The sequence below is a fragment of the Microcoleus sp. PH2017_09_SFU_O_A genome (assembly GCF_020738625.1).
Taxonomy (GTDB): domain Bacteria; phylum Cyanobacteriota; class Cyanobacteriia; order Cyanobacteriales; family Microcoleaceae; genus Microcoleus.
The window spans coordinates 56,982-114,652 of sequence record NZ_JAEQCF010000051.1 but is presented as its reverse complement, the minus strand read 5'-3'; the positions used below and the strand labels follow the sequence as shown (position 1 = coordinate 114,652).

50 protein-coding genes (1 of these 50 only partly in view) are annotated in these 57,671 nt (G+C 45.1%); 33 read left to right on the top strand and 17 right to left on the bottom strand.

Annotated elements, in window-relative coordinates; all coding sequences use genetic code 11:
* The 6 genes from JGK16_RS19855 to JGK16_RS19830 form a co-directional block, all read left to right on the top strand.
* A protein-coding gene (locus tag JGK16_RS19855; protein ID WP_293183749.1) for an ammonium transporter crosses the window boundary here: on the top strand, nt 1-1,008 show its 3' portion. It extends 438 nt beyond the left edge of the window; 1,008 of the gene's 1,446 nt are visible here — the last part of the coding sequence; its start codon lies beyond the left edge, outside the window; it ends in the stop codon at nt 1,006-1,008.
* A 415-nt stretch (nt 1,009-1,423) separates the two neighbouring features.
* Nucleotides 1,424-2,629 (top strand): 4-hydroxy-3-methylbut-2-enyl diphosphate reductase, encoded by a 1,206-nt coding sequence (locus JGK16_RS19850; RefSeq protein ID WP_293183747.1) that lies wholly within the window; start codon nt 1,424-1,426, stop codon nt 2,627-2,629.
* Nucleotides 2,630-3,420: 791 nt separating this feature from the next.
* Nucleotides 3,421-4,497, top strand: a complete 1,077-nt coding sequence (locus JGK16_RS19845) for an RNA-guided endonuclease TnpB family protein (RefSeq protein WP_293191983.1) — start codon at nt 3,421-3,423, stop codon at nt 4,495-4,497.
* A gap of 225 nt (nt 4,498-4,722) precedes the next feature.
* Entirely contained in the window at nt 4,723-6,669 is a 1,947-nt protein-coding gene (locus tag JGK16_RS19840) for a CHASE3 domain-containing protein (RefSeq protein ID WP_293191981.1), read from the top strand.
* The gene (locus JGK16_RS19835; RefSeq protein ID WP_293183740.1) at nt 6,666-7,127 is read left to right on the top strand and encodes a response regulator; all 462 of its coding nucleotides are present in this window, start codon (nt 6,666-6,668) and stop codon (nt 7,125-7,127) included. Before JGK16_RS19840 ends, JGK16_RS19835 begins: the two co-directional genes overlap by 4 nt.
* A 742-nt stretch (nt 7,128-7,869) precedes the next feature.
* On the top strand, nt 7,870-10,800 hold the full coding sequence (locus tag JGK16_RS19830; RefSeq protein ID WP_293203356.1) for a PAS domain-containing protein: 2,931 nt from the start codon (nt 7,870-7,872) through the stop codon (nt 10,798-10,800).
* Here JGK16_RS19830 and JGK16_RS19825 read toward each other — a convergent pair.
* The gene (locus JGK16_RS19825; RefSeq protein WP_293203354.1) at nt 10,781-10,978 is read right to left on the bottom strand and encodes a hypothetical protein; all 198 of its coding nucleotides are present in this window, start codon (nt 10,976-10,978) and stop codon (nt 10,781-10,783) included. The genes JGK16_RS19830 and JGK16_RS19825 overlap by 20 nt on opposite strands.
* Nucleotides 10,979-11,143: 165 nt before the next feature.
* Here JGK16_RS19825 and JGK16_RS19820 point away from each other — a divergent pair, with 165 nt between their 5' ends.
* Entirely contained in the window at nt 11,144-11,641 is a 498-nt protein-coding gene (locus JGK16_RS19820) for a hypothetical protein (protein WP_293183733.1), read from the top strand.
* Nucleotides 11,642-11,704: 63 nt separating this feature from the next.
* On the opposite strand, the gene JGK16_RS19815 is transcribed toward JGK16_RS19820, so the two are convergent.
* The 3 genes from JGK16_RS19815 to JGK16_RS19805 form a co-directional block, all read right to left on the bottom strand.
* Nucleotides 11,705-12,070 (bottom strand): response regulator, encoded by a 366-nt coding sequence (locus tag JGK16_RS19815; RefSeq protein WP_039886668.1) that lies wholly within the window; start codon nt 12,068-12,070, stop codon nt 11,705-11,707.
* Nucleotides 12,071-12,390: 320 nt separating this feature from the next.
* Nucleotides 12,391-14,736 (bottom strand): tyrosine-protein kinase family protein, encoded by a 2,346-nt coding sequence (locus JGK16_RS19810; RefSeq protein WP_293183731.1) that lies wholly within the window; start codon nt 14,734-14,736, stop codon nt 12,391-12,393.
* 136 nt (nt 14,737-14,872) lie between these two features.
* The gene (locus JGK16_RS19805) at nt 14,873-16,351 is read right to left on the bottom strand and encodes a polysaccharide biosynthesis/export family protein (RefSeq protein ID WP_293191975.1); all 1,479 of its coding nucleotides are present in this window, start codon (nt 16,349-16,351) and stop codon (nt 14,873-14,875) included.
* Between the two features lie 312 nt (nt 16,352-16,663).
* Here JGK16_RS19805 and JGK16_RS19800 point away from each other — a divergent pair, with 312 nt between their 5' ends.
* The 11 genes from JGK16_RS19800 (at nt 16,664) to JGK16_RS19750 (ending at nt 30,093) form a co-directional block, all read left to right on the top strand.
* Nucleotides 16,664-18,061: an O-antigen ligase family protein gene (locus JGK16_RS19800; protein ID WP_293183726.1), complete on the top strand. Its 1,398-nt coding sequence runs from the start codon at nt 16,664-16,666 to the stop codon at nt 18,059-18,061.
* A 140-nt stretch (nt 18,062-18,201) separates the two neighbouring features.
* Nucleotides 18,202-19,536 carry a flippase gene (locus tag JGK16_RS19795; protein ID WP_293183723.1) on the top strand — a complete coding sequence of 445 codons (1,335 nt, stop codon included), beginning with the start codon at nt 18,202-18,204 and terminating at the stop codon, nt 19,534-19,536.
* Nucleotides 19,533-20,750 (top strand): hypothetical protein, encoded by a 1,218-nt coding sequence (locus JGK16_RS19790; protein ID WP_293191973.1) that lies wholly within the window; start codon nt 19,533-19,535, stop codon nt 20,748-20,750. Before JGK16_RS19795 ends, JGK16_RS19790 begins: the two co-directional genes overlap by 4 nt.
* A 38-nt stretch (nt 20,751-20,788) precedes the next feature.
* The gene (locus JGK16_RS19785) at nt 20,789-21,850 is read left to right on the top strand and encodes a hypothetical protein (RefSeq protein WP_293183721.1); all 1,062 of its coding nucleotides are present in this window, start codon (nt 20,789-20,791) and stop codon (nt 21,848-21,850) included.
* Between the two features lie 18 nt (nt 21,851-21,868).
* Nucleotides 21,869-22,795, top strand: coding sequence for a glycosyltransferase family 2 protein (locus JGK16_RS19780; protein WP_293191971.1), 927 nt, complete (start codon nt 21,869-21,871; stop codon nt 22,793-22,795).
* Between the two features lie 150 nt (nt 22,796-22,945).
* Nucleotides 22,946-24,196 (top strand): glycosyltransferase family 4 protein, encoded by a 1,251-nt coding sequence (locus JGK16_RS19775; RefSeq protein ID WP_293191969.1) that lies wholly within the window; start codon nt 22,946-22,948, stop codon nt 24,194-24,196.
* Nucleotides 24,197-24,511: 315 nt separating this feature from the next.
* A complete protein-coding gene (locus JGK16_RS19770; protein ID WP_325315236.1) occupies nt 24,512-25,393 on the top strand; it encodes a glycosyltransferase family 2 protein in 882 nt (293 codons plus the stop codon).
* Nucleotide 25,394: 1 nt separating this feature from the next.
* Nucleotides 25,395-26,561 carry a glycosyltransferase family 4 protein gene (locus JGK16_RS19765; RefSeq protein ID WP_293183717.1) on the top strand — a complete coding sequence of 389 codons (1,167 nt, stop codon included), beginning with the start codon at nt 25,395-25,397 and terminating at the stop codon, nt 26,559-26,561.
* Nucleotides 26,562-26,793: 232 nt separating this feature from the next.
* Entirely contained in the window at nt 26,794-28,035 is a 1,242-nt protein-coding gene (locus JGK16_RS19760) for a glycosyltransferase (protein ID WP_293183714.1), read from the top strand.
* Between the two features lie 58 nt (nt 28,036-28,093).
* On the top strand, nt 28,094-29,176 hold the full coding sequence (locus tag JGK16_RS19755) for an NAD-dependent epimerase/dehydratase family protein (protein ID WP_293183713.1): 1,083 nt from the start codon (nt 28,094-28,096) through the stop codon (nt 29,174-29,176).
* A gap of 110 nt (nt 29,177-29,286) precedes the next feature.
* Entirely contained in the window at nt 29,287-30,093 is an 807-nt protein-coding gene (locus JGK16_RS19750) for a WecB/TagA/CpsF family glycosyltransferase (RefSeq protein WP_293183711.1), read from the top strand.
* Between the two features lie 200 nt (nt 30,094-30,293).
* On the opposite strand, the gene JGK16_RS19745 is transcribed toward JGK16_RS19750, so the two are convergent.
* Complete coding sequence (locus tag JGK16_RS19745; protein WP_293183709.1) at nt 30,294-30,569, bottom strand: hypothetical protein; 276 nt, start codon at nt 30,567-30,569, stop codon at nt 30,294-30,296.
* A 142-nt stretch (nt 30,570-30,711) separates the two neighbouring features.
* Here JGK16_RS19745 and JGK16_RS19740 point away from each other — a divergent pair, with 142 nt between their 5' ends.
* Nucleotides 30,712-32,181 (top strand): Ig-like domain-containing protein, encoded by a 1,470-nt coding sequence (locus tag JGK16_RS19740; RefSeq protein WP_293203352.1) that lies wholly within the window; start codon nt 30,712-30,714, stop codon nt 32,179-32,181.
* Between the two features lie 603 nt (nt 32,182-32,784).
* On the opposite strand, the gene JGK16_RS19735 is transcribed toward JGK16_RS19740, so the two are convergent.
* A complete protein-coding gene (locus JGK16_RS19735; RefSeq protein WP_293191965.1) occupies nt 32,785-33,723 on the bottom strand; it encodes a class I SAM-dependent methyltransferase in 939 nt (312 codons plus the stop codon).
* A gap of 394 nt (nt 33,724-34,117) precedes the next feature.
* Nucleotides 34,118-35,086: a DUF362 domain-containing protein gene (locus JGK16_RS19730; RefSeq protein WP_293183705.1), complete on the bottom strand. Its 969-nt coding sequence runs from the start codon at nt 35,084-35,086 to the stop codon at nt 34,118-34,120.
* A 138-nt stretch (nt 35,087-35,224) separates the two neighbouring features.
* Here JGK16_RS19730 and JGK16_RS19725 point away from each other — a divergent pair, with 138 nt between their 5' ends.
* A complete protein-coding gene (locus tag JGK16_RS19725; RefSeq protein WP_293183704.1) occupies nt 35,225-35,398 on the top strand; it encodes a hypothetical protein in 174 nt (57 codons plus the stop codon).
* Here JGK16_RS19725 and JGK16_RS19720 read toward each other — a convergent pair.
* Together JGK16_RS19720 and JGK16_RS19715 are read right to left on the bottom strand one after the other, a co-directional pair.
* Nucleotides 35,395-35,721: a hypothetical protein gene (locus JGK16_RS19720; RefSeq protein WP_293183703.1), complete on the bottom strand. Its 327-nt coding sequence runs from the start codon at nt 35,719-35,721 to the stop codon at nt 35,395-35,397. The genes JGK16_RS19725 and JGK16_RS19720 overlap by 4 nt on opposite strands.
* 176 nt (nt 35,722-35,897) lie before the next feature.
* A complete protein-coding gene (locus JGK16_RS19715; protein WP_293191963.1) occupies nt 35,898-37,349 on the bottom strand; it encodes an aspartate ammonia-lyase in 1,452 nt (483 codons plus the stop codon).
* A 187-nt stretch (nt 37,350-37,536) separates the two neighbouring features.
* Between JGK16_RS19715 and JGK16_RS19710 the strand changes: the two genes are divergently transcribed.
* The 8 genes from JGK16_RS19710 (at nt 37,537) to JGK16_RS19675 (ending at nt 44,513) form a co-directional block, all read left to right on the top strand.
* Nucleotides 37,537-37,734, top strand: a complete 198-nt coding sequence (locus JGK16_RS19710; RefSeq protein WP_293183700.1) for a hypothetical protein — start codon at nt 37,537-37,539, stop codon at nt 37,732-37,734.
* 6 nt (nt 37,735-37,740) lie between these two features.
* Nucleotides 37,741-38,190 (top strand): hypothetical protein, encoded by a 450-nt coding sequence (locus tag JGK16_RS19705; RefSeq protein ID WP_293191961.1) that lies wholly within the window; start codon nt 37,741-37,743, stop codon nt 38,188-38,190.
* A gap of 767 nt (nt 38,191-38,957) precedes the next feature.
* A complete protein-coding gene (locus JGK16_RS19700; protein WP_293191959.1) occupies nt 38,958-40,838 on the top strand; it encodes a hypothetical protein in 1,881 nt (626 codons plus the stop codon).
* Nucleotides 40,839-41,281: 443 nt separating this feature from the next.
* A complete protein-coding gene (locus JGK16_RS19695; RefSeq protein WP_293191957.1) occupies nt 41,282-42,970 on the top strand; it encodes a DNA repair helicase XPB in 1,689 nt (562 codons plus the stop codon).
* Nucleotides 42,971-43,101: 131 nt separating this feature from the next.
* A complete protein-coding gene (locus JGK16_RS19690) occupies nt 43,102-43,326 on the top strand; it encodes a hypothetical protein (protein WP_293183692.1) in 225 nt (74 codons plus the stop codon).
* Nucleotides 43,323-43,607, top strand: coding sequence for a type II toxin-antitoxin system mRNA interferase toxin, RelE/StbE family (locus JGK16_RS19685; RefSeq protein ID WP_293183690.1), 285 nt, complete (start codon nt 43,323-43,325; stop codon nt 43,605-43,607). The genes JGK16_RS19690 and JGK16_RS19685 overlap by 4 nt, the downstream gene beginning before the upstream one ends.
* 182 nt (nt 43,608-43,789) lie before the next feature.
* A complete protein-coding gene (locus JGK16_RS19680) occupies nt 43,790-44,197 on the top strand; it encodes a DUF2281 domain-containing protein (RefSeq protein WP_293183688.1) in 408 nt (135 codons plus the stop codon).
* On the top strand, nt 44,184-44,513 hold the full coding sequence (locus JGK16_RS19675; protein WP_293183686.1) for a type II toxin-antitoxin system PemK/MazF family toxin: 330 nt from the start codon (nt 44,184-44,186) through the stop codon (nt 44,511-44,513). Before JGK16_RS19680 ends, JGK16_RS19675 begins: the two co-directional genes overlap by 14 nt.
* 281 nt (nt 44,514-44,794) lie before the next feature.
* Here the strand turns inward: JGK16_RS19675 and JGK16_RS19670 are convergent, their stop codons facing one another.
* The 4 genes from JGK16_RS19670 to JGK16_RS19655 form a co-directional block, all read right to left on the bottom strand.
* On the bottom strand, nt 44,795-45,511 hold the full coding sequence (locus tag JGK16_RS19670; RefSeq protein WP_293191955.1) for a hypothetical protein: 717 nt from the start codon (nt 45,509-45,511) through the stop codon (nt 44,795-44,797).
* A 142-nt stretch (nt 45,512-45,653) separates the two neighbouring features.
* Nucleotides 45,654-46,262 carry a hypothetical protein gene (locus JGK16_RS19665; protein WP_293191952.1) on the bottom strand — a complete coding sequence of 203 codons (609 nt, stop codon included), beginning with the start codon at nt 46,260-46,262 and terminating at the stop codon, nt 45,654-45,656.
* 64 nt (nt 46,263-46,326) lie between these two features.
* The gene (locus JGK16_RS19660) at nt 46,327-46,845 is read right to left on the bottom strand and encodes an SGNH/GDSL hydrolase family protein (RefSeq protein WP_293183680.1); all 519 of its coding nucleotides are present in this window, start codon (nt 46,843-46,845) and stop codon (nt 46,327-46,329) included.
* A 352-nt stretch (nt 46,846-47,197) separates the two neighbouring features.
* Nucleotides 47,198-47,533: a DUF4437 domain-containing protein gene (locus tag JGK16_RS19655; protein WP_293183678.1), complete on the bottom strand. Its 336-nt coding sequence runs from the start codon at nt 47,531-47,533 to the stop codon at nt 47,198-47,200.
* Nucleotides 47,534-47,727: 194 nt separating this feature from the next.
* Here JGK16_RS19655 and JGK16_RS19650 point away from each other — a divergent pair, with 194 nt between their 5' ends.
* Both JGK16_RS19650 and JGK16_RS19645 read left to right on the top strand, forming a co-directional pair.
* Nucleotides 47,728-48,891, top strand: a complete 1,164-nt coding sequence (locus JGK16_RS19650) for an iron-containing alcohol dehydrogenase family protein (RefSeq protein ID WP_293183676.1) — start codon at nt 47,728-47,730, stop codon at nt 48,889-48,891.
* A gap of 233 nt (nt 48,892-49,124) precedes the next feature.
* Nucleotides 49,125-50,306: an aspartate aminotransferase gene (locus JGK16_RS19645; protein ID WP_293183762.1), complete on the top strand. Its 1,182-nt coding sequence runs from the start codon at nt 49,125-49,127 to the stop codon at nt 50,304-50,306.
* 258 nt (nt 50,307-50,564) lie between these two features.
* Here JGK16_RS19645 and JGK16_RS19640 read toward each other — a convergent pair whose 3' ends face one another.
* Nucleotides 50,565-51,707: a hypothetical protein gene (locus JGK16_RS19640; RefSeq protein WP_293183674.1), complete on the bottom strand. Its 1,143-nt coding sequence runs from the start codon at nt 51,705-51,707 to the stop codon at nt 50,565-50,567.
* Nucleotides 51,708-52,172: 465 nt separating this feature from the next.
* The gene (gene dapF / locus JGK16_RS19635) at nt 52,173-53,051 is read right to left on the bottom strand and encodes a diaminopimelate epimerase (protein WP_293191949.1); all 879 of its coding nucleotides are present in this window, start codon (nt 53,049-53,051) and stop codon (nt 52,173-52,175) included.
* A gap of 57 nt (nt 53,052-53,108) precedes the next feature.
* Here dapF and JGK16_RS19630 point away from each other — a divergent pair, with 57 nt between their 5' ends.
* Both JGK16_RS19630 and JGK16_RS19625 read left to right on the top strand, forming a co-directional pair.
* Entirely contained in the window at nt 53,109-53,255 is a 147-nt protein-coding gene (locus JGK16_RS19630) for a hypothetical protein (RefSeq protein ID WP_293183669.1), read from the top strand.
* 59 nt (nt 53,256-53,314) lie between these two features.
* On the top strand, nt 53,315-53,527 hold the full coding sequence (locus JGK16_RS19625; RefSeq protein WP_293183666.1) for an RNA-binding protein hfq: 213 nt from the start codon (nt 53,315-53,317) through the stop codon (nt 53,525-53,527).
* A 157-nt stretch (nt 53,528-53,684) separates the two neighbouring features.
* On the opposite strand, the gene JGK16_RS19620 is transcribed toward JGK16_RS19625, so the two are convergent.
* Nucleotides 53,685-53,864, bottom strand: a complete 180-nt coding sequence (locus tag JGK16_RS19620; protein ID WP_293191947.1) for a hypothetical protein — start codon at nt 53,862-53,864, stop codon at nt 53,685-53,687.
* A 16-nt stretch (nt 53,865-53,880) separates the two neighbouring features.
* Nucleotides 53,881-56,196 (bottom strand): cation:proton antiporter, encoded by a 2,316-nt coding sequence (locus JGK16_RS19615; protein WP_293183661.1) that lies wholly within the window; start codon nt 56,194-56,196, stop codon nt 53,881-53,883.
* Nucleotides 56,197-56,315: 119 nt separating this feature from the next.
* Here JGK16_RS19615 and JGK16_RS19610 point away from each other — a divergent pair, with 119 nt between their 5' ends.
* The gene (locus tag JGK16_RS19610; RefSeq protein WP_293183659.1) at nt 56,316-57,407 is read left to right on the top strand and encodes an acyltransferase; all 1,092 of its coding nucleotides are present in this window, start codon (nt 56,316-56,318) and stop codon (nt 57,405-57,407) included.
* Nucleotides 57,408-57,671: the final 264 nt, after the last annotated feature.

The window sequence follows — 57,671 nt, the reverse complement described above, 5'->3', positions numbered from 1 at the left end:
CCGACAATACCCCACCAAGTATTCATGGTTTACCAGATGATGTTCGCCATCATCACCCCAGCTTTGATTTCCGGGGCGATCGTCGAACGGGTAACATTCAAAACCTACTTCTGGTTCGTGCTGCTGTGGTCTACATTCATCTACTCTCCTCTAGCCCACTGGGTTTGGGGTAGAGGCTGGCTGGGGGCGATGGGAGCATTAGACTTTGCAGGCGGCACAGTCGTGCACATCAGTTCCGGCGTATCTGCGGTTGTCGCAGCTTGGGTAATCGGGCCCCGCAAAGATCACTTGAACAAGCCCCACACCCCCCACAACGTACCCTACGTCTTGCTCGGAATAGGGCTCCTGTGGTTCGGCTGGTTTGGCTTCAACGGCGGTAGCGCTTTAGGATCGGGTTCCTTAGCAACAGTGGCTTTTGTCACCACAATGATTTCAACCGCAGCCGGCGGTTTAACTTGGACAATCATCGAATGGGTGCTCAGAGGCAAACCGACAGCAGTCGGAATTGCCAGTGGTTTCCTAGCAGGATTGGTGGGAATCACACCAGCGGCGGGATACGTACTGCCAGTGGGGGCCCTGTTAATCGGATCGATAACTTCCGTTTGCTGCTTCTTCGCCGTTAGCTTGCGAGCTAAGCTGGGATTTGACGACTCTTTGGACACCTTCCCGGTTCACGGCGTCGGCGGAACTGTAGGCGCGCTTCTGACAGGCGTGTTTGCGACTAAAGCCGTTAACGCAGCCGGAAATGACGGGCTGTTTGCCGGAAATCCGGGGCTAATTGTGACACAGTTTGTAGGCGTTGTAGCTACTTACGTGTTTGCGGCTGCCGGTACTTTTGTCATCCTAAAAATTCTCGCGCAGTTTATGGAACTGCGAGTCGCCTCATCTGCTGAAGACCAAGGTTTGGATATCGGCCAACACGGGGAAGAAGCTTACGGTGAGGATTTTGCCGGCGGTTTCAGTTCCTTTGAATCTGGTTCTCCTTTCGCGCCGAAAAAGGTGGGCTGATTTTCAGGGTAAGTTCGATCATCGCGTAGAGATGCAGTTATGTGCGTCTCTACGCTTTTTTTTGTTTTATTTTGAACGAACCCATGAAAGTCGCGCCTCTGTTCGTTACTGAATTAAATAATACCAGTTTCAAAAGAGAATGTAACTTTATACAAGCCACTAAGGAATGAGAATTAAATAACTTATAATTTGATGGTTTTTGTGGGATGGGCGGGGGAGCCCGTCTCTAAAGGACGGGCTCCCCCGCCCATCCCACTTTCGTTGTGTAAATTATTTAATTTGCGATCCTAACCCTTATGCAGTAGTTCATTCCAATCTAAAATCTAAAATCTAAAATCTAAAATCGTATAATCCCGATCGCACCCAGGCCTTCTAAAATCAAAGGTAATTAACCTAGATTTGAACTCAGTACCGCATGGATACTAAAGCTTTTAAACGATCGCTCCAACAGTCTGAAAACTACCACCGCAAGGGTTTCGGACACGAAGCTGAGGTAGCTGGCGTAATGGAGACAGCTTATCAAAGCAGCCTGATCCAGCAAATTCGCGACAACAATTACAGGCTGCAACGCGGCGCCGTCACCATCCGGCTGGCTGAGGCTTTTGGCTTTTGCTGGGGAGTGGAACGCGCTGTGGCTATTGCTTACGAGACTCGCCAGCACTTCCCCTCGGAACGGATTTGGATTACTAATGAGATTATTCACAATCCTTCTGTGAACCAGCATTTGCGCGATATGGAAGTTGGTTTTATTGCTGTGGAAAAGGGGCAGAAAGATTTTTCTGTGGTGGATAGTGGCGATGTGGTAATCTTACCTGCTTTTGGGGCGAGCGTGCAAGAAATGCAGTTGCTGAACGATAGGGGTTGCAAGATTGTTGATACTACTTGTCCTTGGGTTTCTAAGGTTTGGAATACTGTTGAAAAACACAAGAAAAGGGATTATACTTCGATTATTCACGGTCAGTACAAGCACGAAGAAACTGTGGCAACGAGTTCTTTTGCTGATAAGTATTTGATTGTGCTGAATTTGCAGGAAGCTGAATATGTCAGCAATTATATCTTGCACGGAGGCGATCGTGCTGAGTTTCTTGCTAAGTTTAGCAAGGCTTGTTCTGCTGGTTTTGACCCGGATGTGGATTTGGTAAGTGTCGGGATTGCTAACCAAACTACTATGCTCAAAACTGAGACTGAGAATATTGGCAAGTTGTTTGAAAAGACGATGATGCGGAAGTTTGGGCCGTCCAATCTTAATGAGCATTTTCTGAGTTTTAATACTATCTGCGATGCGACTCAGGAACGGCAAGATGCTATGTTGAGTTTGGTTGAGGAAAAGTTGGATTTGATGTTGGTGATTGGGGGTTTTAATTCTTCTAATACTACTCACTTGCAGGAAATTGCGATCGACAAAACTCTTCCTTCTTATCACATTGATTCTGCGGAGCGCATTTTACCGGGAAATCGCATCGAACACAAGCCTTTGGGCCGGGATTTGGTCGTAACTGAAAATTGGCTGCCTGAAGGTAATATTGTCGTCGGCGTGACTTCGGGTGCTTCGACTCCTGATAAGGTTGTTGAGGATGCGATCGATCGCATTTTGGCGATGAAAGCCGCTGTTATTCCCTAATTCTCTGCTTCGCCACTGCACTCGGAATCATCTTTTCCGGCGTGCAGTGCGATCGTCTCGCTTCCAAACAGACTGTAGACTCCAATTGCTATTGATTCCATCTGGATGCTGAAAATTATCTGTGTTAATCTGCGTTTATCTGCGGTTAGTTTCCCTAGCAATTTCTCCCCTGCGTCCCAAAGTTATTTTTTTCACAAATCATGAAAAAATCGCCTTTTTTTTCGGGTAAAAAGCTTGACGCGGGCTGCTTGACAAGGTATTATTTAATAATGGGAATAGTGAAAATTTTTAAATTGAAGTCACCACTTCCATTATCTAAAATATACCCCATAAATCAACCGAAATCAATAGGTAAAAACTCCTTTTTTTGCGCCGCGATTTGAAATAGTCAAAGCAGCAAAAGTGATGCCACAGAAAATGACTAATTAAGCTTAGCGAGAGAGCGAGAGATTGTATATTTGGCCTCTCTTACTTAAGGAGGATGCGAAGAGGAGCTAGTACCTAGGTAGCAAATAAATAGACAGAGTGGTACACTTGTGGACAAATCTACGGTATACCATTTTGTTTAAACCACATGAATTCGCAAAAAAGCTTGGATTGTCAGTAAAAAGACTCGCCGTCTCCTCAACATGAATTGCTAGAATACTTGAAATAATTCACTGTTTTTCCTGTCGATTATACGGTCTGCAAAATTACTCCAAGGAAATCAAATAAAACTAAAAAATGCTGTTGACAAACCCCTACAAGATGTGGCAAAATTAAACAAATAAATCGAGTGTTGAGGCCAAACAATGCTTCTGTCCATCAAGACAAAGTTAAAGCTAAACAAGAACCAGGCAACGGTTATGAGCAAACACGCTGGCATAGCGAGGTTTACTTATAATTGGGGACTAGCTACTTGGAATAGCCTTTATCAAGATGGATTAAAGCCCAATAAATACCTACTCAAGAAATTCTTCAACAATCATGTAAAACCTGAATTTACATGGATCAAAGAGACGGGAATCTGCCAGAAAATAACTCAATACGCCTTTGACAATCTTGGGGATTCGTTCTCTAAATTTTTCTCAAAAAAAGGTGGATTTCCCAGATTCAAAAAGAAGGGGCATCACGACTCTTTCACTATTGACGCGGGCGGTAAGCCTATCCCTGTGGGTGGTACGTCTATAAAGTTGCCGACAATCGGCTGGGTAAAAACCCACGAAGGACTACCTCACACAACTTGCAAGTCAATCACCATTTCACGCACTGCCGACAGTTGGTTTATCGCATTTGCTTACGAACAGAATCATGAACCCACAGTCAAAACTCATGAAATTGTAGGAGTTGATTTGGGAGTAAAAGAGTTGGCTACACTTTCAACTGGCGTAGTATTCCCGAACCCAAAGCACTACAAAGCGCATTTTATAAAGCTGAAGAGATTATCAAGAGTTATTGCTAGAAAGGTGAAAGGTTCCAGCAATAGATACAAAGCCAAAATCCAACTGGCAAAACACCATGCAAAAATAGCAAACCTCAGAAAGAATACTCTACATCAAGTCACTACTTACTTATGCAAAAACCACGCAACGATAGTAGTAGAAGACTTGAATATTGGAGGGATGCTAAAGAATCACAAGCTAGCACAGGTAATAGCTGATTGCGGATTTCATGAATTTAAACGCCAGCTAGAATACAAAGCGAAAAAGTTTGGCTGTGAAATTGTCGTTGCTGACCGCTGGTTCCCGTCGAGCAAAACCTGTTCGAGTTGCGGGCATATTCAAGATATGCCACTCAAAGAAAGGGTTTATAACTGTGGAAGTTGCGGTCATTCGATGGACAGGGATTTAAACGCAGCCATCAATTTATCACGGTTGGCTAAACCGTGAAAGCTTACGGAGGGATAACCGCTCCCATGCTCCCGACGAAGTAAGAAGCAAATGTCTAGACTTGTCTAGTATTTGTGTAGCAGCGACACTAAACTAAAAACAAGATGGATCGCAGATTTGAGCCTTAAATTTATCTGCTTTGGCCGCCTTGTCTGCCCGAGCAAAAAATTCATCGCCCGGAGCGAGGTATAACAAAAAAAGCAGCACTCGCGCGCCGAATATTTCATGAACAAATCGCTGACTCGCCAAATCACCGCAGGCATCGGCATCGCCTTGGGACTGCTAATTTTTAATGCGGCAACTTCCTACCGCAATACTCTCAAGTTAGTGGAAAACGAGCGCTCGGTGAGCCACACTCACGGAGTTTTAAGTGAACTCGAAGCCACGCTTTCTACCTTAAAAGATGCTGAAACGGGGCAGCGCGGTTATTTGCTGACGGGAGAAGAACGGTATTTAGAACCTTATTACACTGCGATCGCCAACGTTAACACACAATTAGTCGGATTGCAGGAACTAACAGCCGACAACAATCGGCAGCAAGAGCGCCTTCGCGACTTGAAAAGTGCGATCGACTCTAAATTAGCCGAACTTCAAGAAACCATCAATCTGCGGCGCAAACAAAACTTAGCAGCAGCCCTGCGGGTGGTAAAAACCGATCGCGGACAGCAAATCATGGAGGGGATTCGGCAGCAGGTAGCCACCATGACTGCCGAGGAAAATGTGATATTGCAGCAGCGCGCCCAAGAATCTCAAGCCAGTGCTAATTTGACAATCATCACTTTTACCGTTGCTACTGTGGTAGATTGGCTGTTGCTGGTGTTAATTTTATATTTGGTAAAGCGCGATCGCATTTTGCGCGACAATGCCCAAATCAAACAAAATCAACTGCTAGAAGAGCTAGAACGCGATCGCAATTCCCTGCAATTAACCGAAGAACGTTTCCGCCGCGCCATTGTTAACGCCCCGCTGCCAATTATGCTGCACGCTGAAAACGGAGAAGTTTTGCAAATTAACTCCGCTTGGACAGAATTCTCAGGCTACAAATCCTCAGAAATTCCTACAATTGAAGATTGGACAGAAAAAGCTTACGGCAGCCGCAAATCGGTAGTGCCAGCAAATATCAATTGGCTGCACAAATTAAACTCGCGCCTTTCTGAAGGTGAATATATAATTACCACAGCCAGCGGTGAAAAACGAATTTGGGACTTTTATTCGGCACCTTTAGGCAAGCTTTCCGACGGCAGAAGTTTAGTAATTAGTACCGCCATTGACATCACTGCACGCAAACAAGCAGAAGCGGAAATTCGGATGCTCAACGCTACGTTAGAACAGCGAGTCGAACTCCGCACCAATGAACTGCAAGGAGCTAACGAAGAATTAGAAGCTTTCACCTATACCGTCGCCCACGATTTGCGCGCGCCCTTGCGGGGAATGCAGGGATTGGCTGAAGCTTTGTTAGAAGATTACGGCGAAATCCTTGACGAACTCGGTCAAGAATATGCCCAGCAAATTGTAAATTCTGGGCAACAATTAGAAGATTTGATCCAAGATTTGCTAGCATACAGCCACCTGAGCCGCACTGATTTATCGCTGCAAGTTGTAGAGTTAGAATCTGCTGTCGCTGAGGCAATTGCTATGGTACAAGCCGATGCTAAATCCAACGGTGCTCGCATCAGCGTGCGATCGCCCTTATTGCCGGTAATTGCCCATCGCGTTACCTTAGTTCAAGTCATCACAAATCTGCTCGCCAATGCTCTAAAATTTGTGGCAGGCGCATCGCCGCAAGTGCAAATATGGGCTGAGGAAATTCAACTGCCTCCAGAGGGAGAGACAGACAGACAGACTGCGGGAGAATGGAAAAGGGGGAAAGTGGGAAAGTGGGAGCATTCGCAGTTATTGATTAGCACTGGCCAATTGCCTGTTAGCGAAGCCAACGAAGGCGATCGCATCATCCGTCTTTGGGTAGCAGACAACGGCATCGGTATTGCTCCAGAACATCAAAAACGGATTTTTCGCGTTTTTGAACGGCTTCACGGTATCGAGTCATACCCCGGAACTGGTATAGGATTAGCTATTGTACAAAAAGCAGTCGATCGCATGGGCGGTCAAGTTGGGGTGGAATCGCAATTAGGACACGGCAGTCGATTTTGGATAGAGCTGAGGAAAGGATGAGGCAAAGGCAGACGATTTTGCTGGTGGAAGATAGCCCCGTTGATATTCTGTTGATGCAGCGGGCGTTTCGCAATCAGATTTTTACTAATACTTCGCTGCAAATTGTCCGAGATGGAGATGCAGCGGTTTTTTATTTAAATGGTGATGGAGAATACAGCGATCGCGAGCGCTATCCTTTACCTGCGATAATTTTACTAGATTTGAAGTTGCCCAGGCGATCGGGTCACGAGGTTCTGAGTTGGCTCAAACAGCAGCCGCAACTCAAACGTTTACCTGTGATTGTTCTTACATCTTCGAGGCAAACATTAGATGTCAATCAAGCTTACGATCTAGGCGTTAATTCTTATTTGGTTAAACCTGTCGGGTTTGCTTCTTTATCGGACATGATGCAGAGTTTTGGCGAGTATTGGCTCAACCAGACCGAACTGCCGGAACCTATAGAATTTTCTGGTTTATAGTAGCGTTATCCCAATTTTTAGGGTTTATTTCCTCGTTGTCAGACTTTTCCTCGTAATGAGAGATTTGAGATACTTCGACTTGGCTGTACAAGTTTGAGATTTACTTGTAGCGCCGTGAATCTGGGAGTTTGAACTTTGGTCTAAGATTTTGTAATCTCCACTTCTGCTGTCGTGGGCTTGTATCCATTTTTGGGTGGTCATCAGTCATTCCCAATTCTTTAATCTCAAATATAATCAAATCAAAACTGGTAGAAGTTGGTCTTGAGGTGGCGAGTCCTGTATCATCTGTTCCTGTGCGATGAATCCAAGATTGACGGGAGGCTAATCAACCTCGAAAATCGTAAGGCTGGGATTTTTACCAGAAAGAATTGGTTGAAAGCCCGCCCGCCTTTGACGGAGAAATTAAAATTAGACTATTCATTACTCCAATCCTCGGACTTAAGGGTAGAGGTTGCCCTCAAAAGTCAACTGTCAAGTGTCAAGTGTCAACTGTTGAAGCAAGGCATTGACTAATATAATACCCACAAGGTTCGAGAGAAGAAATTAGGTTATGTATCTGTTAGCAAATACTGGGAAAAAACTACCGACAGCATAATCTGTGAGATATAATAAAATACAAGCAAATACAATTAAAAAAATCCGAGGATAGTTAATTAGCACTAAATATTGAAACAACGGAACTCCTCAATAACATATTTTTAGATTCAAGAATGTTTGTGCCAATACAAAAAGCCCAAAAACCATGCTGTCTATTCTGTTGATCGACGACAACCCGAACGATCGCCTGATGATCGAGCGAGAACTGAGAAAAACTTTGCCCGATTTAGAAGTTAAGTCGGCGATAGATGCCCCAAGTCTCGAACAAATCCTGGTCGTCGGGGGTTTTGACATGGTGATTACCGATTACCAAGTGCGCTGGAGCGACGGATTAACTATTCTCAAACAAGTTCAAAGCCAGTACCCAAATTGTCCGGTAATTATGTGTACCGACAGCGGCAGCGAACAAGTGGCAGTCGAAGCGATGAAAGCGGGTTTGAGCGATTATGTGTTCAAAGGGCGACACTTCAATCGGCTGGCGTCTGCCGTGCGCGAAAGTTTGGAAAAACAGCAGTTGCGCGAGAATTACGCAAAAACTTCGGCGCAGTTGGCAATTTCTGAGGAAAGGCTGAGGGTAGCTATCTGCGCCTCGCAAATGGGAACTTGGGATTGGAATATATTAACTGGCGAGGTGGTTTGGTCGGAGGGACACGAACTGTTATTCGGGTTGGAAAAAGGCAGTTTTTTGGGAACTTATGAAGCATTTTTTGCCTTTATTCACCCGGACGATCGCGATTCTATTGCTCGCGCGATCGCCTTTTCTTTAGATAACAAGATAGAATACCAGCACGAATTTAGAGTGATTTGGCCCGATGGCAGCTTGCACTGGATCGCGGCTAGGGGCAAGTTTTTTGATGATGGTACTGGTAAATCGGTGCGATCGATCGGCGTGGTTTGGGATATTACCGATCGCAAGTTATCCGAAGCCAGAATACAGGAAAACGAGGAAAATTTGCGCTTTGCCCTAGAAGCAGCTAACACGGTTGCTTTTTCTTGGGATGTTGTTTCCGCTGAAATCCGCCGTTTTTCCAATGCCCAAACAGAGATAGGTTTGCACCCGGACAGCGCAGTTGGTACTTTTGAGGAAAAAAAGAATGCGGTGCATCGAGATGACCGCGACAGCTTTTTGGCAGATTTGGATGCGGCACTCAGCGGCTCGGGATTTTACGACTCGGAACACCGCCAAGAGCGCCCCGACGGTTCGGTGATTTGGCTTCACGACAAAGGGCGGGTGGTTTTTGACGCATCCGGTAAACCAGTGCGACTGTTCGGCGTAGCGATCGACATTACCGCTCGCAAACAGTTAGAATACGATCGCTCCCAGGCTTTGGCGCGCGAGCGATCGTATCTGCACCGCCTGCAAAAGTTAACCTCCGCCTCAGTTGCGCTCCACTCCATGCTTTCGGTAGCAGACATCGTTCAGTTAGCAGCAGATAGCGCCCGCCAAATTCTGGAAGTCCACCAAGCAGCCGTCAACCTCAGCCCTTCCGCCCACTGGGATGTTGGAATTAGCAAGTTTTCCCTATCCGAAAAATACGCCCAGTGGCAAGATTACTGCGAAGAGCCAGACGGTACGGGCATTTATCAGGAAGTTTGCCGGCACCAACAGGCGATGCGGATGACTCAAAGCGAGTTAGAGGCTCACCAGGCGTGGCGGAAGTTCGGCAAGGCTGCCGACAAGCACCCGCCGATGCGGGGCTGGCTGGCGGTACCGCTGACGGCTCGCGATGGCAGAAATATGGGATTGATTCAGTTGTCGGACAAGTATGAGGGGGAGTTTGGGGAAGATGACGAAAGTATTTTAATGCAGTTGGCTCAGGCAGTTTCGGCGAGCATCGAAAACGCGCGGCTTTATGAGGAATCTCAGCAGGCAAATCGCATGAAAGATGAGTTTTTAGCAACTCTTTCTCACGAGTTGCGATCGCCCTTAAACGCGATTTTGGGCTGGGCGCAATTGCTACGAAATCGCAGTTTCAGTCCGGCAGCTACCGCACGGGCGTTGGAAACGATCGAGCGCAATGCTAAATTGCAAACTCAATTGATTGAGGATTTGCTGGATATTTCGAGAATTATTCGCGGCAAATTGACTTTAAATCCTTGTCCAGTAAATTTGATTTCGATGGTGGAAGGAGCGGTAAATACGGTGCGGTTGGCGGCCGATGCTAAGTCGATCGACGTGGAGTTGGCAATTCTAGATTTGGGCTTGGATACTGCTGAATTTTGCCCGCTCAAAGAGGTTTATGGCGATCGCGAATCTCCGTTAAATCCGAGATTTTTGGTATCGGGAGACCCCGGCCGCTTGCAGCAGATAATTTGGAATTTGTTGACGAATGCGATTAAGTTTACGCCGCGTGGCGGGCGAGTAGAAATCCGGTTGCAGCGATTTGATTCGGAGGTTGAGCTAACTGTTACCGACACCGGAATTGGGATTGCTGCGAATTTTTTGCCTTACGTGTTTGAGTCTTTCCGGCAAGCGGATGCTACGATTACTCGCAATTATAGCGGTTTGGGGCTGGGTCTGGCGATCGTCCGGCAGTTGGTGGAACTCCACGGCGGCAGGGTTTGGGCCCAGAGTCCGGGACTGGATATGGGTTCGACTTTTACTTTCCGCCTCCCTTCGATTCCGGTAAATTCGATCGCCCCTGAGGAAGCGTCGGTGTTGGCTGGCGGTGGTAATTTACAGGGAGTCAAGGTTTTGGTGGTTGATGACGAGGTGGATTCGCGGGAATTTATGATGTTTGTCTTGAGCGATTCCGGGGCGGCTGTCAGGGCTGCATCCTGTGCTGCTGAGGCGTTTGAGGTGGCTTCGGAGTTTGTGCCGGATGTTTTGGTCAGCGATATCGGAATGCCTGAGGAAGACGGCTATTCGCTGCTGTTAAGGCTGCGTTCTCTGGCAACCCAAAGCGGCAGGAAGTTTCGGGCGATCGCCCTGACGGCCTATGCTAGAGATGAAGACCGCGATCGGGCTTTGAAAGCTAGTTACGATCGGCATCTGACTAAACCCGTACAGCCCGATGTCTTGGTGGAGGCTGTAGTCAGTTTGAGGCGTGCCGGCGCTAAAATTGGTAATTGGTAATTGGTAATTGGTAATTGGTAATTGGTAATTGGTAATTGGTAATTGGTAATTGGTAATTGGTAATTGGTAATTGGTAATTGGGAATTGGTAATTGGGAATTGGTAATTGGTAATTGCGAATTATGCGCCACTTTGAAACAGGTTTCTCCATTATGTGTAATATCAAATCCGCTCTTCATCGGAATTATTCATCTCTCTTATAGCGGTTCTTAAAAAAGTGAGGTATGCCTGCGTGCCCTATGCCCTATGCCCGATACCACCGCACTGTTGCTGAGACTCGGCTATATAAGACCTTTATTAGCTTGTGTTAATATGCTAAGATATCCAAAAACTACGGTAATTTGGTGGACAAACTTCAGACAGACATAGAGGCAATTTGCTCTCAGATTGAGGCTTTGCGCCGCGAACGCCAACAGCTTAGCACTGGCGCGATCGCCCCAGCGGGGGATTCGCCCCAAGCCATCGCTGATGCTTACCGCCGTCACGCGAGGGAAACAGCACAAGTGTCGGCAGAAGTCAAGGGAATAGATGATGCGATCGCAGCTCTGTCTGCTCAACTGAATCAGAAACAGCAGCTATCGGTAAACTTGCAAAGAATCAGTCCGATGGAGCAGCAAGTTGAAGAGGGAAGAGAGCTCGCTCGCGGACACGCGGAACGGATTAACGAACTGGCGGCCCAATTGTCGGGAGAAGTGAAGGAACTTAAAGCCATTGCCGACCAAATTAGTCCCAGCTACTGGCAGGTTTATTACAAGCCTTTTATTACGGGTTTTAAGAGTATTTCTGTACCCTACGTGCGATCGGACGGGGATGTTTGGACTATTGTCAATCGAGTAGTTTAGAGAGGCTGCGGGATCAGAAATTGGAACCACTCAAGACATTTTTTCTGTCCCTCTTCCTCTACTTCAACCGCGCAGCAGTTGCTTAATCGTGCCCACCAATTCCTGAGGGTGAAACGGCTTGGCGATGTAAGCGTCGGCTCCTTGTTTCATTCCCCAATAGCGATCGAACTCTTCGCTTTTGCTCGAACACATTACCACGGGCAAATTCTGAGTTTTGGGGTCGCTCTTGAGCCGGCGACAGACTTCATAGCCATTCATCCGGGGCATCACGATATCCAGAACGACTAAATCCGGGCGGTTGGCTTTGATTTGCTCTAGAGCTTCTACGCCATCACTAGCTACCGTGACATTGAGTCCTCTACCTTTGAGCAAGTCGGCGATCATCTCCCGCAGAGTGACGCTATCATCAACAACCATAACTGTACTCATAGAATAATCCCTACCAAGTTTCTGGGTTGAAACGTTCACATTAACGTTTGCATTAACGTTCACCTTCAAAGGTGTCTTTTCCTGATTGAGATTGCGCTCTGCTAGATGTAGTTTACCCACTTTTGCTGATTTCCCAATCATTTTTTAAAGAATTACTGCGAACCAAATATCCGCGTAATCTCGGTTGACACACGAGGCTATGTCCGTTAGTCTATCATTTTCTTTCTCAAATGGTACGTTTGTCAAAAAATGATTGTGCAGGTTGGTTGTGCATTTCGGGTAGAGGAGGGCGGCACGGCGCCGCTTGGAGCGAAATTTGTCTAATTTTGATTTTTTGTACCTAAAGCCGATAGTTTTTGGTCGTAGAGGGTGTCTAAACCGACCGAGCGCTGCCGGTAGCTGTTAGGATCGTTTTTGCAGCCGTTAGCCACGATTCCCAAAACCGAAGCTCCAGAAATTTTTAATTCTTCTAAAACTTTGCGAACTTGCGCTCGGTCTGTTTTGGCAATTTGCACGACCATAATCGTAGCGTCGGTGTGAGCTGCTATCAAGTGGGCGTCTGCCAAGCCGGCTAGCGGTGGGGTGTCATAAATCACTAAGTCAAAAAATGCTTGAAACTGCTCCATCAAATACTGCATTTTTTTGGAAGAAAGCAGCTTGATCGGATCGGGCGGAATTTGTCCTGCGGTAAGTACGAACAAATTGTCTTGATTCAAAGCTCGCTGAATCGCGTCGTTGAGGCTGAGATCTGTAGAAATGGCATCGGCGAGCCCGCGCACGTTTGGCAGTCCTAGCTTAGTATGCAGTTGCGGGCAGCGCAAATCTGCATCTACTAACAATACTCGCTGTCCGACTGCTGCTGCGATCGCGGCCAGGTGCAAAGCTACTGTAGATTTGCCGTCTCCAGCCACGGCCGAGCTCACTAAAAGCGATCGAATTGCCGTACCTGCACTGAGCAAGTGAATATTGGTGTAGAGCGATCGAAATGCTTCTAAAAATTGATAGTCCAACTCCCTAAAAATACTTTGACCCCCGATGAGCGTCGGAGGAGTAGGTTCAGTGTCGAGGGATTCGAGAACTTGCACTTGCGACTTCGACGACGAGCGAGCCGAAGTTAGTTTCCTCGGCCTCGCTGGCTGTCTGCGCCTGACTTTTTTGCTAAACGGAATCACCCCGATCACCGGCAATTTTGTGGCGATTCTCAGTGCTTCTGGAGTGTGGAAAACAGTATTTAGCACCTCTACGAGCAAGCCGACTGCTATGCCCAGCAGACTGCTTAAAATTAGTGCCAACGCTAACTGTCTTTTGGTTTGTTTGATTGTAGCTGGGATCGGCCTATTGAATTTGTCTAGCGGAATTTCCGGAGGATTGATCAGCACCCAAGGTATTTGCTGTTGAGCTGCATCAATCCGCAAGGCTTCCCGTTTTGCCAAAAAGTCCGACAAACTCTTAGTAACAACTTGTTGTTCCCGCACTAAATTGTCGTATTGTCTCGTTGTTACTGAAAAATTTCTAATTTTTTGGTAGAGAGCCTTTTGCAAAGCAGTCATTTCGCGATCGCGCGCCTCAACTTCTTTGATTTGGCTTGACAAATTTCCCATCACCACTTCTTTTGCTTGTTGAGTCGCCGTTAAAATCAGTTCTTCCCGACTTTTTCGCAGTGCTAAAACAGGCAAACTGTCATCTCTATACTGAGCTAATTTCAGGGACAAGTCTGAGTCTATTTTCTGGATTTGAGATAAGAGTCCGCCGTAAGCTTGTCCTTGGGTCATCAATACGCCAATGGGGTTATTTTTATCCAGTAAATTTTGATAGCTTTGGTAGAGATTCCGCATCCCTTTTAACTGTACCTGGAGTCCTACTTGCTGTCCCCGAATGCTTTGAACTTGTTCTGACAGAGATTTTCCCTCTAGCTGCGGCTCAAACAAGTTGCTATTCTGGCGCAGTCTTTGGACTTGCAGTTGCAAAACTTCGACTCTTTCTCGGAGCTTGGGCATCTCCATGTCTATAAATTTAATACCTTGATTGATGCCCGTCAACCGCTGCTGCAAGCTATATTCTAGATAAGCTTTAGAAACCTTATCCAATACGCCGTAAATTTTATTTGGTTCTGAATCTTTGTAGCGAACTTCTAAGATTTTTGTACCTTGCTGTTTGCCATCTCTTCCGTAGCTGACGCGGCTGATCGACAGTTTTGTCATCAGTTCGCTGTAGGTTAGGTTGGGATTCCAAGCTCGCAAATCTTGAAGCACTGGCTGCATCATTTTGGGGCTGCGTAAAATCCTAATTTGGGTTTCGTAATCTACTAAACTAATTCCTTCTATATTAATTTTTGCTAAGTCGGCAGCGACGGTATTGTCTAATTGTTTGGATAGCAAACCTTCAGCGGTTGCTGGTTCTACTAACAGAGAAAATGAGCCTTCATACTCCAGCGTTATCCGTTTAGAAGCGGTGACGATCCCTGTTCCTGCGAGGGCGCTCAAAGCAATTGTGGCTGCTGCCATCACCAGGATACGGCGGCGCAGGACTCCTAACAGCCACGACAAGTCTAGCTTTTCTTCCTCTGTCTCCTCGACGAACCTATCTCTGTAGTTCTGAGCCGAGAAGTCGGGCAGTTTGCCATTAGATTTGGGTGTGAAGGGTTGGTAATCTTGTCTGCTATCCATATTCAGCCTGGGTATTCTTGAGGTTTATATTTTTGATGTTGATATTTTTGAAGCTGCCACGCCGCGACGCCAGAAATTCTATTGTTTAATTTATTCTAGCCTTTCGCAGGAATTATCCACCTCACCAGCAACGTTCTTACCTGAATAAACTTCGGAGAACGTTTATAAAATTTAACACTCCGGTAGCTGGCCCGACAGGCCCGACTACAGCGTTCATGCGGTCTATGAAGTTGACGATACCGCTGCGGGATACGATAATCATGTCGTTGTTCCGAAGTTGAGGATTGACTTCTTCGTTAATGCCTTGAGTTAAATCGACTTCGATCGTCCGTTTAGTAGCAGTACCGTCCTGATTGAGGCGGACTAGCTCAATTTTATTCCTTCTAGCTCTCGTATTCTCGTAGCCAAAAAATCCTCTGGAAACTAAAGCTTGATTGAGGGTGGCATTAGGTGGCAGCCTCAACGGATCGAGAGATGTTCTGACTTCTCCTACTACATAAACGTTAATGCCGGAAGGAGCAAAGTTAGTGCTAGCCAGCACGCCAGCTTCTGCGGGGTTGACGATAGTTGCTTTGGGAACGATGATGGTGTCTCCCTGCTGGAGGATGGTATCTTGGGCGCCGTCGCCGGACTCTAGGAATTGCCACAGGTTGACTGGAATGATTTGTTCGCCTCTTCTGGTGACGCGGCGCACTTGAATTTGGCGGATGTCGGCTTCGGAGGTAATTCCGCCTGCAAGCTGAATGGCGCGGATGACGGTGGGGAATCCTTCTCGGCTGAGGTCGCTATTGGTGTTGCCGCCGATGACTACGTAAGCCCCCGGGCGGGTTACTTGGCCGACGATGGAGATCGATCGAGGTTTTTCCGGCGGCGGCGAGAAGTTGGCGATCGCAAATTGGCGCGCCTCTGCTTGGTTGAAGTTCGCGACGGTAGGGATCACAATCGTGTCTCTGTCTTGCAAAATGATATCTTGAGAGATGTCTCCTTCTTGCAAGAATTTCCATAGGTTAACGTTGAGCACTTGGTCGGGGCCGTCGGGTTGGGGACGGCGGACGCGGATGTTGCGGATGTCAGCGACGCCAGTGACGCCTTCTGCGAGTCTGAGGGCTTGGGTGACGGTTGGGTACTGCACGCTGGGCGCGACCCCCGGGCCTGGAGTGAGGGCGATCGTGAAGTTTCCGGGTCTAGTTACTTCTCCGATGACGCCGACGTTGAGGGGGCGGGCGGCGACGAGGCTGACTGTAACTATCGGATCTTTGAGGATGCGGCGGTAGGCGTTGCGGATGATGGTGGTGGCTTCCGCTAAGGTACGGCCGCGGATCGAGATCAGACCGATCAGCGGGAGGTTGACGGAACCGTCTGAGAGGACTTCGTAGCCACGGGTGAGCTCTGGTACTTCGAGTATTTCTACTTGGATGCGATCGCCACCGCCGAGTTTGTAGCTTTGGGGCGATCTTCTAACGCCGACAGGTGTTGTGACTGCGCCAGGACGCAATGGTAGTTGCGCTGTTGCACCAAGCGGGAACCCGAGGGAAATACTCGCGCAGGCGATCGTCCACAACATCAAACTCAAGACTGGCGGGTTTACTTGTTTGGAAAAATCAGTGTTAGCCACAGACTACTTATTTTATTTGAGGATCATTCACCAGTTTAATCGCCGATCGTTGAAAAGCAATGTCGATCGCAGATACAAAGAAAAAAATCATCAAATTTTCTTCCCCTCCCCCTCCCGGCAATTATCTAGAAGGCAGAATAAAAAAACCTCGGCATTCCCCAACCCCTCTCCTCATACCCAACCAACCAACACTTTAGACCAGCAGCAGCTTATATAGAAAGATCGCCGGCGACAAATACCTCGGTTTATTGTTATTTTGGTGGAATTAGCCCGCTGCTAAATTGGTATTTTTCTCAGAGAGGGTAGATATTTATGGCGAGAATGATTAAAGAACTAATTCTCAGCAATAATTTGTTGCTGATGATATTGGGTGTCAGTGGCTTGGCGATCACTCTGTTGATATTTCAGATTGCCAGCAAAAAACAAATTGGTATTACTTTAGAAAAGTGGTTTGCAGTTCTGTACATTTTCATGTCTCCTCATGTTAATGTACCTCCTTTTAATTATATGCACTTTATCAATATCACTGACCCTGAGGGTGGAGTAATTAAGCAGCTTCCTTATGTATTTTATCCCTGGATAGTTTTTATTTTATGTGGGAAATTTATTAATTTTTGTAAACACAAACTTGTCGAAGGATTGTTATTTGTGGTGCTGAGAAATCCGGCTTTTTCGCTATATTGTTGGCTACCAATAACATCGACACTGTGGTCGCTAGTTCCTGATATTACGCTGAAAGCGGGGATAGCATTTACAGGTTTTACGGTTGTGGGTTTTTATATAGGTGCGCGATATGAGTGGCACGAACTATCAGCCTTAGTGCGATGGGGCTATACCTCGGTGGGTATAGTTAGTTTTTTGCGCTACCCGAATGTGACACGGGAATTGTCAGGAATTACCAGTCACAAAAATTCTCTGGGCAGCATCATGGTAGTAAGTACAGCACTTTGGTACCTGCACTATTCCCAAGGTGCTAAAACTCAGAAAGAACGCTGGATAGCTCTGGCATTCATGTTTTTTTCCTTTTATTTGGTTAGAACTACTAGCTCTGGGGGTTCTCTAGTTAATAGTTTGATGCTCATAGTTGTAGTATCATCCTTAAGCTTTTTGAGCAAGTTAAAGTTTCAATGGGCCTTTACTTGTATTGTCGGCTTTACGATCTTCGGTATCATAGGTAGCATTTATATAATCGACAATTTGGAATCCATTGTTGTCGGAGGTTTAGGAAAAGATTTGACTTTGACAGGACGCACGGAGTTCTGGCCGCAATTAATCGCGGCAGCCAACCAGCGTCCTTGGTTTGGCTATGGATTTGAGGGATTTTTTCAACAAGCATTAATAGGCAAGGAGACCCCAGCTTATTATATATATACTACGAGTGGATTTCAACCTAAAACTGCTCATAATGGTTCCATAGCAGTCTTACTCTCTTTCGGCTATCCAGGACTGGTTCTAATCTTAATTTCTGTGTTGACAAATCTGATTTTCGCCGTCCGGCAACTGAGCCGCAGCCCGCTATCTCAAGCGGGGATACCGATTATTTACTTAGTTTTTATTATTTTGAACAACCTAACTGAAGGTTCTCTATGTGATATTGGGGATGTCTGGCTTGCCTACGTGTTAATAACAGTTAGACTCAGTATCGATAGTGGCAAATCTCCATCCAGCAACCGGCGTATTTCCGGAGGCGATTTGGTGGCGCCATCTTGATCCAGATTGAATCATGATTAACTTGCAGAAGTTGAAAATTGCTCGAACTATGATATACTATATTAATGAGCCTGGTTTTTGATTAATTCCCGAACGCTCGAAAAGTATATTTATTTCTGACAAGGACTGAAAACTTTCTGATGTTAGATAAGCTAAATGCGGTCAGTCAAAAGCTCGGCCCCGGCCTCCGCCAGGTACTCGGCAACCTGGCTTGGCTGTTGACTGACCAAATTTTGCAGATGAGTCTGGGTCTGCTGGTGGGAGTGTGGGTAGCACGATATCTGGGCCCGGAACAATTTGGCTTAATCAATTATGCGATCGCCTTTGTTTCGCTGTTTTCCTCGGTGGCAACAATGGGATTGGGTACTCTGGTAGTGCGAGACATTGCTCGCAATCCCGACTGCAAAGAAGAGACTCTAGGGACTGCTTTTGCCATACAATTAGCAGGCGGAATCATCACTTTACTGCTCACTGTCACAGTGATTTCAATACAGAATCCCAATGACAGCTTAACTCGTTGGCTGGTAGGGATTATCGCCGCCGGCACGATTTTTCAGTCCTTTGAAACAATAAATTTTTGGTTTCAATCTCAAGTTCAATCTAAGTATACAGTTGTCGCTAAAAATTGCGTATCATTACTGGTTGCAGGACTCAGAATCGGATTAATTCAACTCAAAGCACCACTGATTGCTTTTGCTTGGATCAGGTTGGGAGAGGTAGCATTAGCCGGATTGGCGATCGCAATTGTCTATCAAAACAAGGGAAATGATTTAAAGCTGTGGCGAGTCAGTTGGCAGCGAGGTAAAGAACTGCTTCACGAAAGTTGGCCGCTGGTGCTTTCAGGCTTGGCGGTTTTTATTTATTCCAAAATCGATCAAATCATGCTCGGCTCTATAAATAAAACTGAGTTAGGATATTATGCAGTTGCAGTCAAATTATCAGAAATATGTGATTTTTTGCCTGTGATCATCGCTTCTTCTATTTTCCCGAAACTCGCACAGTTAAGAGAAAAAAATTATGGCGAATACTTAAAAAACTTTCAGATTTACTCAGATGCCATGTTATTTTTGTGGTTGGGAGTGGCATTACCAATCTCTCTGCTAGCTCCTTTCATAGTCCAAACTCTCTACGGCGCTCAATATACAGAGTCAGCCAGGGTATTGTCAATCTACGTTTGGGCTCAATTTGGCAGTAACTTCGGCATCGCTAGAAATACCTATTTTGCCTTAGAAGGTCAACTGCGATACGGTCTTTACTTGACATTTATTGGCTCATTTTTTAATATAGTATTGAACTCTCTACTAATTCCTAAATATGGAGCTTTTGGAGCAACTGCGGCAACTTTAATTACTTATTTCTATGTAATTATTTTAGTCAACTTTTTGATTAAAGAACTGAGACCTTTTGGTAATTTAATTCTGAATTCGCTGAATTTATACAAGGCTGCATCCAGGCTGATAGGATTGATCAAATGATTGAAATTAAACCCAAGCTCGAACACCGATCGCACTGTCCCTCTTCTGGGCAAATACTCAAACCTGTCAAAGTATTGTGGCAAGGTTCCCGCATCTGTGTTGTGTCTGAGTCTCCAGGAGGTGGCGAAATCATTGACGAGTTGAGAATTGGCCACGCGGCTAAAACTGCTTACAGCATTAACTTAGCTGAAGGAACAACTTTTAGTGATGACAAATATGCGGAAGAATTTTTAGCAAAACCCTTGCTCAAATCTCTGCAAAATCCTCAAAACGAACACCTAGAAATTACTCAAGAAATCTTTAAATCTTGCGATCGGGCGATCGTATTAAACTGCATCGATTATCTGTACGGACACAGCCTTTTAAAGTTGCTCAACGCACAGAGACATTTAGAATCTCACCCAGAATTTGGTTTGATTGTCATTGTCCAAAAATTTATGAGGTGGATGGTTCCCGAAGGAGTTGCTGAAGTCTGGACAGTACCTATATCGCTGAAAAACGGTCAGTGTTACTATCCCAGTTTTGGCAATTTTGTCAGCAAACAGTTAGAACGTTTCCAGGAAGTTTACATCAGTGAAGCCTATTCTCACCCCAGTCAATTTGACATTAGTAAATTTACGGGGGTTGCCAAACACGATTTTGATAAGGAAGAATACAAAATTACTTTTGTTTGGCGGGAAGATCGGCTGTGGTGCCGGCATTTGCTTGTCAAAATTTTCCGAAAAATTAACTTGCTACAAATTCCTTTAAGTATTCAAAATTGGAAAGTGCAGAGGTTGTTTGCGAAAATGCGAAAGTTGCTGCCGCAAGCTAAGTTTGCAGTTGTAGGTTTAGGCAAAAACACTAGCTTTCCAGAGTGGGTAGAAGATTTCAGAGTGGATAAGTTCGATGAAAAAACTGAGAGGCAAATGTGTCAGGTTTATTCAGAGAGTCGCTTGGTAATTGGGATTCACGGTTCCAATATGTTGCTGCCTTCGGGACACGCTGGTATGACGATCGATATGATCGATGAAAGGTGGGGCAACTTTGCTCAAGATATTTTATATCAAGAAACAGACCCCAGACTGTCTTCGTTTCGCTATCGATATCTGCCGCTGGCGACTAGCTTAAAAAACTTAGCGCATATTGGTTCTGAAATGATTATCAAGCGCTTGGATTTCTATTTTCACATGACGGGCGATTCCCTTAGGGATAGCTTCGCTTCACGGCTTTAATTTACTCCACACTTTAAATATAACAGGAGATATACACGATGAATGACAGCGGTTCTGTTTACATAGTTACTGGAATGTGCTGCGATGAAGAAGGCCAGGAAAGTAAATATCCCCAAGGATCGGATGCTAAATCTTCTTCGGAAAAATTTCAATCAGTTTACTGGCGATGTGCGGTGGTATATTTTGCTTCCAGCGTTAGAAATAACCCGGAAGCTCAGCATATCTTATTTACGAATGCCGATCGCATTCCAAATATTGAAAGCTTTAACACCGTTGAGTTTTTCGACAAAATTGGAGTTAAAGTTGTCCAGATTCCATTTACCTATCAGCCACCAATGGAATACTACCCCGCCTTCAGAAGTACCTTTTTTAAGTTTGACATTATTCAATATTTGAAAAATCATTCAGCGTTAAACGATCGCTGTATAGCTTTAGACTCTGACTGCGTGTGGGTAAACTCCGCCGATCGCATAATTGCCGATATTGAAAAACAAGGTTTGGCTACCTACGATTTGTACGAGCCTGAAGACAAAAAAATCAGTGGTTTAACCAGGCGAGAAATGCAGAAAATTTATGAGGAATTAGGCTATAAAGTAGATGAGCCTCCCAAGTATTTTGGTGCAGAATTTATCGTAGGAAGTGGCAAACACATTAAAATATTGTCCGACGAAGTAGACTCGATCTGGGAGACTTGCTTGCAAAGATTTGCCGAAGGAAAGACAAAATTAAATACAGAAGAGCAGATGCTCACCTACATTTACAACAAGCTGGGATATGCTCGCAGCAGCGGCAATGCTTATTTTAATCGAGTGTGGACATCGCCGATCATTCATACGGCAACTGAGGCTGATTTAAAAATGGATATATGGCATTTGCCAGCCGAAAAAGGATACGGAATTAAGCGAATTTTTGCACAAGTTTCTAATCCCCAATCAGATTTTTGGAATTTGCCTTTAGGAGAGCAGTTTACTAAATATGTTGCGGGTTATGTTGGCATACCACAACGGAATATTTCTAAGACTGTCTTGGATGTTTTTGACAATAGAATTTCTGGTATCAAAAGGAGATTGTCGAAAGTCAAAAGTGTTGTCAGCAATTAGCATAGTGGAGTTGTGTAAATGTTCGATCGACCGTTAAAAACCCCCGTCGCTTTTATTATTTTCAAACGTCCCGAAGAAACTCAGAGAGTATTCGCAGAAATTCGCAAAGTCAAGCCGTCAAAATTGTTAGTAGTTGCTGACGGGCCGCGGCCGGACAAACCGGGAGAAGACGCGCAATGCGCTGCGGCTCGCGCGATTATTGAGCAGGTGGATTGGGAATGCGAAGTTTTGCAGAATTATGCTGAGACTAATTTGGGTTGTCGCCAGCGAGTTTCTAGCGGGTTAGATTGGGTGTTTGATACGGTGGAAGAGGCGATTATTATTGAGGATGATTGTTTGCCTGATAGTAGCTTTTTCTACTTTGCCGAAGAGTTGTTGGAACGCTACCGATACGACGAAAGAATTATGTCGATATCTGGTCAAAACGTGCAGTTTGGCAAGCAGCGAACTGATTTTAGCTACTACTTTTCTCGCTACACTCATTGCTGGAGTTGGGCGAGTTGGAGGCGAGCTTGGCGACACTACGATCTAGATATGAAGCTGTGGCCGTCGGTTCGAGATGGAAATTTTTTGATGGATGTATTGGAAGATGCTCATGCTGCCAAAATCTGGACTAAAACTTGTCAGTTGTGTTACGACAAAGCTATTGATACATGGGATTTTCAGTGGACATTTGCGAGTTTTATTCAAAATGGTTTGAATATTTTGTCTAATGTCAATTTAGCTGCAAATATCGGACACGGAACGGGGGGGACTCACACGGATGATATCAATAGTCCCTACAACAATATGTCTGTTGAACCGATCGCCTTTCCTCTAAAACATCCTCCGTTTGTGATTCGCGATGCCCAAGCGGATCGCTTTACTCAAGAGAGTTTATATGATTACGATCCGAAATTGGTCAAGAAAGTCCAGCGCAAAATTAAAGGATTATTGAAAATGTAAGTAAAAATGCTGTTTTTTAGATATCCTACTTTTTGAATGAGTCGGGGATTTGGGTCTTTGGTTTGGGATTTTTAAGGATTTAACCACAGAGGGCGCAGAGGGCGCAGAGAAAGAGAAGAGGAGAAGGGATTTGATAATGAGGATGTTTGGATGAAAGTTTTGCTGGTGAGTAATTACGATACTAAAGGTGGTGCTGCGAGGGCGACTTATCGGCTGCACAAGGGCTTGCAAAGTATCGGGGTGAATTCCGAAATTTTGGCTGGTTATAAGTTTAGTGATGATGAAACTGTGCGGTTGATGCCGACAAGGTTAGGAGAAAAGTTTAAGAGTCTCCGAGGAAAATTAAATAGATTGCCGTTAAAAGTTTATCCCAAACTAGGTCAGGTAATTTTTTCGCCGCAATGGGTTCCTGATTCCTTGGCATCGGAAGTTGCCAAAATTAACCCTGATGCGATCAATTTGCACTGGGTTTGTGAAGGTTATATGCAGATTGAAACTCTGGCTAAGTTTAATAAACCGGTGGTTTGGACGCTGCACGATATGTGGGCGTTTACGGGTGGATGTCACTACAGTGAAAATTGCGATCGCTATCTTGATGCTTGCGGTGCTTGTCCGCAACTGCACAGCACTAAGGATGCTGATATTTCTCGTTGGATTTGGCAGCGGAAAGCTGAGGCTTGGCAAAATTTGAATCTGACTTTGGTAACTCCGAGTCATTGGTTGGCTGAATGCGCGAAATCTAGTTCTTTGTTGAAAAATTATCGAGTTAAAGTCATTGCGAATGGCCTTGATGCTGAACTCTACAAGCCGCTGAACCGCCCGCAGGTGAGGGATAGTTTGAATTTGCCTCAAGATAAACAGTTGGTCTTGTTTGGGGCGATGCAGGGTACGGGCGATCGCTGGAAGGGGTTTCCGTTGCTGGTTCCGGCTTTGCAAAGCCTCAGTCAGTCGGGTTGGCAAGATAAGATTGAACTGTTGGTTTTTGGGTGTTCTGAGCCTGAAAGCCCGATCGATGTTGGTTTCAAAACTCATTATTTAGGCAGGTTGGATGATACTACTTTGTCACAGGTTTATGCAGCGGCGGATGTGATGGTTGTCCCGTCGCGCTACGAAGCTTTTGGGCAGACGGCATCGGAAGCCATGGCTTGCGGTACGCCTGTGGTGGCTTTTGATGTGACGGGACTAAAAGATATTGTCGATCGCCAGTACAATGGCTATTTAGCCCAACCCTATGATACCGAGGATTTAGCGCGAGGGATTGCTTGGGTGCTAGAAGATGGTGAGCGGCATCAAAAGCTTTGTCGCCTAGCACGAGAGAAAGTTGAAGCCAAGTTTACCTTAGAAGTGCAAGCTCGCGAGTATCAAAATCTTTATCAAGAAGTTTGCCAAACTCCTAAGTAAGTAAAACTGATTAAATGTAAAACTTGTAGGGTATTTATAATGCCGATTTTTGGGTGTTTATTAGTATATTTTCGGACAGCCGACGTGTTGATTGTTACAATTACACCGTCAGGCAATTAGAGGCTGGGCAAAGCTGGCCAATCAAAAAATAAACGATCGACTAAATATCTTGATACTTGTGACAGATTAAGTTATTAATTGAATAGGACTCGCCTGCGATCGGCATTGTCGATCGCCCGAGGACAGTTTTATACCAATTTTGCACAAACAGCCCAATATTTGATATAGATGGAGCAGATAAGTATAGCAGTCCTGATGACTTGCCATAACCGCAAGTTAAAGACTTTGGCCACTCTAGAGTCGCTGTTTAAGCAAAAATTAACAAAGGAAATTGCACTCAATGCTTATCTGGTAGATGATGGTAGCACTGATGGCACAGCAGAAGTAATACAGCAAACATACCCTCACGTCAAGATTTTTTCGGGAGATGGTAACTTATTTTGGAATGGAGGAATGCGGGTTGCTTTCAGCGAAGCTATGAAAGACGATCCAGACTACTATGTCTGGCTCAACGACGACACCGTACTCGAACCAGAAGCTTTCAACGACTTGCTCGCCACCAGTAGCGAGCTAATCAAAAAAGGAGAAAAAAAGGCGATCGTTGCCGGCTCTACTCGCGATCCAGAAACCGGTGATTTTACATACGGCGGTATAGTCAAGATTACCCCATTACTTCCCTTTAAATTTCGCTTCCTTCAGCCAACAAAAGCACCTCAGCCTTGTGACAGCATGAATGGTAACTGCGTGTTAATTCCCCGCAGCGTGGTTGAACTGGTTGGCAATCTCGATCCAGCCTTTATTCATTATCTATCAGATTGGGAATACGGTCTGCGTGCCCGACAAAAAGGCTGTACAGTTTGGATAGCTCCAGGCTATCAAGGAACCTGTTCTCCCAATCCGCAATCAACAACAATAGCGGCTGCCAATATGAGTGAAGGCTTGGAAAAAATGAACCAACCCAAGGGTTTAGCTTTTAAAGATGCTACCCTTCAACCCTGGGAAGAGTGGAAAGTTTTTGCTCGCCGTCACGGTGGTTTATTCTGGCCAGTATATTGGTTGCTACCTTACAGAAGGTTAGTTTGGTTTTCAGTTTTAAGCAAGCTGGGATTCAATAAAAACAAAACTGAAGGTGAATAGCATGGTCGATAGAGATGATTTGCGCGTCGCTTGGCTGGTTCCAGAAGTAGAATTGGGCGCATATTGGCAGCCTGTATTAAGAGAATTTACAAAAGTATATAAAAATACTGTGTTTTATACTGGTCGCGTTTGGTCTGGGTTCGATCCGACGCTACCGGGAGCATCAGCAATTAAATTGGTAGGGGAGACTAAATTTGTCGAGACAGAAAAGATCGAAACAGGATACGATCGCGGTTTCATCGCAGTGTCGCCTAGCATCATCGGTCACTTGCTCAAATTTAGGCCACAAGTAGTTTTTCCTCAAGCTTTTTCTTTGTGGACTGTCTTGGTAATTCTCCTCAAACCGCTTTGTCAATGGCGAGTTGCAATTATTTATGACGGGAGTTCGCCAAACACAGATTTTCGAGATTCGAGTTTTCGGACATTCGCCAGACGCATTTTAGCTAAGTTTGCCGATGCTTTTGTTTCTAACAGCCAAGCTGGAAAAAGATATTTGGTGGAAGTTCTCCATGCACCCCAAGAGCAAGTTTTTACGAGAACTTATTTAGTTCCAGATGCGGAAACGCTGCTGAAACCTTTGGTCACAACCAAGCCACTAAATTTAGATCTCAAACACCCAGTTTTTTTATATGTGGGACGGATCACAGCTAGAAAAGGAATTAAGACGCTGTTAGAAGCTTGTGCCCTTCTCAAAAAGCAAGGATATTCTGATTATACTTTACTAATTGTTGGCAAGGGCGACCAGCGAGAGGAGTTGGAAGCTTTTATTAAAGAGCAAGATTTCCCCGAGCAAGTAAACTGGGTGGGATGGGTTGACTACGGAAGTTTGGGAGCTTATTTTCAGCTTGCTGATATTTTTGTTTTTCCTACTTTTGAGGATGTCTGGGGTATGGTTGTACCGGAAGCAATGGTGTTTGGGAAACCGGTATTGTGTTCTAACGGTGCAGCTTCCTGTGAGTTAATTGCGTCTGGGGAAAACGGTTATATTTTTGACCCTAACAATGCCAAGGAGTTGGCAGAAAAAATGCAGATTCTCATAGACAATCCTAATTTGATTGAATCGATGGGAGAGTGTTCGCGACAGCTAATTTCTCAAAAATCTCCTGAAACAGCAGCTAAAGCTTATGTCGAAGTTACATCTTTTTTGATGAAGTCAGTTGACGGTTGACGGTTGACAGTTGACAGTTGACAGTTGACAGTTGACAGTTGTTAGTTGTTAGTTGTTAGTTGTTAGTTATTGGTTATTGGTTATTTATTACCATTCCCAATTCCCAATTCCCAATTCCCAATTCCCAATTCCCAATTCCCAATTCCCAATTCCCAATTCCCAATTCCCAATTCCCAATTCCCAATGCCCAATGCCCAATGCCCTATTCCCTATTCCCTATTCCCAATTACCTATGAAAGTTTTATTATCTGCCTTTGCTTGCGAACCAAATCTAGGATCTGAAGAGGGAGTGGGATGGAATACTGTTATCCAATCTGCTAAACATCACGAAAGTTGGGTATTTACTCGGACGTTTTGTCGATCGTACATTGAAGCAGAACTAGAACGCAATCCAGTGCCCAACCTGCACTTTGTTTATTTCGATCCGTTTGGGTGGAGCGAAGATTGGAAAGGAAAACAAGGATTGCTGCAACTTCACTACTATCTGTGGCAAATCTGGGCTTATTTTATCGCTCGAAAGCTCGATCGCGAAATCGGTTTTGACATAGTACACCACGTAACTTATGTCAAACATTGGTCACCAAGTTTCCTGGCGCTGTTGCCGCATCCTTTTATTTGGGGGCCTGTCGGGGGTGCAGAAGCAGCACCAAAGCCTTTTTGGCAAGATTTTAGCCGCCGGGGCAGAATTTATGAAACACTGCGAGCATTGGCTCAAAGCGTAGGAGAACGCGATCCGTTTGTGGGGCTGACGGCGCGTCGCAGTGCGATCGCGCTAGCAACTACCGAAGAAACAGCAGCCCGACTGCGATTTCTCAAAGCAAAAAATGTGAAAATTTTCTCGCAAGTCGGTTTGTCCCAGCAGGAAATTGAGGAACTAGAAAAATTTCCAACCCCGCCCGATCGACCAATTAGATTTATTAGTGTGGGTCGTCTATTACACTGGAAAGGAGTGCACTTGGGACTCCGTGCATTTGCGGAGGCAAACGTGGAAGAATCGGAATACTGGATTGTGGGAGACGGCCCGGAAAGGCAGCGTTTAGAAGCTTTGGTAACAGAATTGGGACTGGCAAATAAAGTATATTTTTGGGGAGCTTTATCGCGTACTGAAACTCTTTCAAAAATGGGCGAGTCTCATGTTCTCCTCCATCCGAGTTTGCACGACTCGGGAGGTTTTGTATGTACTGAAATCATGGGGATTGGGCGTCCTACGATTTGTTTGGATTTAGGTGGGCCTGCGACTCAAGTAACGGCCCAAACTGGCATTAAAGTCAAGGCTACCGAGCCCGAAAATTCGACGAAAGGTCTAGCAGAAGCTATAGTGTGTTTAGCGCACGATCGTGAATTGCGAGATCGCTTGGGTCGAGCCGGTCAAAAGCGCGTCAGGGAAATATATGACTGGAACATAAAAGGTAAATTTTTTGCCGAATTGTGCGCCGAATTGTGCGAAGATGTATTCCAAGGCAAATCAGGATAACTTCTGATTTGTGCGATCGCACAAAACAAAGAAAACTATATTTTTTAGGCGGTGAAACGTGAGCGTTGCAATTATTACTGGAGCGGCGGGTTTAATTGGATCCGAGGCTTGTAAATTCTTTGCCAAACAAGGTTTCGACATCGTTGGCATCGACAACAATATGCGTCAGTTCTTTTTTGGTGCTGATGGTTCTACTAATTGGAACCGCCAACAACTCGAAAAATCACTGGGAACAAAGTATTACCATTTAGATGTGGACATTCGCGACTATGAAGCGATTACCAATATCTTTCAGCGGTATGGCGAGTCGATCGAGTTAGTAATTCACACAGCAGCCCAACCCAGCCACGATTGGGCTGCCCGCGCTCCTAAAATAGATTTTACCGTCAACGCTAACGGTACTCTCAATCTTTTAGAAGTAACTCGCTTGTACTGTCCCAAAGCCGTTTTCATTTTTACTTCTACCAACAAAGTATACGGCGATACGCCCAACAAATTACCTTTAATTGAATTAGAACACAGGTGGGAAATTGAACCAGGTCACACTTACGAAGGTGGGATTCGGGAAGATATGTCAATCGATCAGTGCCTGCACAGTTTGTTTGGTGCGTCTAAGGTGTCCGCTGATATTTTAGTTCAAGAATACGGTCGTTATTTTAATATGAATACGGCTTGTTTTAGGGGTGGCTGTCTGACTGGGCCCAATCATTCGGGAGCTCAATTACACGGATTTCTCGCCTACTTGATGAAGTGCGCCGTGACAGGAACTCCCTACACCGTGTTTGGGTACAAAGGCAAGCAAGTCCGCGACAACATTCACAGTGCTGATTTAATTTCTGCTTTTTATGAATTTTATAAAGCTCCCAGAAGCGCCCAGGTTTATAATACAGGAGGAGGCAGATATAGCAATTGTTCGATGTTAGAAGCCATCCAGATGTGTGAGGCAATTGCTGAACGCAAATTTAATTGGACATATGCAGAAGGGAATCGCATTGGCGATCACATTTGGTGGATTAGCGACAACTCAAAATTTTCCAGCCACTATCCTGACTGGAAAATGAAATATAACGTCAAACAAATCCTACAGGAGATTTATGACTGTAACCGCGAGCGCTGGCTGAAAGAAGGGGCGCAGAATTGAGCGGGACAAAAATAATGGGCTGGCATTTTTGGTAAAGATTGAATACAACGTTAAACAAATCCTACAGGAGATTTATGACTGTAACGGCTGTTGGCTTACAGAGGTGTTCTATGATCGATCTCGGGAAAAAGAATGTACTAGGCATATTAGTAAATGCCCTGAATTATGAAGCGGCTGTCAGCAAAATTATTGCGGCAGCCAAGGCCGGAAAACCACTTTCAGTTTCGGCTCTAGCGGTGCACGGGGTAATGACAGGGGTTCTTGACAGCACTCACCGCTATCGGCTCAATCACATTGACTTAGTATTGCCGGATGGACAACCGGTAAGGTGGGCGTTAAATTTGCTCTACAATACGGGATTGCCCGATCGAGTTTGCGGGCCGAATGCGATGTTAGAAATCTGCGAACGTGCGGCCGAAGAAGGATTATCTATCTATTTGTACGGCTCTAAAGCTTCTGTACTGGAGGCTTTGTCTCGCAATCTCTGCCAACTTTATCCCAAGTTAATTATTGCTGGAACTCAGCCTTCTAAATTTAGGCACGTTTCGCCGGAAGAGAAAAAGGAAATTGCGCTGCAAATTCGCAACAGCGGTGCAGCCATTACTTTTGTAGGTTTGGGCTGTCCGCGACAAGAAGTCTGGGCTTACGAATACCGGGATGACATATCAATGCCACTGATTGCTGTAGGTGCAGCCTACGATTTTCATGCGGGAAATTTGGCTAAATCTCCTGAGATTTTAGGTAAGATGGGTTTGGAATGGCTGTTTAGGTTCATGAAGGAACCCCGACGCCTCTGGAAGCGGTATGTTTTGTTAAATCCGCTTTATATCTGGCTGTTTTTGCTGCAAGCTTTCAAATTAAAAGAGTTCGACCCCAAAGACGCCACGCCGCCTGTGGAAGAAGTATTGTATGGTTGAATTTTATCTATTGTGTTGTAAATAGTCAGTTTTGACTAATAAAAAGCCACAAGCCGAAAGTAGAAATAATAAATAATTATTTTAACTGGCAACTTTAAACTTGTGACTATTTAAATCGAGAATTAATGGGTTGTTTTCTGTGATTTTTGTTTTGCTTGCTTTGTAACTTGCTATTTAGATTGCTGAGGAACTAGCAGCCGTCATTGTTCGATCGTTTGGGGGACTTGAACTCGACAGCCAGCACAGTTGCAGCCTGAAGTTATGAGGGCGAGGTCTCCTATTTTGTCAGAGTTGATTTCTGGCAGCGAGGATTGGGTTTCGTCTTGATTTATGTCTGGATTGGCTGATATTTCGCCATTGCGCTCAATGCTGGGATTTGGGGAAATTCGGGTGCTAGCATTAGCGGGATTTACCGCTAAGATCGTTAAGGCTACAGAACCGGAGCAGCCGAGCAAAGTTAGTAGGTTTTTGTTCACGATAACTTTCCTGTAGAGGGGAAAGACATTAGTTTAACAGACTGATTTGAGCCATCGCATAAAATTTAACTTTTTATTTGAGATTGCTTGTTTGTATTGAAACAAGTTTGGCAATTAGTCTAGTCTAAATTCAGGCTATTGTATGTTTGTGGGAAAATTAAAAAAATTAGAGCCGATCGACCGCACGGCTGTATCATTGATGGTATTGCTGAGTTTCGCGATCGGGTTTTTGCTTGCTCAAGGCGATCGATCTTTACCGAAAGTGCGCGATTTTAGCTGGGAAAACAAACAAGTAGGGGCGAGAGATACGGCTTTTGTCCTGACTTTCAGCCGCCAGATGGATCGTGCAAGCGTTGAAGCAAACCTGCACGTCGAGCCACCTTTGCCGGGAAAAATTAGTTGGTCGGGGCGACGGCTAGTATATACTTTGATCGCGCCTCCCCAGTACGATCGCACTTATACAATTTCATTGCAACAAGCGCGGGAAAAACTAGGTTCTGACAAACAAGGAAATGCGATCGCACCGTTTGTCAGTCAATTTAGCACGCCCGATCGCGCTTTTGTTTACACTGGCACAGAAGCCTCAGAAAAAGGGCGGTTAATTCTTTACAATCTCACCCGCAAACAAAAAATCATCCTCACTCCTGAAAATTTAGTAATTAAAGATTATAGAATTTACCCAGCGGGCGATCGCATTTTATTTTCTGCTAGCGAATGGTCAAAATATCAGCCTGGTTTGTACGAACAATCCTTGTATGCCGTCACTACAGGCAGAAGTTCCGATCCGGCTCAAAAACCTGGCAGCATTCAGCAGATTTTAGGCAATCAAGACTATGAAAATCTCAAATTCGATCTGTCTGCTGACGGCAAGACGATCGCGATTCAGCGGGCAAAGAGGGGCAATGCAGAGGACATTGGTTTGTGGGTAGTGCGATCGTCGTCCACTTCGGCGGTGCCGCAGCGGTTGTTAAGTCATCCCGCTGGAGAATTTGCGATCGCCCCAGACAGCGCAACTTTAGCCAATCCCCAAGCAGACGGGATCGCCATTTTATCCCTCACACCAAACGTCAAACCTTTAGAGTTCATACCATCTTTTCGGAGAGTGTTCAGCTTCACTCCCGACGGCAGAGAATCGGCAATGCTCAAGTACAATAGCGATTTTACGCAGTCAATCTTTTTAGTAACCAACCAGGGATTGCAAAAAGAATTGATCCGCACCGCCGGAGAATTCCTCAACTGTCAGTTTGATCCCAGAAATCCTCAGCTTTACTGCTTGTTAACCAGGCGCCAGCCCGGAAAAGATTTTTCCGAGCAACTCACCCTAGAAGCAATTAATTTGCAGACATTTGCAGTAAAACCGCTGTTAGTTTTGCCCGACCAAGTGGAGACAAAAATGAGCTTGTCGCCCGATGGGTTAGAATTGCTGTTAGATCGGCTAGTTGTCAAGAAATCGGAACCAGTCGCAGGAGATTTGAGAACAGATGGCGGAAATGCGATCGCCTCTTCAACTCTCATACTTTTAAACTTAAAAAACGCACCGGCATCTACTAATAATTCTCCATCACCCGAAGACTTGCCTTTAAAAGGATTCCGCCCCCGCTGGCTGCCCTAAACAAAATCTTTTACCAAAAAGAATGGGTTTAAAGCCGGAAGCGCGATCGGGATAAATTAAAAGAAAACAATTCATTAATCGAATCCTCTTCCTTCTAGGTAGAGGTAGCTGTCAACTATCAACCAATACTGTTTACTTAAGACCGATCCCCCCTAACCCCCCTTAAAAAGGGGGGAAAGAAAGCTCTTAAAGTCCCCCTTCTTAAGGGGGGATTTAGGGGGATCTCCGAGTATAAGAATTCTTAAGTGAACCGTATTGAACTATCAACTATCAACTGTCAACTGTCAAAGGACTTACGCAAGAGGCCTAGAGATAGGGGCGATTCCTGCTCGGGATTGTTCCTACTTTCACACCGTATGCAGAGCTGGTGAGTCAGGGTAGCATCTCAGTTTGCTTGAATAGTGCCACATCGCTTGCGATAGCTTTATAGAAGCTTTGCTATGTGGGGAAAGTAGCACTAAGGCAAAAAAGACGTAATTGCCCAAGTTAGATGCACCCGTCCGTCATGCGTAAGTTCTGTCTTAGGTAATGGGAAGCCTCGCTTCTGAAATTCTCAAGGTAATAAGAAATTCTCAAAGCCTTATTTCCCTTCCTTCGCTCTTACTATGACTTTTGTACAACAATTCTGACTGAATCGTATTTTTTCTCGTCGGGAGCCAGAAATGTTTTCAGTAGTAACTTCCAAGCTTGGAGTTTACTGTTTGCTTTGGGCTTTACCATCCCAGGAGATTGCCTTGAATCGAGCGCATTCAAAATTTTTCTTTCATCATCGATCCAACCGTTAGTAAATAGGCGATAGTAGCCATTAAACTCGGTAGAAATCACCTCAAATCCCACCTGTTGGCAGATAGCGCGCAAACTGTCCGGTGTGAAGAAATAAAAATGCCTTGGCACATCTAGATGGAGCCATGCAATCCCTGATTCTTTTAGCGCCCTACACGAGTTATTTGGTACTTCCATCACCAATTTGCCGCCGTCCACGAGCAACTCCATGGTATTGCGGAGTGCCAGTACAGGATTTATGGTATGTTCCAGTACGTGGTTCATAATAATCATGTCGTATTTTCTCGACGTGATTTCCGGGGGCAAAGATTCAGCAGTGCCATAATATACATCAAGATTTCGTTCCTCGGCGAAACGCAAAGCTTGTCTATCTGGTTCTACTCCCCAGACTTTGTGACCATCCAATTTGAAGTCTTCCAGCAGTTTGCCATTGGCGCAACCGATTTCTAGTATCGAGTAAGAAGAAGTCCCGAACTGCTGTTTCCACCATTGAGTGGTGACATCTACTCCCTTATCGAAACGCCAAGCTAGATGGGTTCGCAATTTATCGAAGAAGGAAATAGAAGAGGGTGCTTCTGAGTCGGTAAATTCTGCATGGTGAGTATAGTAATCGTCGATGTCGTAGAAGCTCTCAATTTGGTCTAGTTCTGGTAGAGGATGGAGGCATCCAAGTTGTGATTTTTGACACCAGTACAATTGAAATGACTCTTTATTTGCAGGTCTTCGCCAATCACCCGGGATGAATAACCAGGGTTTCATACTCTGTCCCGATATAAGGGAAACTACAGTAGGACTTAAGGGCTTCTGAGTTTGCATTGGAGTTCTCCTTATTTTACAGACTTGATGTACTGATAACCACCGGAGTCGCAGTTTACATCATGAAATCAGTTATCGCAGTTGAAAATTGTGTGTTCTGATACACAGTAGATGATTACCCTAAAATTATGAGGATTCAGAAACAGATTTCTCCGGCATGGTTGTTAGCTTAGCATCTTATTGAAGATAACTCATTGAATTTCAATACTCAGGACAGGTTTTAGTCAGAAATCAGGCTGGGATAGGGTTTGGGCTTTCTCGACAGCTCAAATTTAAACGGTAGAATGAGGGTTTGGGCCACTGCCCAAAAATGTCGAAATTATTGTAACTTGCTTTGTCACTTGTTCGATAAAAACACACTTGTTCCCTTATTTTCTTTGATAAAGCGGATATAAAGGTGCTTGAACACTGACTTAATCACCCGAGGCATCCCAAAGTCGATCGGCATCATATTTTCCGGCAATTTCCAATCGAAAACCTTGAGAGTTTCCGGGCGCAACAGTGGAAAATCGAGTTCCTCCAAATTCGAGCACAGTCCCAATCTCATCGCCGCAGCTACAGTCGGAACCATTGCTGGATCGACATTAATAATTTCCACTAAAGTTCGATCCAAAGCAAACACATCACTGGAGGCGCCCAAAATTCCTAAAAACTTAGGTTCGCCGCCGCTGGGCCCGTTACCTTCGTGACCGATAATGCCATCCAAAATCGTCAAATTTGGGTTAATTGTCCGGGCAGTTTCTACCAGCATTTGACCGAATCTGGCGCTATCTTTGCCGGCTTCCATGTGCCACCAAGCCTTCATTTTCCCGGGCACGCAGCCGAACAAGTTTTTGACGCCCATTGTGACGGTTAATTGAACGTGAGATTTGAGTTTGGGCAGATTAATCACCACATCCGCTTCCATTGCTTCTTTGCAAAGTCGGAGATGATTGAAATCTTGGCTGACTGTTTTGTAACGTTTTCCTTGAAACTCTACTACGGGCAAATTTAGTTCTGCCAACAGTGGCAAATAACCGTTGGCTTTGGCGACACCCATGGCGCTACCAAAAGCCGGACTGTCTCCTAAAAACGGTTTACCACCTGCTTCGATGACCATTTTCGCCACGCAGTAAACTAATTCTGGGCGGGTGACGCATTCTTTGGTAGGGCGAGCACCTGTGAGGAGGTTGGGTTTGAGTAAAACACGATCGCCCGATTTGACAAAAGCTGAGATTCCGCCCAAGGGTGCGAGCAGGTTTTCTAAAGATTTTTGTAGCTTTTGGCGATCGTATGAATTGGCCCGAATTAAACTAACAGAAGACATAATCATTCAGTTGACAGTTGACAGTTGACAGTTGACAGTTGATAAAAGAAGGAAGAGGATTGGAGTAATGAATCGTGTTATTTTAATTTCTCCCGATCGGGGAGAGGCTTTAAACTAATTGTTTCTGGGAATCGGGAATTGGGAATTGGGATTTGGGATTTGGCGATCGGGAATTGGCAGGAGAAATGGATTATTAGTATTTTTACACTTCGTGATTACCAATTACCAATTACCAATTACCCATTACCAATTACCCATTACCCATTACCAATTACCCATTACCAATTACCCATTACCATCAACCAAGTTTAAGTAGACATCGGCAATCTGCCAGAAGCAGCCCGCTGCATGGTACTAACTCGCAGGGAGTTAGGGAAAATTCCTTGACCTTGAAGTTCTGGGATAGCAGGTTTAACTTCCACTTTCACCAATCGGGCCGTGCAGATAAAAACCGTTTGATCGACTAGATGAAAAGTCAACCAAGGTTGATTTAACAAATTCAGCACTTCCTCTTGAAATTCTAGTGCGGGCATCGGAACAGTAAAGGTTTCCGTGTGACCTTCCACATAATGAAATGTCACTTGAGTGGTGTTCTCTTTATCTTGAGTTACTTTGCCAAAGGAACCTGCGCGCATAAATATTGCTCCCAAACTTTAGAGTTGAAAAGATTAAGATGGCGGTTGAAACCGCGTCTAAAGAAACCTAGGCGTTAGATAGGACGTACGGTTGAAACCGCGTCTACACAAACGAAGTCCACCTGCGTGGTGTAAAGAAAATAATTTAATTTTAACCGCCCGGCCTTCAACCCGCACTAGAAGGGTTTTGTTTTTATAGACGCGGTTTCAACCGCCCGGTTTTCTGGCATCGCACTCATTTTCTCCAAATCGAGAACTGTTGCCAAGTCTTCTGCATTCATTAAACCGCGTTCCAGCACAATTTGCCGCAAAGATTTGCCGGTTTCGAGAGATTCTTTGGCGACGGCGGCGGCGTTGAGATAGCCGATGTGAGTATTGAGGGCGGTAACGAGGGCGAGACTGCCTTCTGCGTAGGCGAGACATCGATCGCCATTGGCTTCAATTTTGTCGAGGCATTTGGTTGTTAGGGCGCTGATGGTGTTGCCCAAAATTTCGATGCTGTGAATTAGATTGTAGGCGATTAGGGGCATCATTACGTTCAATTCTAATTGTCCTGCTTGGGCACAAAGGGCGATCGCGCTATCGTAACCCATGACTTGAAAACAAACCATCGATGTCATTTCTGCCATCACCGGATTGTATTTCCCAGGCATAATGGACGAACCAGGTTGCACGGGAGGCAGTTGAATTTCCTTGAAACCCGTTTTCGGCCCGGAATCCATCAAACGCAAGTCGTGGGACATTTTAACGCAATCCTGAGCGAGATTTCGGATGGCGCCGGAGACATTGACAAACGGCGCCATACTCTGCATTGCTGCCATTAAATGCGGTGCTGGTTTCAGAGGTTTTTGGATTAATTCCGAAAGAATTTGAGCGACTTTTTCGCAGTATTCTGGGTGAGTATTTAAGCCAGTTCCTGCGGCACTTCCGCCCAATCCCAAGGATGTCAAATCGCCGGAAGCAGTGGTAATTCTGGCGCTGTGATCTCTAAGAATCTGTGCCCAAGCGCGGAAGGTTTCGCCGAGTCGCACCGGGACGGCATCTTGCAGGTGAGTGCGGCCGGATTTGACGATATTGTGGAATTCTACGGCTTTTTTGTCCAGGGATGCGATCGCCTGCGACAAAGCCGGGAACAAAGTTTTTTCCAAAGCCAACAATCCGCCAATCCGAATTGCAGTTGGAATCACATCATTGGTTGATTGACCGTAGTTTACGTGATCGTTGGGACTAACGCGCTTGTAGTTACCTTTTTCATCGCCCATAATTTCCAAAGCGCGATTGGAAAGAACTTCATTGACGTTCATGTGGTGAGAAGTTCCGGCACCTGCTTGGTAGACATCAACGACAAATTGATCGCGCAAATTTCCTGCTAAAACTTCATCAGCAGCTTTAATCAGTGCTGTGCTGATATCTTCAGGAATGCAGCCGAGTTTACCGTTAGCTATGGCGGCAGCTTTTTTAATTAAAACGCAAGCATCGACGTAAGTTGATAAAGGCTTGATACCGCTAATTGGAAAATTTTCAACGGCGCGCAGAGTTTGGATGCCGTAGTAAACAGTAGATGGGATTTGTTTATCTCCCATCGAGTCGCTTTCGGTGCGGTAGGTGATGGTTGGCTGTTGAGTCATATCGTCTGGTTTGTGATAATTAGGAAGTGTACAATTTTTTGGGTAACACCACGCTGCGGGTGTTTTTACTGTACCGCACCCGCTGGCGACTGTGCAGTAATGCTTCAACAGTTGACAGTTGACAGTTGACAGTTGACAGTTGACAGTTTGAGAGCGACCTCTACCTAGAAGGAAGAGGATTGGAGTAATGAATAGTCTGATTTTTATTTCTCCCGATCGGGGTTACGACTTTCAACCAATTCTTTCTGGTAAGTTGCGATCGCCTAGAATTATCTCACATCTCGGGGTTCCCTCTCCAATCAAGTTGGCGGTAAGGGCGATCGCGCGCACACAGCCCCAGTCAGCTATAATCCTACAAGTAAACAAATTTCACTCTTACTGTTAAACTCCCATGAGAACACCAGCAAAAAGTTTCAAATTCCCGCTCAATATTTTGACGATCGGCTTAAGTGCATCCCTGATTTTTCCAGCTTCAGTAAAAGCCATATCCAGCATGGTTTCCTCCCCAGCAACTTCCGAAAAACCTGCCGTTTTAATGGCTAAGGTTCAGCAGCGAATCCAGTTCAAAAAAGGTACTAATTCAGCGGAAATCAAAGGAGGAGTAGCGCGCGGCACTGTTAATACTTATTTGATTAAAGCTAAAAAAGGGCAAAAGATGAAGATCGAGATCCAATCCCTTGAAAAAAATGCTGTTTTTAACATCATAGACCCAAATACAAAGACGATAGTTAAAGAATCAAAAAACTGGTCTGGAGAATTGAGCCAAACAGGAGACTATGAAATAGCTGTCGGTACAGAAAGAGGAGGTGCAAGTTACAATATGTCAGTGTCGATCGAGTAAGTAACCACACAAAATTAATTACATAAAAACTCCTTTGTCGGCAATGGTTTCAGTTAGTCGTAGGGTGTGTCGCACGAGAACAATCCCTAAATTTCACGCCATATCTCATGGCGACGCACGTTACACATTGGGTGGACCAAACAAACCATACAATATAATTGTTCGTTTTGCTGATAAGAGGCTCAGTTTATAAGGTGCGTCCCTTTGAGATTGTCCATTTTTTTGAGGGATTGTTAATGGCGACGCACCCTACAGCTAATGTTGTATAAATGCCTGAAAATTGGTATTAAATCCTGACCAAGAATTTCTTGATGGTACCCGCCACGTGATTTATCCGTGGAATCAATCCCAAATCGAAAATCTAAAATCCTCTCTTCCCCCAAATTTATCCGTGGGGTCAATCTAAAATCTAAAATCTAAAATCTAAAATCGATTGACTTGTGGGATGGTGCCCAGAGTCCGTCCGAAAATTTGATTAAAAGGACTTTTGCAAGAAGTCTAAGGTGCGTCGCTTTGAGATTGTCCATTTTTTTTGAGGGATTGTTAATGGCGACGCACCCGACTACTGTTGAACCGGGTAATTTTAGGGTGGTAAATATTCCATTAAAATTTAAAACAAATAATCTATACACCGTTCCGGTTCATCGTACCGTAACTGTTTAACCAAATTTCTGGATTTTGTAACAAAAGTTCAAGCTTTGCATCCCGTAAAGTTGTTATATTTGGGTTGCAAAAACAATTTTGAAGCGGGCGCATTGTCAAATATTATGTCGCGTTACCAAACCATAAATAACCTTGTTAGCCTCCAACAGGCACTCGAAGGAATAATTGTTGACGATTTAAAAAAGCTCAAAGCATTATTACCAGATCCTCGTAAATTAACCCGTAAAGCAGATCTGGTTGATGGCATTAGATCGCAATTGCTGGGAGAGAACCTTCGGAAGGTGTGGGCGAAATTAGACAACCTTCAAAAAGCGGCTGTATCTGAAGTTATACATGGGGAGGATGGTATTTATTTTCCTGAGATATTTAGCGCAAAATACGGAGAACCAGCAAATTTTGGAACAAGCGATCGCTATGGAACTAACAGAGAACCATCACTGCTATGCTTGTTTATTTATGGCAGGCAGATACCCTACGATTTAGAAGAAGAATTGCTGAAATTTGTTCCAGAACCCAAAGAAGCCACGTTAGATAATGTTGGTGAAACATTACAAAATCAGGTTAAACTCAGCGTTCAAAGATATAACTATAGTACAGGAGAAAAGGAGACAGAAGAATACGATATTCCCTTGGCTTCTTGTCAAACACAGTTGGCAGCTACAAAGGATTTTGCAGCCGTTTTGCGTCTGATTCAGTCGGGTAAAGTTGCGGTTAGCGAGAAAACTGCTTTACCTACTGCTGGAAGTGTAAAGGCGATCGCCTCTATATTGCAAGGCGGTGATTTTTATAATGAGGAACAGCGTCAAATTAGCCTAGCCAAGGATAGCGACTACGATGATGAAGTATTCGCTGAAATCGGTAGCATCAAGCCCTTTGCTTGGATAATGATAGCGCAAGGGAGCAAGTTCGCGGAACGATCGGGCAAAAAGCTAGTTTTGACAAAAGCGGGACAGAAAGCTTTACAAGAATCACCCGCCAAAGGTTTACAGACAGCATGGAAGCGCTGGTTAAAGACAAAAGTCTTTGATGAATTTCGCCGCATTGATGCGATCAAAGGACAAACTGGGAGGGGTGCAGGTGGCATTACGGATGTGACGTGGCGGAGAGATGCGATCGCCTCTGTACTCGCAGAATGTCCTGTGGGTAAGTGGGTTATGTTTCATGACTTTAGCCAATATCTAGTCGCAACCGGCCATAGATTTGATGTGACTGAGGAACTGTACTATCTGTATATTGGTGAACCTGGGTATGGAAACTTATCAGAATTGAGTGGCGACAGTTGGCGGATTCTGGAAGAACGATATATGCGGTGTTTTTTGTTTGAGTATGCTGCTACTTTGGGAATCATTGATGTTGCATATGTCGATCCGTTACTCATACCATCCGATTATGACTATCTTTGGGGAACGGACAATCTGGAATTCTTGAGTCGTTATGATGGCTTAGTATATTTTCGCTTGACGGCTTTGGGGGCTTATTGTTTGGATTTGACGGATAAGTATATTCCGCCAGCAATTGAGGTTCGTCAAACGCTGCGGGTATTGCCGAATCTAGAAATTATTGCGGCGGGAGATGGTGTCGAGACATCTGATGCGATCGTCCTGGATATCTATACTAAGAAAGTTTCGGATGTTGTGTGGCGACTCGATCGCCCAAAAATCTTTGTAGCCATTGAAAACGGATATCCATTAGCCGAGTTTACAGAGTTTTTGGACGCCCGGAGTATTGAACCGCTGCCGCAAACTGTGCAACAATTTCTGACGGATGTTACAGAGCGATCGAATAGCGTGCAAGATATAGGTAGTGTCAGGTTGATCGAATGTACTACCGCCCATATAGCATTGCTGATTGCCAATGATTCCCGTACTAAAAAGTTCTGTCAGTTGGCGGGCGATCGCACTTTAGCGGTTCCATTGGGCCAGGAAACGAAATTTCGCACCGCCCTGCGACAAATGGGTTATGTCTTACCCCAGTCGGATAAATAATACACCTGATATTATGAGTATCAACAATCGCGCGAAAACCTTTGTATCTTTCGTTTATAGCCGAGGCAAGATCCCCCTAAATCCCCCTTAAAAAGGGGGACTTTGAGCAGCATCCTGCCCCCCCACAAGAGTATTTGTAGGGTGCGTCGCTGGCGATAAATCCCTAAATGCGATCTACAATCTCGATCGCGACGCACCTTTCACATAGACTGGAATAAATAAACCAAACATTTCTCTTCCTTCTTCCTTCTCCCCTCTTTTTACCCTGATCGAACTCGAAGGGATTTTTTCCTTCTATCAACTATCAACTATCAACTGTCAACTGCCAACTGTCAACTATCAACTATCAACTGTCAACTGCCAACTGTCAACTGCCAACTGCCAACTGTTAACTGCCAACTGCCAACTGTCAACTGTCAACTATCAACTGTCAACTGTGAATTATGAGTTATGTTGCTGAAAATGCTTTAATCGTGCAGAGCGATCGCTCAATTTTACTAGAAGTTCACGCCCCTACAGCGAAATTAGCACGAGAAGCGATCGCACCTTTTGCCGAATTAATCAAAAGTCCCGAACACATCCACACCTATCGGATCACGCCCTTGAGTGTGTGGAATGCCAGGGCGGCGGGAATGTTAGTTGAATTGATGATCGCAGCGCTGCGAAAGTATGCTAAATATGATATTCCCGAATCGGTAGCGCAGGAAATTGAACTACTCGGTACGCGCTACGGATTGACGGTAATTGAAAGGATTGATGCGGAAAATCCCAATTTACAACTGCGGATTGTCGATCGCCCGCTGACGGAGTTGTTAGTGCGGGACGATCGCGTAAAACCGCTGTTAGGTAAGCGGATTTCGGATCTTTGCTTTCAAGTTGATGCGGGGAATCGCGGTGTACTCAAACAAGCTTTGCTAGCAGTAGGTTATCCGGCGGAAGATTTGGCTGGATATATCGAGGGTGCGGAGTTGGCGATTGCGTTGCGCGATCGCACTTTAGGAGGCGACTTACCCTTCAATTTGCGCGCCTATCAAAAGGAAGCCGTAGAGGCATTCTATCAAGGCGGAGAGGTTAGAGGTGGCAGTGGGACGATCGTCCTACCATGCGGGGCTGGTAAGACGATTGTGGGGATGATTGCGATGAGTTTGGTGCAGCAAAAGACACTGATTCTCACCAGCAGTTTGACTTCGGTGCACCAGTGGCGCAGGGAAATATTGGACAAGACGAGTTTAACTGAAGATGCGATCGCCGAGTACAGCAGCAACAGCAAAAAAACGGCTTCTGTAACTCTCTCGACTTACCAAATGCTCAGTTATCGATCGACTAAAGATGATGAATTCCCCCACTTCGAGTTATTTAACGCGCAATCCTGGGGACTGATTATCTATGATGAAGTTCATCTATTACCCGCACCGATATTTCGGATTACCGCCGACTTACAAGCGCGACGGCGGTTAGGTTTAACTGCGACATTGATTCGCGAAGACGGGAAAGAAGGCGATGTTTTCACGCTAATTGGCCCGAAGCGCTATGACGTACCTTGGCGGGAATTGGAAGGACAGGGATTTATTGCTACAGCTAATTGTACCGAAATCCGCGTCGCCCAAAATGAGGCAGAAAAAATGGAATATGCCCTAGCGCCGCGCCGCAGTCAGTTTCGGATTGCTGCGGAAAATCCGGGTAAGTTGGATGTGGTGCAAGGTTTGTTGCAAAAGGAGGCGGGACACCGTATTTTAATTATTGGTGAGTATCTCGAACAGTTAGATGCGATCGCCCTAGTTACCCAATTACCTCTGATTACGGGGAAGACAAAACAGGTTGAGCGCGATCGGTTATACGAAGCATTCCGTCACAAAGAGATTCCCGGATTAATTCTATCTCGCGTGGGCAATTTTGCCGTCGATTTACCCGATGCCGATGTGTTAATTCAAGTATCAGGTAAATATGGTTCTCGCCAAGAAGAAGCGCAGCGCCTCGGACGAATTCTCCGCCCGAAATCTGACGGACACACTGCGAGTTTTTATACATTAGTGTCGCTACAAACTTGCGAGGAAGATTTTGCGCGACACCGCCAACTGTTTCTGACTGAACAGGGCTACAGTTATACTATTGAGGTTCAAGGCGATGGTTAGTTGGCGGCATAATAGACCGGGTGCATCTCATTTTTGCAAATATACTCGTAGGGGCGAAGCCCTTCCCAAATTGAGATGCACCCATCGATTAAGTTAAGCTATAATAGACTGATTGCAACCTTAACCTAAACATGACTCAAGCTGAAAAGACTTCTATTTTTCAAAAAGCAATAGATACCGTAGAAGCTCTCTCGCCTGAAGAGCAGAATATGCTGATCGATATCATTCAAAACCGTCTTAAGCAACAGCATCGCGATGAACTATTGAAAGCAGTTGCCGAGTCAGAAAAAGATTATGAAATAGGCAATGTGCGTCGAGGTACAGTTGCCGACTTGATGGCGGAGTTAGATGAGTGAAAACTTTAATTTGGAGTTCAGCCTTTACTCGTGCGCTCAAGCGTTTAGTTCGCCAAAATCCGCAATTGCGCTCTTTAGTTGAGCAAACATTACAACAACTTGCTGAAGAGCCATTTGCTCCTACTTTACGGACTCATAAACTCAAAGGAGATTTATCGGATAGATGGTCTTGTTCCATTGACTATAGCAATCGAATTGTGTTTAAATTTGTTCATAATTCAGATACAGATGAAGCAGAGATTTTACTGCTGACTCTTGGCTCTCATGATGATGTTTACTAAGTTTTATGAATACAGCCTCTAATTGCTTGGATGATTATGAAATGCTGGATGACTGTATATAACTGCTGATGGGATAGGATTTTAGCGATCGAAATTGTGATCGGCGTGATTTGCAAACATGGAACTACAAAACTTGGCTGCGTGATAAATAAACCGATCAACGCTTAAGGAAGGTAATTGAAATGTCAGAAACAATCAATTTTGAGCAAGCCGTGTTAGAGAATCTGCGACAGTTGCCAACTGAGAAACAAGAAGAAGTCCTCGACTTTGTACAATTCCTCGTGCAAAAAGCGTCACAGAAAAAGCAGTTATCCAGCGAAAGTTCTGAGTCTAACAATTCGCCAACAACCGCACCTACTCTCAAGCTCTCACTTACAGAAATTGCTAGGTTGCCGATCGCAGAACGCCATAAAATACTAGCACCATATATAGCAGCTACAGCCGAAGATTTTTTGACTTATCCTGAATTAACGGAGTTTTCGGTACTTGATGGCGAAGAATCTTTAATTGACTCAGCTATTACTCGCAGCCACGAGGCTTTTTTGAACAGCTACGCACCCGAAGACGAAGGACTTTATGATGACTATTGAATCGGGTGATTTTTGGGTAGCAAATATTCCCTTTACAGGTGGCGCAGGCTCTAAAAAACGTCCCATACTTTTATTGTGGTTGGATGGCGAGGATGTGGTAGCAGCAGCCGTCACCTCTGCAAAACCCCGCAGCCAAACTGATGTATTTCTTAATGATTGGCAAGCCAGCGGTTTGCGTATTGCTTCAACAGTGCGTTTATCTAGATTAGATTGTTTGGAAAAGTCTTTGTTGCTGGCGAAAATCGGACAAATTTCTCAAGCAGATGCAGAAGTAGTGAAACGAGTTTGGGATTTGTATGTTAAGCCTCAATTTTAATGATAAAGCGATCGCCCTTACAACTCCCTCAACCCAGGCCCAACCACAATACTTAATAAAAACTTTACAAAAGTTACCATGTTGCCCAACACGAGTTAGAGTTATCCTCTAAAATCCAGCAATCCTGCAAAGCGTCAACCTTCCAGTCACTTACGATGTCACATTAGCCAGATGTCCCGATTTATTGATACTCGACTACGGCTTAATTAAAACAGCGCCGCAAAAGACATCAAATAAATGTTAAGCAGCGCAACATATCTAAATCTAGTAAAATTTGATATTTACCGATATCTGAGTGAAAATCGTCTTATTTCATTAGCAGCTTCTTGCCGTAGATTTATTTGTTCAAGCCTACCTAGCTCTTGCCACACCACATTAATAGGCATGAGTACGCCATTATTCACTTGAATAGTAGGGTATTCACAACCTGGATAATCTTCTCTAATAACCCAATCACCTTTTACTCTGCGTCGTATAACCTCTCCTACATAGGCAACTAGATTATCGTATAAATCAGCTTGAAGTTTTTCAAATCCATAACTTTCAGCCTTGCTAGATACAATGTCTAAACTTTTGTATGAATAATCCAACTCCTCATCCAAAATATCTAAATAAATTGTTAACTCATTAATCAATTCATCAACCTTGTTAACGAGCTGTGCTTTGTTTTTTGAAAAATATATCCAATGACTTACAGAACTACCACGATTATTAGCATAGTCATCTCTCACCTTCTGTGTCCATCGAATTTTCCTCAAAAAATATTCTTTAGAGTAAATATCTCCTCTACCAGGAATTGAAAATCCTTTGGGATCGAAAACAAATAGAAATCTATCATTTGATAACTCATAAATTTGAGGCTGATTCTTGTATCCAGTGCTATATGTCTCCTCAAAGAATTTTGTAAACTCCTCATGCAGTCTTCCCTCAGATTCTATTAATTCCTGAACCTGATTTCTTTTGAGCCGTTTCGCATTAAGAGATTTCTTCTTTCCCATTTTGATAATAAGTTGAAATGCAACTAATAGCCTAAGTCAAAATAATTGAGCAATTCGTAAACAGTATTTACTGTTTTTTGGCAGGATTCGCAAAAAGTTCTGCACAAGTTGAAAACTCTATTCGATTTATCGGTCAAAAATCTCAATTCTCAAACCTTACCATCCAAACAAAAAAACCCAAAATTTGCTCTACTGGCGGTAAGGAGTAAATATTCAGGTCGATGGTTACTTCGTTTCTAATAAGCTGAAGAAATTGCCATTGGAGACCATTAGTAACACAACCATAGAGGCTAGGTAAAGGTTTTTGTTTAGCTTCATTAAATTTCTGTGCCGCCACCATTTCTGCAACACACTGACCAATTCCTGTTTTTAAATCAGCCTGTTTTGCCTCTACAATAATAATGGCGGGTGCTTCAATTGCTAATTGTTCTGTGGAACAACTGATCAAAAAGTCGCAGCGTCCATTCAATCCCAGAGATTCGTCTACGTTGAAATCTTCCCCAGAGAACAGACTAATTTGACGGTTGACAATGCGGCGAACCTCTACAAGCACAGGGCTAATAATTAGCTCCGATCTGGCTTTTTCGCTGCCTGTAGCTACAGCAAGTGGCAAGGTTTCTTCCAGAGTTGCCGCCAGACTAATACTGGGTTGGATGGGGGCAATTTTAGGGAGAAATCTGATTCCTTCTACTGTGGTTAAATTGAAGGCTTCTTTAACCTTGCTGATGGTTGTGAATTGACTGTATGGCATATTTTTGTGGCTCTCATTAACTAATATATTGTTTCTGTGTCAAAAATGAAATTTTATACATTTTCTATTTCTGTACTTTCTTCTGTTCCATTGTATTGAGCAGTTGCGACAAATTCTGATTGAGAATTTCATACCCTTGTTCGTTCAAGTGTAGTTCATCGCTTCTATATTTCGGTAATATCATTCCCTGACTATCGCCAAGAATAGGGAATGTATCGAACACTATGATTTTCTCTCCAGCTAATGTAGCGATGTAAGTATTGACTTCTTTAATTGCCCGACTTATATCATCAGACCAAAAAGGCTTGCGTTCTAGTGGCACTTCTCCGACTGGGAAAATAGTAGTCACGATTACTACTGCACCTAGATTCTTAGATTCTTCGACAATTCGTTTAATATTTGCTTGACAATTGGCAACGATCGCATTTCTGCTTTCAGGAAACAAGGGAATGGTTTTCAGATCGTTGACACCAACTTGGATAATTACGATTTTGGGTTTTAAGGAACTCACATGATAGGCAGGCAAATCTCTCGATCGCCTGAACAGAGGTTTGAGAACCAATTCCCCGGTTAATAAACTCATATTCACCGAGATTCGGTGATGTCCAACTGGCGGCCCTGGAGTCACCAAAGAAAACCACACGGGTTTGCTTGGTATTAGTAACTGGCTGGGCATCGATCGGATGGTTGTTCAATCCCAGAGGATCTAAACGAGTTTGATTGAGTTCGCGATAATACTGTTTGGCTCGACCCAAAAGCAGAATATTTAGGAAAATTGAACTTCCTAGCACTAATAAAAGAGCGATCGACAGAATAGTAGGTTTGCTCACTGCCATGTTTTTGGAATTGCGCTGCAATTTAATGTCATATCTTAGGAGAACTCAATATCGATATACTAGCGATATTTAGCTGCATAGCTATCCATTCATCCTAAGTTATGTTCCTTCAAATTCTCCCATTGCTCCCAGCCGAATAGTGATTAACTCTACATCGGTTAACGCTTCATGCGCTCCTTGTCTTGTTCCTTTTGGGGTTGTCCAAAAGCATCCCGCTTCACACACCCGATCGCCCGTTTTAAGACTACCCGAAACGACGAATACATACTCATCAGCCGGATGAGTATGAACTGGAATAATTGTACCTTGCTTCATCTTCAAGCGATGAATCGATCCTTGCGGCACAGGCTCAGCTAATACCACCCAACTTGTCCCAGGAAACACCGATAAATCAGCGAATTGTTGTGTGGATAAGTCTTGAAAACTTTGAGTCATAGGTTTTATTCTCGCCGTGCTGTACATTCATTATACCGATCGCCCTTACAACCCCCCCCAGCCCATGCCCAACCACAATACTTAATAAAAACTTTACAAAAGTTACCATGTTGCTCAACACGAGTTAGAGTTATCCTATAAAATCCAGCAATCCTGCAAAGCGTCAACCTTCCCGTCACTTATCCAGTGGTTCGATGACTCACACCCAAAGCACCAAAACCGCCACCCCTACTGCAATTTATTCCTTGACAATTGCTCCCGCCTGTGTATTGCGCGGTCAAAACGCTCTATCACAAGCCGGAAATGCGATCGCCCGTTTCGGAAAGCGGCCCCTAATAGTCGGCGGTAGCAACTCCCTCGCCGCCGCCCAACCCTACCTGCAACCAATCCTCGAAGGCAGGGCGAGCCAGGGGGCATCGCCCCTACAATCCGCGCAAACAGCCTACGGCAAGGATTGCAGCGAAACCAGCCTCGAAACCCTCCGCGCAGCCGTCCAAACCCACAAAGCCGACTTCATCATCGGCGTCGGCGGCGGCAAAGCCTTGGATGCAGCCAAACTCCTCGCCCATCAGTGCAAAATGGCGATCGTCACCATCCCCACATCAGCAGCCACCTGCGCCGCTTGGACAGCACTTTCTAACATTTATTCCGAACAAGGTGCGTTCCAATACGATGTCACATTAGCCAGATGTCCCGATTTGTTAATACTGGACTACGGCTTAATTCAAACAGCACCGCAGCGGACATTAGTAGCAGGAATTGGAGATGCGATCGCCAAATGGTACGAAGCATCAGTCAGCAGCGGACACTCAGAACAAACTCTGATAATTTCTGCCGTCCAACAAGCTAGAATCCTGCGCGATATCCTGTTCCAAAAAGCAGCCGCCGCCCTCAAAGAACCAGGTAGCGAAACCTGGCAAGAAGTCACAGACGCCACCGTATTGCTAGCAGGAGTAATCGGCGGAATTGGCGGGGCCGGGTGTCGCACCGTTGCCGCCCACGCCGTCCACAACGGCCTAACTCATCTATTAGCAAGTCACGGCACATTGCACGGCGAAAAAGTTGCCTACGGCATATTAGTGCAACTGCGGCTAGAAGAAATTCTGCAAAACAATCAACTAGCAGCAACCGCCAGACAGCAACTGCTAAAATTCTACGCCGAGATTGGATTGCCTCAAACTTTAGACAACTTAGGACTCGGAGACGTTAGCCTCACACAATTGCAGCGCGCCGCCGAAATAGCCTGCCATCCCAATTCGGACATCCACAGACTGCCATTTAAAGTTGTTCCCGAACAATTAATGGCAGCGATGGTTTCTACCACCGCACCTGTGGGAGAATTGAAAATCAAGAATTAAAAAAGTTTGTAGTAAGGACTTTAGTCCTTGAAAGGTTGCCCTAGAAAGCACTGAAATCCTTACTACTAACCAGGCAAAATCCGATGTTTTCTACCGCACAACTTGTGAGACAATTAAAAATTAATAATTAAAACAGTTTGGAGTAAGGACTTTAGTCCTTAAAAAACTGTGTGAGAAAGGACTTCAGTCCTTACTACGAACCCGAAAAACAACTAATAACTGATACACAAAAAATGACTTTGGATTGGATTAGCCCTGCTGACAGGTTGCAAAAACTACCGCCCTACGTATTTGCCCGTCTCGACGAACTCAAAGCCCGCGCCCGCGAACAAGGACTAGATTTAATAGACTTAGGAATGGGAAACCCCGACGGTGCGACTCCGCAACCGGTAGTAGAAGCCGCCATCGCAGCTATCCAAAATCCTGCAAATCACGGCTATCCGCCCTTTGAAGGAACTGCCAGTTTTCGCCGTACAATTACCAAATGGTACAGCCGCCGCTACAATGTTGAACTCGATCCAGAAGGGGAAGCATTACCTTTATTGGGTTCTAAAGAAGGTTTAGCGCATTTTGCGATCGCCTATATCAATCCCGGCGACTTAGTATTAGTACCGAGTCCCGCTTATCCCGTATTATTTCGCGGCCCAATCATCGCCGGTGCCAAAGTTCACAACATCATCCTCAAACCAGAGAATGACTGGGTAATTGACTTAGGTTCCATTCCCGACAGCGTAGCCGAACAAGCCAAAATTCTCTACTTTAATTATCCCAGCAATCCGACCGGAGCAACGGCCCCCCGCGAATTTTACAAAGATATTGTTGCTTTCGCACACAAACATCAAATTTTGTTGGTTCACGATTTGTGTTATGCGGAATTAGCCTTTGACGGCTATCAACCGACAAGTTTATTAGAAATTCCCGGCGGCAAAGAAATCGGAGTTGAATTTCACACCATGTCAAAAACCTACAATATGGCCGGCTGGCGAGTCGGTTTTGTAGTTGGAAACAGCCGGATCATTCAAGGTTTGCGAACTTTAAAAACTAACTTAGATTACGGCATATTTTCTGCCTTGCAAGCAGCAGCAGAAACAGCGTTGCAATTACCAGATAGTTACTTGCACGAAGTGCAGGAACGCTACCGCACTCGCCGCGATTTTATGGTTGCAGGATTGGCAGAATTGGGGTGGAATATTCCTAAACCTCTGGCTGCAATGTATCTTTGGGTTCCTTGCACTCAGGGCATGAGTTCGACAGATTTTGCCCTGAATGTTTTGCAGCAAACGGGTGTTGTTGTGACTCCTGGTAATGCTTTTGGGCCTGGTGGTGAAGGATATGTGAGGGTTAGTTTGATTGCAGATTGCGATCGACTGGGAGAAGCTTTGCGCCGTTTGAAACAAGCAAACATTCGCTATTAATTACTGGTTACTGGTTATTGGTTATTGGTTAGTTGTTGGTGATAAGCTGCTCTGCATTTAAATTGTATATCAAAAAAGACTCAAAATCTTGTGGGGTGTCCCGCCTGCCCTGAATATGCAATAGACATCTCCAGAAAAGCCAGTTTTGAACAGGCAGGATGCTTGTTCCACAAGAATTATTGGAGATGTCTAATTTAAATGCCCAATTCCCAATTCCCAATGCCCAATTCCCAATTCCCAATTCCCAATTCCCAATGACTATAACGTTTTAATTTGCTCGATCGCCCAGTTGAACGTTTCCATAACTTGCTGGAGGGCAAATTCGTCTTCCAAAGTAGATAAAGCCAGACTCGGCGACCTTCTCTCGCCCGGTTCTGTAGGTAGCGAAAGACCGATCGAACTTAGCTTATTTCTCAATTCCAGCCAATTTTTTTCTGCATTAAATGGCGGTTGGGAACCGTAATTGTCAGCAGAAATCTCCATTCTGCCAGCAATATCTACAGTGAATAACTGATATGGTTTTCTGCCTCTGTGATGCAACCCGGCGGCGAAACCGCCGTAGGTGTCCCCCGTTCCCCAATGGATTTGAATTTCGGGTTCTTGACTTTTTGCCCAAAGGTATATAGCTCTTGCCATTTGCGCCTCGTCCGCGCCTTGTCTGGCTTTGATTTCCGCAAAAAATGACGATTCATCCCAGCGCCTTCTTTCGCGCATTGCGTTGGATTTTTTATGCTGTGCTTCGGCTGTCTGACCGATCACTCTGGGAACCAAGGTTCTCAAACCGTCTTCACTTACATATTGCTTAATTTCCAGGGCCAAAACTTCAACCGGATCCATTTGTTCGTTGAGAAATTCCACAACTCGGCGCATTTCAGCGGAAATCTCGTCTGCTACAAATACTAAGCGAATTTTACCGGCTTGCAAATTAGTTTTAACTTTCTGCCAAAATAGGTCTTCATTAGCATCCGCACCGAGAAACTCTTCAAAAATCTGTTCGGGATCGCGACCCCGATCGCGACAATTGGCTTCAAACAGAGCAATAATTGAATCTATTGGCCAGTAAACCAACGCATTAGCAGCATAGTCGATCGACTGACCTAAAACTTTTTGCCGGAGTGCAGCATTAGGAGTGCGCCTGACATCCACCAAAGTAGGAACTGCATTTTGGTCGAGAAACAAATGATCCAGCGACCATTGGACGGCAGTTTCCTCATCGGTGGGCACTGATTCCCGTGAAATTAACAGCCACTTCCGCGCCGTCGCCCGATCGATTTGATCTCCGGCAATCAGATTAGGATAAGTTACAAGCAAGTCTTGTAACTGGTCTTCCGAGTCGTAGGGCTGTTCCATCATTTCTACCAGCCTGTCGTCGTCCTGAATCAGATAAATACCTCCAGCCATGCACATCCACCTACTTAATTTTAGATTTTAGATTTGAGAATTCAGGCTTAGTCAGTTGATAGTTGACAGTTGACAGTTGACAGTTGACAGTTGTCATTAGTCATTAGTCTTCAGCCTATGATATCGTTTTCGGTTGCATCGGAATTATGTAGTGCAAGCGTCCATAGCGAACGATTGGTTCCCGAGTGAGACGCTCGCACGCTCCATCATTCAAATATATTATTCCGATGCTACCGGATTTGATATGACTTCACAAGGCGCAAGGCATTAGTCATTGAGCATTCTTGATAATTAAAGAATTAAAGAAAAATTTGGAATTTAAGAATTTTTCTTGTTTGTTAATTCCACAAAGACAACTGTCAACTGTCAACTGTCAACTGTCAACTGTCAACTGTCAACTGTCAACTGTCAACTGTCAACTGTCAACTGTCAACTGACAACTGTCAACTGACAACTGTCAACTGACTACTGACAACCAGTAAATACTCGCTGTGCTGGCCCAGTCATGTAAATCCGCCCAGAAACTTCTGCCCATTCGATTTCCAAAACGCCACCGGGGAGTTCAACAGCAGTTGTCCGATCGCACTTTCCGACCAACACCCCAGCCACCACAGCAGCACAAGCACCAGTCCCACAAGCTAGAGTAACACCTGCGCCCCTTTCCCACACCCGCATTTTTACGTAGTCCCGTCGTATCACTTGAATAAATTCGGTATTTATACGCTGCGGGAAGGCTGGGTGGTGTTCAAATTGAGGGCCGAGAGTTTCCAAAGCCACAGCCGAAACATCTTCTACAAACGTAATGCAGTGAGGATTTCCCATGCTGACACAGGTAACAGACCAAGATTTATCAGCAACTTCGATCGGCACATCTATCACTTTGGCATCTGGTGCAGCCAAAGTTGTCGGAATTTCCGCAGCCAGCAACCGGGGAAGTCCCATATCCACCTTAACCTGACCGTCCGATCGCAATTCGGGGCTAATCACACCCGCCAGAGTGTGGATGCGATACTCAGTCTTAGATTTACTCCCCCCCTTAGCAAGGGGGGGCTGGGGGGGGTGAATTTCCGCTGCTTCCAAATCGGCGATAAACTTAGCCAAACAGCGAATCCCGTTGCCGCACATTTCCGGTTCCGAACCGTCGGAGTTAAAAATCCGCATCGTATAGTCAGTGCCGTTTTGACCCGGAAGAGCAAAAATCACGCCGTCTGCGCCGATCCCAAAATGTCGATCGCACATGGACACAGCTTGTTCTGGTGTTAAAACTGGTTCTGAGGAGTGGCGGTTGTCAATCAGAATAAAATCATTGCCCAGTCCGTGATACTTCGCAAACTCGATCGACATAAAAACAAACCTCTGTTGACAGTTGACAGTTGACAGTTGACAGTTGACAGTTAATAGTTGACCCAACGACTGCGTTTATCCGCTCGCGTAGCCGAAGGGCGATCGGGTAAAGCAGTTGACCCTTCGTCTACGCGAACCCGCAAGCAGTTGACAGTTGATAGCAAAAAAATGACTAATGCTGTTCGCGATCGGGGACAGCACTAATGACCGATGACTAATGACTAATGATTAATGACTAATAACCAATTTACCCATTTCCCAGTATGTCTGAATTTGAGACCGGATTGCCCAGCGTTCGCTTAATACAAAGCTACATCAAAGACAAAGAACAGTTAGAGATCAAACTGATGACTGGCGACTTGTTAGCCGGCAGAATTTTTTGGCAGGATCATAGCTGCATTTGCCTCCTCGATGCCTCAGAAACACAAATTCTGATCTCGCGATCGGCAATTGCTTATCTCAAACCCAACGCGTGAAGAAGAGGGGGAGAGGGGGAGAGGGGGAAAATCTTTCCTGTTCGCTCTTCCTTCCATCCGTTATATCGTTTCCGGGTGCATCGGAGTTATATAGTGCGAGCGTCTCGCTCGCGAACCAATCGCGAGCGAGACGCTCGCACTACATAATTGAAATATATTATTCCGATGCTACCGGATTTGATATTACATCCGTTACATCCCCTACAGGGCTTCCGTCTTCCGTCTTCCGTCTTCCGTCTTCCGTCTGACTAATAACGTTCGATCGCGCGGACAGCACCAATGCCCCATGCCCGATGCCCGATGCCCGATGCCCGATGCCCGATGCCCCATGCCCCATGCCCCATGCCCCATGACTAATCGCTAAATAGCTTTTCGCTAACTTGGGCGGTGACAAAAGGCAGCTTTAAGGCTGGTTGCGGCAGCGGAGGCGAGGCCGTCCGCTGCATCAAGCCGAGCTCGTAGAAGCCGCCGCACAGCAGCAAACGATCGCCCTCTTGCAAATCAGTAGTTCCATCCGGCCAGCGAGTAAACTTCCCTTCCCGGCGGATCGCCCGCACCTGCACCCCATACTGAGTGAGCAAATCTACCTCTGACAGTTTTTGGCCAACCCAAGGACTGTTGGCTGGTAACCTCAACCACTGACAAGAACTGTCGCCCTCGGGGACAGCAACTTCGCCCTTCGCCAGCAACTCAAAACTAATCAGTTCTTCCGGTTCACCCACTACCAAAAGTCGATCGCCCGACAGCAAAGCAGCCTTCCCGTTAGGATAATCAATTTCCTCGCCATCTTCGCGGACGATCGCCATCACACTGACCCCTGTCAACTGCCGCAAGTTAGTTTCTTCCAGAGTCATCCCACCAATGGGAGAGCCCTCCGGTAAGTTGTACCAATCGCCGTTGAGATCTCGAACCGCCACTTTCAAATCCCGGGAAACCGCCAAAGGTTCCCGCGCCGGCCGCAATTCCAGATAGCGGCTGCTGCGAATTTGCTGCACATCTCGCCCAATAGCCATTGCTGACAAACCCATACCAGCTAGCAAGTGGGCAGACAGTTCTAAACTAGCCTCAAACTCCGGCTGCACAACTTCCCAAGCCCCCAGTTGGTAAAGCAGTTCAATATCTTTATCTTTGTTGGCGCGCACCACAATATCCAAATCCGGGACTAATTCTAAAGCCCGCTTCAGACACAAGCGAGTGCTCATCGGATCGGGAAGAGTAATCGCCATTGCTTTGGCGCGTTCTACCCCGGCGGCTTCCAATACGTGCAAGCTGGCAGCATTCCCGTAAATGTAAGGAATTCCTGACACTCTGCACTCTTGAATTCTGCTTTCCGACTCGTCGATTACCACAATTGAACAGTTGCGGCTTTGCAGCACTTTGACTAAATTTCTGCCAACTCGCCCGTAGCCACAAACCACAACATGATTTTGTTCCGGCAAAGTTTCAGCTATTTCGACAGGTTGAGATGTTTGGTCAAAATAGCGCTGCAAAGGCCCGAAATTTTCCGCCCACTTGAATAACTGTGGCACGCTTCTCAATACAAACGGCGTCAGCACCAAGGTGACTGCTGTCGTTCCTAAAATTAATAGGTAAACGTTTCGCGAAACCAGTCCCATAGCTTGGCCAGAACTAGCGAGTACAAAGGAAAATTCTCCGATTTGAGCTAAGCCCAAACCTGCGATTAATGCTGTTTTTAGGGGATAGCCAAATAATCGGACGATCGGCGTTACAATCAAGAATTTGCCGACAAATACTAGAAATACCAGTCCCAAAATTAACTCTAGATGGTTCCAGAGAAACACCGGGTCGATTAACATTCCGATGGTAACAAAAAATAAGGATGCAAAAATATCTCGCAAAGGCTCGACATAAGTTAGAGTTTGGTCGGCATATTCCACCTCCGAAATCATTAAACCCGCCACAAATGCGCCCATCTCGATCGAGAAACCCAGATATTCTGTCAGCAGCGCAATCCCTAAAGCCAAAACCACAACTCCCAGCAAAAACAGTTCCCGGCTTTCTGTTCTCGCGAGGTAGCGCAGCAACTGCGGTACGATCCAAATGCCCGCTACTACTGCACCCGCAGCAAATAATCCGATCCGCACCAGGGCCCAGACTATTGTCATGCCGATCGCCTCTGCGGGCTGATTGAGGGCCGGCAAAACTGCCAGCATTAGCCCCAAAGCCAAATCTTGAACTACCAAGATTCCCAGCATGACTTGTCCGTGGGAAGTACCGCCTTCATTGCGTTCCATCAAGCATTTGAGTACAACCGCCGTCGAGGAAAGCGACAGGATCGCCCCTAAAAACACCCCTTGGGCAGGGGATTCTACCCAGCCTACACCCAAGGAAATTGCAGTAGTAATGGCGATCGTCAGCACAATTTGCAAGCCCCCCCCGCCCAGACTAATTGCTTTAACTCGATTTAGTTCGGCGAATGAAAACTCTACTCCCAAAGCAAACAACAGAAAAGCCACACCAAATTCTGCCAGGGTGTCTACCTGAACTAATTCTTTAATCAGCCCCAAACCGGCCGGCCCAACTACGATCCCTCCCAGGAGGTATCCGAGAATTACCGGCTGTCGCAACAACGATGCAAAGAGTCCTCCTGCTGCGGCAGCAGCGAGAACTAGAACTAAGTCAACAATCAGTCGGAAGTCTTCTTGCACAACTTTATGAAAAAAGTGTAAAGTTATATTATAGTGTTTAATGTGTTGACTATGTTGGGGGGCGTTGACTATAGTTGAGTAGCAAGCCCAACTGCCACTCTTGAACAAGGTATTTTCTAATGACAAAGAGTTCAAATCCTCACAAAAAGCTTAATCTCTTGCAAGTTTATCGAGGGATTGGGGCTTTATTGGTGGTAATGTTTCACGTCAACCAGATGAGCACGGAAAGATTAAATCAAGTTACTTTTTTTAATTTATTTCAGGCTGGGTGGAGTGGTGTTGATTACTTTTTTGTATTGAGCGGTTTTATCATGGTCTACGTTCACCGATCGGCGATCGGTAAAAAAGACCAGTTAAAATCATTTTTAGTCAAGCGCTGCGTGCGAATTTACCCAATCTACTGGATAATTACTCTGACAGTTGTGTTTTTCTTTCTACTGATTCCAGGTTTTGCTAATGCTCAAGACTTAAGTTTGGACAAGATAATTCTGTCGCTGCTCTTGATTCCTCAATATGGCAAGCCAATTCTGGATGTAGGTTGGACTTTAGTTTACGAAATTTATTTTTATGTATTGTTCAGCATAGCTATCTGGCTAAAACCTAAACAGTCTGTGCCTCTGCTGTCGGCTTGGCTATTTGTCACATTTCTACATTTTTCTAAAGTAGTAACATTTCCCGATGCTTTTTTCTTGCTGAATCTAGTATTTGGCAATATGAATCTAGAATTTGTTTTGGGTGGCTTGGCTGCGTATATCGTGCTTAAATATAACAATAAGATTACTAATTACAGATGGATATTATTTGGGATAGCAAATTTAGGATATGTTATTTTAGGACTGTTTGTGGCTTGGGGCAACATTGAGTTCGATCGGATCAAGACTTTTGCAGTGCTGGCAGCTATATTAATCGTTGCTGCAACTTCGATCGACCTTAAGGATTCTCCGAGACTTCCTTATCTTTTAATTTTCCTGGGCGATGCCTCATATTCAATATTTCTGCTCCACAGCCCGGTGATATCAGCAACTACAAAAATTGTGCAAAAGGCAAATTTAGGAAAATATTTCGACGGTTTCTTTGCTCCGGCTATGGTGGCATTGTTTGCTGTAGTTGTCGGCTGCATATTCTACTCTTTCATCGAAAAACCATTGACAGTTTATCTGCGGAAAAATATTGTTGAAAAAATGTTTCTTCCGAAGGCGCAAGCCAGCTAATTGTAGGGTGCGGATCTGTGAGATGTGCGATCGAGCTTAACTTGCGATCGATTTACCGCAATACGTCAGCAGGGGGGGATTTTGAGGTGTAGGGTGCGTCGCAATCCAGAATCTCGGTAAAAAATCGAAAAATCTAAAAGCGACGCACCACAGGGTTTAATTAGTTCGATCGCACTTTATTTTCCATGGTGCGTCGCTGTGAGATTGTCGATCGAATTTGCATATTTTAGAAGAATCCGCACCCTACTATTGGATGGTGCGTCG

Bases quoted from the DNA above. Each gene is read 5' to 3' on its own strand.
- JGK16_RS19765 (WP_293183717.1), top strand. From the start codon at position 25,395: ATGGTCGATAGAGATGATTTGCGCGTCGCTTGGCTGGTTCCAGAAGTA.
- JGK16_RS19645 (WP_293183762.1), top strand. From the start codon at position 49,125: ATGACTTTGGATTGGATTAGCCCTGCTGACAGGTTGCAAAAACTACCG.
- JGK16_RS19715 (WP_293191963.1), bottom strand. From the start codon at position 37,349: ATGACTCAACAGCCAACCATCACCTACCGCACCGAAAGCGACTCGATG.
- JGK16_RS19770 (WP_325315236.1), top strand. From the start codon at position 24,512: ATGACTTGCCATAACCGCAAGTTAAAGACTTTGGCCACTCTAGAGTCG.
- JGK16_RS19660 (WP_293183680.1), bottom strand. From the start codon at position 46,845: ATGAGTTTATTAACCGGGGAATTGGTTCTCAAACCTCTGTTCAGGCGA.
- JGK16_RS19735 (WP_293191965.1), bottom strand. From the start codon at position 33,723: ATGAAACCCTGGTTATTCATCCCGGGTGATTGGCGAAGACCTGCAAAT.
- JGK16_RS19845 (WP_293191983.1), top strand. From the start codon at position 3,421: ATGCTTCTGTCCATCAAGACAAAGTTAAAGCTAAACAAGAACCAGGCA.
- JGK16_RS19690 (WP_293183692.1), top strand. From the start codon at position 43,102: ATGACTCAAGCTGAAAAGACTTCTATTTTTCAAAAAGCAATAGATACC.
- JGK16_RS19795 (WP_293183723.1), top strand. From the start codon at position 18,202: ATGTTAGATAAGCTAAATGCGGTCAGTCAAAAGCTCGGCCCCGGCCTC.
- JGK16_RS19850 (WP_293183747.1), top strand. From the start codon at position 1,424: ATGGATACTAAAGCTTTTAAACGATCGCTCCAACAGTCTGAAAACTAC.
- JGK16_RS19780 (WP_293191971.1), top strand. From the start codon at position 21,869: ATGTTCGATCGACCGTTAAAAACCCCCGTCGCTTTTATTATTTTCAAA.
- JGK16_RS19775 (WP_293191969.1), top strand. From the start codon at position 22,946: ATGAAAGTTTTGCTGGTGAGTAATTACGATACTAAAGGTGGTGCTGCG.
- JGK16_RS19800 (WP_293183726.1), top strand. From the start codon at position 16,664: ATGGCGAGAATGATTAAAGAACTAATTCTCAGCAATAATTTGTTGCTG.
- JGK16_RS19620 (WP_293191947.1), bottom strand. From the start codon at position 53,864: ATGGGGCATGGGGCATCGGGCATCGGGCATCGGGCATCGGGCATCGGG.
- JGK16_RS19650 (WP_293183676.1), top strand. From the start codon at position 47,728: ATGACTCACACCCAAAGCACCAAAACCGCCACCCCTACTGCAATTTAT.
- JGK16_RS19785 (WP_293183721.1), top strand. From the start codon at position 20,789: ATGAATGACAGCGGTTCTGTTTACATAGTTACTGGAATGTGCTGCGAT.
- JGK16_RS19750 (WP_293183711.1), top strand. From the start codon at position 29,287: ATGATCGATCTCGGGAAAAAGAATGTACTAGGCATATTAGTAAATGCC.
- JGK16_RS19640 (WP_293183674.1), bottom strand. From the start codon at position 51,707: ATGGCTGGAGGTATTTATCTGATTCAGGACGACGACAGGCTGGTAGAA.
- JGK16_RS19835 (WP_293183740.1), top strand. From the start codon at position 6,666: ATGAGGCAAAGGCAGACGATTTTGCTGGTGGAAGATAGCCCCGTTGAT.
- JGK16_RS19720 (WP_293183703.1), bottom strand. From the start codon at position 35,721: ATGCGCGCAGGTTCCTTTGGCAAAGTAACTCAAGATAAAGAGAACACC.
- JGK16_RS19670 (WP_293191955.1), bottom strand. From the start codon at position 45,511: ATGGGAAAGAAGAAATCTCTTAATGCGAAACGGCTCAAAAGAAATCAG.
- JGK16_RS19665 (WP_293191952.1), bottom strand. From the start codon at position 46,262: ATGCCATACAGTCAATTCACAACCATCAGCAAGGTTAAAGAAGCCTTC.
- JGK16_RS19730 (WP_293183705.1), bottom strand. From the start codon at position 35,086: ATGTCTTCTGTTAGTTTAATTCGGGCCAATTCATACGATCGCCAAAAG.
- JGK16_RS19680 (WP_293183688.1), top strand. From the start codon at position 43,790: ATGTCAGAAACAATCAATTTTGAGCAAGCCGTGTTAGAGAATCTGCGA.
- JGK16_RS19710 (WP_293183700.1), top strand. From the start codon at position 37,537: ATGAATAGTCTGATTTTTATTTCTCCCGATCGGGGTTACGACTTTCAA.
- JGK16_RS19830 (WP_293203356.1), top strand. From the start codon at position 7,870: ATGCTGTCTATTCTGTTGATCGACGACAACCCGAACGATCGCCTGATG.
- JGK16_RS19625 (WP_293183666.1), top strand. From the start codon at position 53,315: ATGTCTGAATTTGAGACCGGATTGCCCAGCGTTCGCTTAATACAAAGC.
- JGK16_RS19760 (WP_293183714.1), top strand. From the start codon at position 26,794: ATGAAAGTTTTATTATCTGCCTTTGCTTGCGAACCAAATCTAGGATCT.
- JGK16_RS19610 (WP_293183659.1), top strand. From the start codon at position 56,316: ATGACAAAGAGTTCAAATCCTCACAAAAAGCTTAATCTCTTGCAAGTT.
- JGK16_RS19825 (WP_293203354.1), bottom strand. From the start codon at position 10,978: ATGAAGAGCGGATTTGATATTACACATAATGGAGAAACCTGTTTCAAA.
- JGK16_RS19700 (WP_293191959.1), top strand. From the start codon at position 38,958: ATGTCGCGTTACCAAACCATAAATAACCTTGTTAGCCTCCAACAGGCA.
- JGK16_RS19815 (WP_039886668.1), bottom strand. From the start codon at position 12,070: ATGAGTACAGTTATGGTTGTTGATGATAGCGTCACTCTGCGGGAGATG.
- JGK16_RS19740 (WP_293203352.1), top strand. From the start codon at position 30,712: ATGTTTGTGGGAAAATTAAAAAAATTAGAGCCGATCGACCGCACGGCT.
- JGK16_RS19675 (WP_293183686.1), top strand. From the start codon at position 44,184: ATGATGACTATTGAATCGGGTGATTTTTGGGTAGCAAATATTCCCTTT.
- JGK16_RS19655 (WP_293183678.1), bottom strand. From the start codon at position 47,533: ATGACTCAAAGTTTTCAAGACTTATCCACACAACAATTCGCTGATTTA.
- dapF (WP_293191949.1), bottom strand. From the start codon at position 53,051: ATGTCGATCGAGTTTGCGAAGTATCACGGACTGGGCAATGATTTTATT.
- JGK16_RS19705 (WP_293191961.1), top strand. From the start codon at position 37,741: ATGAGAACACCAGCAAAAAGTTTCAAATTCCCGCTCAATATTTTGACG.
- JGK16_RS19790 (WP_293191973.1), top strand. From the start codon at position 19,533: ATGATTGAAATTAAACCCAAGCTCGAACACCGATCGCACTGTCCCTCT.
- JGK16_RS19695 (WP_293191957.1), top strand. From the start codon at position 41,282: ATGAGTTATGTTGCTGAAAATGCTTTAATCGTGCAGAGCGATCGCTCA.
- JGK16_RS19810 (WP_293183731.1), bottom strand. From the start codon at position 14,736: ATGGATAGCAGACAAGATTACCAACCCTTCACACCCAAATCTAATGGC.
- JGK16_RS19840 (WP_293191981.1), top strand. From the start codon at position 4,723: ATGAACAAATCGCTGACTCGCCAAATCACCGCAGGCATCGGCATCGCC.